Origin of the sequence: Streptomyces sp. ITFR-21, assembly GCF_031844685.1 — a bacterium.
Taxonomy (GTDB): domain Bacteria; phylum Actinomycetota; class Actinomycetes; order Streptomycetales; family Streptomycetaceae; genus Actinacidiphila.
Map to the genome: position 1 here is coordinate 6682501 of NZ_CP134605.1, position 56741 is coordinate 6739241.

The window sequence follows — 56741 nt, forward strand, 5'->3', positions numbered from 1 at the left end:
GGCCGCAGAGACCAGCGAGAAGCGACTGTTTACTAAAAACACAGGTCCGTGCGAAGCCGTAAGGCGATGTATACGGACTGACGCCTGCCCGGTGCTGGAACGTTAAGGGGACCGGTTAGTCGTGCCTTCGGGTGTGGCGAGGCTGAGAACTTAAGCGCCAGTAAACGGCGGTGGTAACTATAACCATCCTAAGGTAGCGAAATTCCTTGTCGGGTAAGTTCCGACCTGCACGAATGGCGTAACGACTTCTCGACTGTCTCAACCATAGGCCCGGTGAAATTGCACTACGAGTAAAGATGCTCGTTTCGCGCAGCAGGACGGAAAGACCCCGGGACCTTTACTATAGCTTGATATTGGTGTTCGGTTCGGCTTGTGTAGGATAGGTGGGAGACTGTGAAGTCGCGGCGCCAGCCGTGGTGGAGTCGTCGTTGAAATACCACTCTGGTCGTGCTGGATGTCTAACCTCGGTCCGTGATCCGGATCAGGGACAGTGTCTGGTGGGTAGTTTAACTGGGGCGGTTGCCTCCTAAAGGGTAACGGAGGCGCCCAAAGGTTCCCTCAGCCTGGTTGGTAATCAGGTGTTGAGTGTAAGTGCACAAGGGAGCTTGACTGTGAGACTGACGGGTCGAGCAGGTACGAAAGTAGGGACTAGTGATCCGGCGGTGGCTTGTGGAAGCGCCGTCGCTCAACGGATAAAAGGTACCCCGGGGATAACAGGCTGATCTTCCCCAAGAGTCCATATCGACGGGATGGTTTGGCACCTCGATGTCGGCTCGTCGCATCCTGGGGCTGGAGTCGGTCCCAAGGGTTGGGCTGTTCGCCCATTAAAGCGGTACGCGAGCTGGGTTTAGAACGTCGTGAGACAGTTCGGTCCCTATCCGCTGCGCGCGTTGGAGTCTTGAGAAGGGCTGTCCCTAGTACGAGAGGACCGGGACGGACGGACCTCTGGTGTGCCAGTTGTTCTGCCAAGGGCATGGCTGGTTGGCTACGTTCGGGAGGGATAACCGCTGAAAGCATCTAAGCGGGAAGCCTGCTTCGAGATGAGGGCTCCCACCCACGTGATGGGGTAAGGCTCCCAGTAGACGACTGGGTTGATAGGCCGGATGTGGAAGCCTTGTGAGGGGTGGAGCTGACCGGTACTAATAGGCCGAGGGCTTGTCCATGTGTGCTCGCGTCCACTGTGTGGTTCTGAAACAATCAGCCACCGTATTCCCTGCTCCTGTTTTTGTGGGGTGTGTGGGGTGGTGTGTGTTTCGTGGTGTTTCGGTGGTCATAGCGTTAGGGAAACGCCCGGTTACATTCCGAACCCGGAAGCTAAGCCTTTCAGCGCCGATGGTACTGCAGGGGGGACCCTGTGGGAGAGTAGGACACCGCCGAACAAATAGTGAGAGGCCCGGCCTCGGATCCGAACAGGATCCGACGCCGGGCCTTTTTCGTGCCTGGAGTAGAGTCGCCACGGAACGTCCGCACGCGGAGCACGTACATACAGCAGGAGGGGACCCCGTGGAGGTCCAGGAGACACGGGTGCAAACGGATCGGATCTTCACGATTCCGAACATCCTGAGTATGGCCCGGCTGGTCGGCGTCCCCGTGTTCCTGTGGCTGATTCTGTGGCCCGAGTTCGGCGGCCCCAAGGTCGACGGCTGGGCGCTGCTGGTGCTGGCGCTGAGCGGTGTGAGCGACTACCTGGACGGGAAGCTGGCCCGTCGCTGGAATCAGATCAGCAGCCTCGGGCGCGTCCTGGATCCGGCCGCGGACCGGCTGTTTGTTCTGTCCACGCTGGTCGGGCTCACCTGGCGTGGCATCCTGCCGCTGTGGCTCACGGTGCTGCTGCTGGCACGTGAGGTGATGATGGCGGTGATGCTGCTGATTCTGCGGAGGCACCACTACGGCCCACCCCAGGTGAACTTCATCGGGAAAGCGGCTACCTTCAACCTCATGTACGCCTTTCCGCTGCTCCTGCTGAGCGACGGAAGTGGATGGCTTGCGACCCTGGCGGCTGTTTTCGGCTGGGCTTTCGCAGGTTGGGGTACAACCCTGTACTGGTGGGCAGGGATCCTCTATGCGGTGCAGGTCCGGCGACTTGTCCGGGCGGACACCGCGGCTGACTGAGTCACGAGGAGGATGTTTCCGACATGAAGGCGGTTGTAATGGCCGGCGGCGAGGGTACCCGCCTTCGCCCGATGACCTCGAGCATGCCCAAACCTCTGCTGCCTGTGGTGAACCGTCCGATCATGCAGCACGTCCTGACCCTGCTCAAGCGGCACGGCCTCACTGAGACGGTGGTCACAGTCCAGTTCCTGGCGTCCCTGGTGAAGAACTACTTCGGGGACGGCGAAGAGCTGGGGATGGAGCTCACCTACGCGCACGAGGAAAAACCGCTGGGGACGGCCGGCAGCGTCAAGAACGCCGAAGAGGCACTGAAGGACGATTCCTTCCTCGTGATTTCCGGTGACGCCCTCACCGATTTCGATCTGACCGAGCTGATCGAATTTCACAAGGAGAAGGGCGCGCTGGTCACCGTGTGCCTGACCCGGGTGCCGAATCCGCTGGAGTTCGGTATCACGATCGTCGACGACGAAGGCCGGGTCGAACGTTTCCTGGAGAAGCCCACCTGGGGCCAGGTGTTCTCCGACACGGTGAACACCGGTATCTACGTGATGGAGCCCGAGGTCTTCAACTACGTCGAGTCCGACGTGTCCGTGGACTGGTCGGGCGACGTCTTTCCGCAGCTGCTGAAGGAGGGGAAGCCGATCTACGGCTTCATCGCCGAAGGCTACTGGGAGGACGTGGGCACCCATGAGAGCTATGTGAAGGCGCAGGCGGACGTCCTGGAGCGCAAGGTCGACGTCGACATCGACGGTTTCGAGATCTCGCCGGGTGTATGGGTGGCGGAGGGGGCCGAGGTGCATCCCGACGCGATTCTGCGCGGGCCGCTGTACATCGGTGACTACGCCAAGGTCGAGGCCGGCGCGGAGATCCGCGAGCACAGTGTGATCGGCTCGAACGTGGTGGTGAAGACCGGTGCCTTCCTGCACAAGGCGGTCATCGCCGACAACGTCTACATCGGGCAGCACACCAATCTGCGCGGCTGCGTGATCGGCAAGAACACCGACGTGATGCGGGCCGCGCGGATCGAGGAGGGCGCGGTCATCGGTGACGAGTGCCTGATCGGCGAGGAATCCATCATCACCGGCAACGTACGGGTCTATCCGTTCAAGACCGTCGAGGCCGGCGCCTTCGTCAACACCTCCGTCATCTGGGAGTCGCGCGGACAGGCGCATCTGTTCGGTGCCCGCGGGGTGTCCGGCATCCTGAACGTGGAGATCACCCCGGAGCTGGCCGTGCGGCTGGCCGGCGCGTACGCGACCACGCTGAAGAAGGGCTCGACGGTCACCACGGCGCGAGACCACTCACGTGGTGCCCGGGCGCTCAAGCGGGCGGTGATCTCGGCGCTGCAGGCCAGTGCGATCGACGTGCGGGACCTGGAGAACGTGCCGATGCCGGTGGCACGGCAGCAGACCGCCCGGGGCAGCGCCGGCGGGATCATGATCAGGACCACGCCGGGGCGGCCGGACTCGCTGGACATCATGTTCTTCGACGAACGCGGGGCGGATCTGTCGGCGGCCGGGCAGCGCAAGCTGGACCGGGTGTTCGCGCGTCAGGAATACCGCCGGGCATTCCCCGGGGAGATCGGCGACCTGAACTTCCCGGCGACGGTGTTCGACTCGTACACGGGCGCGCTGCTGCGGGCCGTGGACACCTCGGGTATCGCCGACTCGGGGCTGAAGGTCGTGGTGGACGCCGCCAACGGCAGCGCCGGTCTGGTGCTGCCGAGCCTGCTGGGCCGGCTCGGGGTGGACGCGCTGACCGTCAACCCCGGTCTGGACGAGGCACGTCCCACGGAGACCGAGGAGGGCCGCAGGGCGGGTCTGGTACGGCTCGGGGAGATGGTGTCCTCGGCGCGTGCCGCGTTCGGCGTGCGGTTCGACCCGGTGGGCGAGCGGATGTCGCTGGTCGACGAGCGGGGCCGGATCGTCGAGGACGACCGGGCGCTGCTGGTGCTGCTCGACCTGGTGGCCGCGGAGCGGCGCAGCGGGCGGGTGGCGCTGCCGGTGACCACGACCAGGATCGGCGAGCAGGTCGCGGCGTACCACGGTACCCAGGTGACGTGGACCACGACGTCGCCGGACGACCTGACCCGAGTGGGCCGGGAGGAGGGCACGATCTTCGGCGGCGACGGGCGCGGCGGGTTCATCGTGCCGGAGTTCAGCAGCGTCTTCGACGGGTCCGCCGCGTTCGTCCGGCTGATCGGCCTGGTGGCGCGTACCCAGCTCACGCTGAGCCAGATCGACGCCCGTATCCCGCGCGCCCACGTCCTCAAGCGGGACGTGCCGACGCCGTGGGCGGTCAAGGGCTCGGTGATGCGCCGGGTGGTGGAGGAGGCCGGCGACCGGTCGGTGGACACCACCGACGGCGTGCGGGTCGTGGAGTCCGACGGGCGCTGGGTGATGGTACTGCCCGACCCGGCGGAGGCCGTCACCCACCTGTGGGCCGAGGGACCCGACGACGCCTCGGCGCAAGCCCTGCTGGACGAGTGGTCGGAGGTCGTGGAGAGCGCCGGACACTGACGCCGCGGTGCAACGACGCTCCGCGCGGGGGCCGTTCGAGTCCCCGGCTCCGGCGTGCGACGATGTGCGGCATGTCGCAGCAGCAACCCGACCGGAGCAGCCCCGTGGCCGGGGCTGCTCCTCGGCGTCCGGACGCCTCCATGTCGCTGCTCACCAACGTCATGGAGCACAGCCTGGACGACGGGTACGCCGAGGCCGCCGCCCGCCGGGGCCAGGTCGGCACCTCCCGGCTGCCCACGGCGCTCGGCGGCCGGCTGTGGCTTGCCGCGGGCTTGGTGCTCGCCGCGATCGTCGTCACGCTGGGCGCCGCCCAGGCACATCGTTCCGCGCCGACGCAGGCCGCGGAACGGCAGCGGCTGATCGACCGGATCCAGAGCGAGACCAAGAGCGCCGACCGGCTCCAGCAGGACGTCGACTCGCTGCGGGACACCGTGTCCGCCGAGCAGCAGGCGGCGCTCAGGCACCGGGGCGGGGACGCCGACGCCCTGCTGGAGCTGCTGGCCGCAGCCACGCCGGTAGAGGGGCCCGGTGTGCGGCTGGTCGTCGACGACGCCAGGGAGGCGTCCCAGGGGGACACCGGGGGCCCGCGGGAGAGCAGCGGCTTCTCCGACACCGGCCGGGTCCGTGACCGCGACATGCAGCGGGTGGTGAACGGCCTGTGGGCCTCCGGCGCCGAGGCGGTCACCGTCAACGGGCAGCGCCTCACCGCCCTGTCGGCGATCCGGGCCGCGGGTGACGCCATACTGGTCGACAACAAACCGCTGGCGCCGCCGTACACGGTGCTGGCGATCGGGGACGGGAAGCGGTTGAGCAAGGCATTCCAGGAGAGCGCGGACGGGCAGTACCTGCACGTCCTGCAGGAGAACTACGGGATCCGCGCGAGCGTCTCCGTCCAGGACAAGCTGCAACTGGCCGCCGCACCCAGCCTGATCGTGCGGTACGCCAAGCCGGCCGCCGCACAGCACGTGCCCGACGGCGCGCGGCGGGCGGCCGGCGCCGGGAACGGAAAGGGTTCGAAGTGATCGCCGTACTGGGCCTCGTCGTGGGAGTCGTGGTCGGACTCGTGGTGCGCCCTGTGGTGCCCTCCGGGGTCGAGCCCTATCTCCCGATCGCGGTGGTCGCCGCGCTCGACGCCGTCTTCGGCGGCCTGCGGGCCATGCTGGACGGGATCTTCGACGACAAGGTGTTCGTCGTCTCCTTCCTGTCCAACGTGGTCGTGGCCGCCCTCATCGTCTTCCTCGGTGACAAGCTCGGCGTCGGCTCCCAGCTGTCGACCGGTGTCGTGGTGGTGCTCGGCATCCGGATCTTCTCCAACGCGGCCGCCATCCGCCGCCACGTCTTCCGGGCGTGACGGCTGTATGAGCGAGGAGAACCACCCGCCGGAGCCGGCGGAGCACCCACCGCGGCGGCCGGCCGGGGAGCAGGACGCGGCCGGTGGCGAGGGGTCCCGGCCGACCGGTCGGCAGCGCCTGGCGGCCGGGTTGTGGCCGCCGCGCCTGTCGCGCGCCCAACTGACCGTCGCCGTGCTGCTGTTCGTACTCGGCCTGGGGCTGGCCATCCAGGTCCGCTCCACCAGTGACAACGGCGGTGCCCTGCGCGGTGCCCGGCAGGAGGATCTGGTCCGTATCCTCACCGAGTTGGACAACCGCAGCCAGCGGCTGGAGGACGAGAAACGGGGCCTGGAGAGCCAGCGCAGCGAACTGGAGACCAGCTCCGACCGGGCTGCCGAGGCGCTCAGGCAGACCCGGCAGAAGGCGCAGCAACTGGGCGTCCTGGCCGGTACCGTGCCCGCCGAGGGTCCGGGGATCACCCTGACCATCGAGGACCCGCACGGAGGCGTGGAGGCGGACTCCCTGCTCGACACGCTCCAGGAACTGCGGGCGGCGGGCGCGGAGGCGATCCAGATCAACGAGGTGCGCGTCGTCGCCGACACGTACTTCACGGATGGTACGGACGGTGTGCAGATAGACGGGCACAAGGTGTCACAGCCGTACGAGTTCGACGTCATCGGCAACCCGCAGGATCTGGAGCCGGCGCTGAACATCCCCGGCGGGGTGGTGCAGACGCTGGAGAAGGAGCAGGCCACGGCTGATGTCGTCAGGTCGCAGAAGATCGTCGTGGACGCCTTGCGGCCGTCGAAGCAGCCTGACTACGCTCGGTCATCCCAGTGAGGGTGGGGGTCGGGGCATCGGTGGGGTGCGGTGTAGGGGAAACTGTGTGTAGCGAGGGTTCGTCCTGCCCCACGGGCGGGTCTGCTTCTTTCAAGGGGAATCGCCCGTGAAGTTGTTTGGGAAGTTGTTCGGCAAGAGTGCGCGGCAGTCGGGTGACCCGGCGACGGCGCGCCACCGCGCGCCACGGCACCTGTCCGAAGAGGGACAGGGCGCCGACCGGCCGTTGTTCAGGAACGAACAGCAGGATCCCGGTGCCGACCATTCAGGTGGTCCCGGCGTGGCGTCTGTTGACCCCGCTTCCGCCGCGCGCATAGGTTTCGGGGAACCATCGGCCCCAGCGACGGGTGGAGGGTCCGGCTTGCCGGTCTGCAGCAGGTGCGGTCACACCAACGCGGAGGCGAGCCGCTTCTGCAACTACTGCGGTGCGCCGCTGCGCGGATCCGGCGGCGGCTACGAGCGGGCGTCGGAGACCACGTCGACGATCTCCATCTCCGGCCTGGAGGCGTACGAGGCGGAGGCCACCGGCCAGACCGTGATGCCGTCGCTGTCCCCGGAGGCCCAGGCCGCCGTGGACGCGCTGCCGGTCGGCTCGGCGCTGCTGGTGGTGCGGCGGGGGCCGAACTCGGGCAGCCGCTTCCTGCTGGACGGCGAGCTGACCACGGCGGGCCGGCACCCGCAGAGCGACATCTTCCTGGACGACGTGACGGTGTCCCGGCGGCATGTGGAGTTCCGGCGCGGCCAGGACGGCGGATTCACCGTTTCGGACGTAGGCAGCCTCAACGGTACGTACGTCAACAGGGAGCGGATCGACACCGTGTCGCTGGCCAACGGCGACGAGGTGCAGATCGGCAAGTACCGGCTGGTCTTCTACGCGAGCCAGCGGGGCATCTGAAACTCCCCGGGAGCGCGTCCGGGGAACCTCAGGGAAGGTGTGCATGCCGAGAACGTCGGGCGGTGCCGGAGACGGCACCGCCACCGTCGACGGGGTCCTGCTGAGCATCGGCGCGGTCCTGAGCCGGCTGCGGGAGGAGTTCCCCGAGGTGACCATCTCCAAGATCCGCTTCCTTGAGGCGGAGGGGTTGGTCGAGCCGCAGCGCACACCCTCCGGCTACCGGAAGTTCGGTCCCGCGGACGTGGAGCGGCTCGCCTACGTCCTGCGGGTGCAGCGGGACCACTATCTGCCGCTGCGGGTGATCAGGGACCACCTGGACGCCCTGGACCGCGGCGAGAAGGTCTCGCTGCCCGGCCCGGGGGAGTCCAGGGAGGCCCTGGAGGGCCCAGGGGAGCCCGGACCGCCCCCGGAGCTCAGGATCGGCCGGGCGGAGCTGCTGGCGGTCACCGGGGCCGACGAGGCCGAACTGGCGCAGTGGGAGTCCTACGGACTGGTCGAGGCCGGCGGGGACGGCGGTTACGACGCCGAGACGGTGAACATCGGACGGCTCATCGCCGATCTGGGCAGATTCGGCCTGGAACCCCGTCATCTGCGGTCCGTGAAGGCCGCCGCGGACCGGGAGGCGGGCCTGGTGGAGCAGGTGGTGGCGCCGCTGCGCAGGCACCGCAACCCCAGGACCCGCGCACACGCCGAGGCCACCGCACGGGAACTGGCCGATCTTTCCGTACGGCTGCATGCGGCGATGCTGCACTCCGCGCTGCGGATCCGGCTGCGCTGACCGGGCGATTCCAGCCGCCGGAGGCCCCCGGGAGGACATCTCGGGGCGGCGCGGCCGGGTGCCCGACTACCAAACCCGGCGAGCACGGCCTAGGGTTGCTGTGTGAACGAGCTCGACGTTGTGGGTGTCCGGGTTGAAATGCCCTCCAACCAACCGATCGTGCTCCTGCGTGAAGTGGGAGGCGACCGGTACCTGCCCATCTGGATCGGGCCGGGTGAGGCGACGGCCATCGCCTTCGCGCAGCAGGGCATGACGCCTGCGCGACCGCTGACCCACGACCTCTTCAAGGACGTGCTGGAAGCGGTCGGCCAAACCCTCACCGAGGTGCGCATCACCGACCTGCGGGAAGGTGTCTTCTACGCGGAGCTGGTGTTCGCCAGCGGGGTCGAGGTCAGTGCCCGCCCCTCCGACGCCATAGCGCTCGCGCTGCGCACCGGTACGCCGATCTACGGCAGCGACGGGGTGCTGGACGACGCCGGGATCGCGATCCCGGACGAGCAGGAGGACGAGGTCGAGAAGTTCCGCGAGTTCCTCGACCAGATCTCTCCCGAGGACTTCGGCACCAGCAACCAGTGACGCCGAACGCGATGCCCGGAGGCAAGGTTGCCCCCAAGGGGCTATTCGCGGGACCGTTCCCGCCCCATGGCCGCGTCAAACCACCCGTGGGGCGAATATCACTCGGCGTGCCGAGTGTGGCGATCGTTGACGCACCCCTGGTGACTGCCTACCGTCGGTGTGGAAAGTCCGGTGGCACGTGCGCGCGGCCACCGGATGTGCAGGAACGGAGGGCGGCGTGAGAAGCACCGGCGACGGTCTGGCGACCGGCGACCCCTATCCGCCCCGGGGCACACTGGCCCGAGCCGCTGCCGAAGCGGGCGGCGGCCCGGCGCAGGACGCGCCGGCCGAACAGATCGGCTACCGCGGCCCGACCGCGTGCGCCGCGACCGGCATCACCTACCGCCAGCTCGACTACTGGGCCCGCACCGGCCTGGTCGAGCCCAGCGTGCGGCCCGCCTACGGCTCGGGCACCCAGCGGCTCTACAGCTTCCGCGACGTCGTGGTGCTCAAGATCGTCAAACGGCTGCTGGACACCGGTGTGGCCCTGCAGAACATCCGCACGGCCGTACAGCACCTGCGGTCCGTCGGCCCCGCGGAACTGGCCAGGATGACCCTGATGAGCGACGGCGCCACCGTCTACGAGTGCACATCGCCCGACGAGGTGGTGGATCTGCTCCAGGGCGGGCAGGGCGTCTTCGGCATCGCGGTGGGCGTCGTCTGGCGGGACGTGGAGAGTGCGCTGTCCCAGATGCACGGCGAGCGGGTCGACACCGGCGAGACACTGGTCGGCCACAATCCGGCCGACGAGCTGGCCAGGCGGCGCAACCGGGCCGTCTGAGCGCCGCCGGGGCGGCGCCCCGGCCCGGTGCCGGGGGCGCCGCGCCGTACATCCGTACGGTGGATGTCGGTGGCGTGCGGCACGATCGACGGTGTGAGAAGTTCGCCGACGATCCTGCATCTGGACATGGACGCGTTCTTCGCCGCGGTGGAGCAGGCGTCCAAACCCAGCCTGCGGGGCAAGCCGGTGGTGGTCGGCGGCCTCGGGCCCCGCGGCGTGGTGTCGACCGCGTCCTACGAGGCACGGGTGCACGGCGTCCACTCCGCCATGGCCATGGCCCACGCCCGCCGGCTCTGCCCCAACGCCGCCTACCTCTACCCCCGCTTCGGCATCTACCGGCGGATCAGCGAGACCGTGATGGCGCTGCTCGCCGAGGTGTCCCCGCTGATCGAGCCGCTCAGCCTCGACGAGGCGTTCCTCGACCTGGAGGCCGCCGGGGGCGAGGAGGACCCCCGCCAGGTCGCGGTGCGGCTGCGCGCCCGCATCCGGGCCGCCACCGGCCTCACCGCCTCCGTCGGCCTCGCCGGCTCCAAACTGCTGGCCAAGATCGCCTCCGAGAAGGCCAAGCCGGACGGCCTGGTGGTGGTTGAGCCCGGCACCGAGCGCGCTTTACTCGATCCGCTGCCGGTCCGCACCCTGTGGGGCGTCGGGCCGGCCACCGCCGAGCACCTGCGCAAGGCCGGCATCGGTACCGTCGCTGAGATGGCGAAGGCCGGGGAGGCGGAACTGGTGCGGCTGCTCGGCAGGGCGCACGGCGCCTCCCTGCACGCGATGGCGGCCGGCCTGGACAACCGGCCGGTGGTCGCCGACCGGGACGTGAAGTCGATCTCCGTCGAGGACACCTTCGACACCGACCTCACCGACCGGGCCCAGGTGCGCCACCAGATCGACCGCCTCGCCGACCGCTGCGTCCAGCGGCTGCGCGGCGCGGGCCGCTCCGGCCGGACCGTCGTGGTCAAGGTTCGGCGCTACGACTTCTCCACGCTGACCCGCTCCGAGACCCTGCGGGCCCCCACCGACGACCCGGTGGTCGTACGGGAGACCGCGCGCCGGCTCATCGAGGCCGTCGACACCACCGGCGGCGTACGACTGCTCGGGGTGGGCGTCGCGGGACTGGCGGACTTCACCCAGGAGGACCTCTTCGCGCAGAGCGGGGAGAGCCGCCCGGACGGCGAGGACGCCGCCGAGCCGCCGCCCACGGCGGCGCCGGCCTCACCGGAACGGGTGAACCACTGGCTGCCGGGCCAGGACGTCACCCATGAGGAGTACGGCGCCGGCTGGGTGCAGGGCAGCGGTGTGGGGCGGGTCACGGTCCGTTTCGAGGTACCCTCCGACACCGGGCCCGGCCGGGTGCGTACCTTCGCCGTGGCGGACCCGGCGCTCGTCCACAGCGACCCGCTGCCGCTGCTCGCCCCGCAGGGTGCCCCGCGGAGTGCCGCGCAGGGTCCGCCGCAGGGCCCTGCGCGCGCCGGTACCGGTTCAGCGGCGGCCGGGTGAGGAGTCCGGGCCGTCCCCGCCGGCCGGTTCGCCGAAGTCCCGCTCCGACGGCGGCAGCCGGTCGCCCTCCGACCGCGGCACGTCCATGCCGTAGTGGTGGTAGAGCTGCAACTCCTGCTCGGGTGAAAGGTGCCGGCCCACCCCGAAGTCCGGAGCATCCCTGATCAGGGCCTTTTTGAACGGCACCCGCAACTCGTCGTCCACCAGCTCGCTCGGCTCCAGCGGTACGAACGCGTCCCGGGTGAACAGCCCGGTGCGCACCGCCGCCCACTCCGGCGCGCCCGTCGCGTCGTCGAGGTACACCTCGTCCACCGTGCCGATCTTCGCACCGTCGCGGTCGAAGGCGCGGCGGCCGATCAGGCTCCGCGGATCGATGTCGGTCTGCACGGTCCCTCCAACCAATGACGACTGCTGCTGACTACCACGAAAGGGCACATCGGTGGCGGTGTCGACTCGGGGAACCGCGTGACATGCGTCGCCTCCCCGCTCCCGGACGGCCCCGAAGAGGCGCTGGTAGGCTGGGAGACGGCTGAGCACCCCATGCGGGAGAGTCTTCCGAACACCCGAGGGCGGGCGTGACGGAGGCGCCGAAGGAGCAAATCCTCCCCGGAATCTCTCAGGCATCCGTACCGCATGGGCCAGGTCACTCTGGAAAGCGGGGCAGGTCCGGAATCCCGGGGCCGGCCCCCACCGACGGTGCAAGCCGCCCCCGCGGGGGCGGTGAAGCTCTCAGGTCCCGATGACAGAGGGGGAGGCCGCAAGGGTGCCCGCGCCGCGGCGCACCCCCGAAGGTCGCCACGACCAGGAGGGCCCTCCGCAGATGACGGACCGACGCATTCCCCTCGCCGAGCTGGAAGCCGCCGCCCCCTTCGCCCGGCGGCACATCGGCGCCGACGCCGAGGCGCAGGCCAAGATGCTCGCCCACGTGGGATACGGCTCGCTGGACGAGCTGACCGACGCCGCCGTGCCGGGCGCCATCAGGAGCGCCGGGGCACTGCGCCTGCCGGCCGCCCGCACCGAGGCCGAGGTGCTCGCGGAACTGCGCGCCCTGGCCGCCCGCAACCAGGTACTGGCCCCGATGATCGGCCTCGGCTACTACGGCACCTTCACCCCTCCGGTCATCCTGCGCAACGTGCTGGAGAATCCCGCCTGGTACACCGCCTACACCCCCTACCAGCCGGAGATCTCCCAGGGCCGGCTGGAGGCGCTGCTGAACTTCCAGACCGTCGTCGCCGACCTCACCGGGCTGCCCACATCCGGCGCCTCGCTGCTGGACGAGAGCACCGCGGCGGCCGAGGCGATGGCGCTGTCCCGCCGGGTCGGCAAGGTGAAGCAGGGCGTCTTCCTGGTCGACGCCGACACCTTCCCGCAGACCCTCGCGGTGATCAGGACCCGCGCCGAACCCACCGGCGTCGAGGTCGTCACCGCCGACCTCACCGCCGGCATTCCGGACGAGATCGCGGGCCGCGGCGTGTTCGGCGTACTGCTCCAGTACCCGGGCGCCTCGGGCGCGGTACGGGACCCGCGGCCGGTGATCGAGCGGGCCCACGAACTGGGCGCGGTCGTCACCGTCGCCGCCGACCTGCTGGCGCTCACCCTGCTGACGTCTCCCGGCGAACTGGGCGCGGACATCGCGGTCGGCACCACCCAGCGGTTTGGGGTGCCCATGGGCTTCGGCGGTCCGCACGCCGGCTACATGGCGGTCCGCGAGGGCTACGCCCGCAACCTGCCCGGCCGGCTCGTCGGCGTCTCGGTGGACGCCGACGGGAACAAGGCGTACCGGCTGGCCCTGCAGACCCGCGAGCAGCACATCCGCCGGGAGAAGGCCACCAGCAACATCTGCACCGCGCAGGTGCTGCTCGCCGTGATGGCGGGCATGTACGCCGTCTACCACGGCCCCGACGGCCTGGCCGCGATCGCCCGGCGCGTACACCGCTACGCGGTCGTCCTGGCCGCGGGCCTGCGCGCGGCCGGCGTCACCGTCGAGCACAGCGGGTACTTCGACACCCTGACCGCCCACGTTCCCGGCCGCGCCGCCCGGGTGGTGGCCGCCGCCCGCGCGGCCGGCGTCAACCTGCGCCTGGCCGACGCCGACCGGGTCGGCGTCGCCTGCGACGAGACCACCGACCGGGCCCAGCTGGCCGCGGTCCTGGCCGCCTTCGGCGCCGACGGCGCCGTCGACCTCGACGCGCTGGACGCCGCCACCGACGACGCGCTGCCCGCCGCCCTGCTGCGTACCGGGACGTACCTGACCCACCCGGTCTTCCACCGGCACCGCAGCGAGACCGCGATGCTGCGCTACCTGCGGCGGCTCGCCGACCGCGACTACGCGCTGGACCGCGGCATGATCCCGCTCGGCTCCTGCACCATGAAGCTCAACGCCACCACCGAGATGGAGCCCGTCACCTGGCCCGAGTTCGGCGCCCTGCACCCCTTCGCGCCGGCCGAGCAGGCCGCCGGCTACCTCGAACTGATCCACGGCCTGGAGGACCAGCTCGCCGAGGTCACCGGCTACGACAAGGTCAGCCTCCAGCCCAACGCCGGCTCACAGGGCGAACTGGCCGGACTGCTCGCGGTCCGCGCCTACCACCGGGCGGCCGGCGACACCGGCCGTACCGTCTGCCTGATCCCCTCGTCCGCGCACGGCACCAACGCGGCCAGCGCGGTGATGGCCGGCCTGCAGGTCGTCGTGGTCAGGACCGGGGAGAACGGCGACGTCGACGTGGACGACCTGCGGGCCAAGATCGAGCAGCACCGCGACCGGCTCGCCGTCCTGATGGTCACCTACCCGTCCACCCACGGTGTCTTCGAGGACAACATCACCGACATCTGCGCGGCCGTGCACGACGCCGGCGGCCAGGTGTACGTGGACGGCGCCAACCTCAACGCGCTGGTGGGCCTGGCCAGGCCCGGCCGGTTCGGCGCGGACGTCTCGCACCTGAACCTGCACAAGACGTTCTGCATCCCGCACGGCGGCGGCGGCCCCGGTGTCGGCCCGGTCGCGGTCCGCGAGCACCTGGCGCCGTACCTGCCGAACCACCCGCTGCAGCCGGCCGCGGGTCCGGCCACGGGCGTCGGCCCGGTGTCGGCCGCGCCCTGGGGCTCGGCGGGCATCCTGCCGATCTCCTGGACGTACGTGCGGCTGATGGGCGCCGAGGGCCTCAAGCGCGCCACCCAGGCGGCCGTGCTCAGCGCCAACTACGTCGCCAAGCGCCTCGGACCGCACTACCCGGTGCTCTACACCGGGCCCGGCGGCCTGGTCGCCCACGAGTGCGTCATCGACCTGCGCCCGCTGACCAAGGAGACCGGTGTCAGCGTCGACGACGTCGCCAAGCGGCTGATCGACTACGGCTTCCACGCGCCGACCATGTCCTTCCCGGTGGCCGGTACCCTGATGATCGAGCCCACCGAGAGCGAGGACCTCGCCGAGCTGGACCGCTTCTGCGCGGCGATGATCGCCATCCGCGGCGAGATCGACCGGGTCGGCGCCGGCGAGTGGCCCGCGGACGACAACCCGCTGCGCGGCGCGCCGCACACCGCCGCGACGCTCGGCGGCGCGTGGCAGCACCTCTACAGCCGCGAGGAAGCCGTCTTCCCGGCCGGCGTGTCGGCCGCGGACAAGTACTGGCCGCCGGTCCGCCGGATCGACGGGGCCTTCGGTGACCGGAACCTGGTGTGCTCCTGCCCGCCGGTGGAGTCCTACGCCCACTGAGCCGGCGGGCCGGGCGGGCCCGTCGTCCCTACCTGCCCCGGTACACGCACCGGCCCGTGCACGCCCTGGGCACGGACGAACGGTGAGAGCCGGTCCCGCCGCTTGCGGTGGGGCCGGCTCGGTCGCGGGGTGGTGGGTCGTGGGTGGGTCGTGGGGCGGTGGGTCGTGGGTGGGTCGCGGTCAGGCCGCGGTGCTGATCCGGCCGCCGGCCAGCGGGCGGTGCGGGGCGATGATCTGCCCGTCGGGCAGCAGCTCGCCGGTGTCCTCGAAGAGCACCACCCCGTTGCAGAGCAGGCTCCAGCCCTGCTCCGGGTGGTGGGCCACGGTGCAGGCGGCCTCACGGTCGGCGCACTCTGCGGTCGGGCACTGCGGCTGGTGGTTGCACATGGCAGGTGTCTTTCGCTGCGGGAAATGGGTCGTGCGGGCGGTCGCGTCTGCCGCCTGGTCCATGTCCGTCCCCCCGTTCATGGTGCGGCCGGTCCCAGTGTTGCTCCACCGACCCCGATCCGCAGCTGTTTCGCGCAGGCTGTCCTCGAAGGTGGAGGACGCGTCACCCGGGCGGGCGGTTGCCGTCACGATGTGTTCACGACGGTACCCGCCGGTACGACGGAGGCGGCCGGCCGGTACGACAGCGGTGCCCTCCCGGCCGTGGCGGCGGGGAGGGCACCGTGGGGGGCGGGGATCCGCTCTTCAGGCGGGCGACCCCAGCAGCGGCGGCGACAGCCGCCTGCTCAGCGCCGGCGCCAGCTCCACCAGCCGGTGCACCCGGTGCGCGGCGATCCCGGGCGGCGCCGGGGCCAGCGGGATCAGCAGGTCCGACGGGTCGGGCTGAGCGGTGGCCGCGTCGGTCCGCGGACGGCAGTGCAGCCACAGCGCCAGCATGTACAGGCTGGGCACCGACAGCAGATGCGGCTGGTACGTGGTTGGCAGCGTCTCCGCCTGGCGCAGCGCCCGTTCGGTGGAGGCCAGGTAGGGACCTTCGGAGAAGCGCGAGAAGACCCAGCCGTCGGGGGTCGCCACGGTTTCGCCCGCGGCGACCACTCCGGCGCCCGCCCTGATGTGGAACCGCCAGCCGGTCAGCCGCGCGTGAGGCAGGCCGCCGGGTACCGGGGCAGGTTCGAACACGTGGACAGGTAGCGGGTGTTCGGCGTCCAGTGGCCCTTCGGCAGTGCGCAGCGCCGGGGTCCGGATCTCCAGGACCGCCGCTGGCGAACTGAGCGCGGCCAGGACGCTCAACAGGGCGGGAGCGGGTGCTGGGGGGACAAGCAGCGGCATGATGTCGCCTCTCACTGGGAGACAAACAGTGGAGCGTGGGCGGGGGCGGACGGCGCTGTCGATGCAGGGCGAACTCCTGCTCGGGCACGTCCGGGGAGGGCGGAAGCCTTGCCTTGTGCGCGGAGTTTATACGACGCTTGTTCGCTCCATGTTTCATCTAGTCGCTGCCGGTATTACGCGCAAGACGAGAATTCGCCTTCTTCCGCGGGGGGCGCCGACGGCATTTCCGCAGGGTATGGGGGCGGTGACCGGATATCCGGACCCCCTACGGACGGCCGGAACCCACCGGTCCCATTCACCGGGTTTTTACAAAGGCACCCGGCCGTGGAATGTGCCGCTGGGACGTGCGCTCATCACGCCGTAGCCCAAGCCTAGCGCGCCGAACGGGTCGAGTGTGGCGTAATCGATCATTTGGGTGGGCATCCTTGGGGGAGGGCCGCGCCGGAGCCATGCGAGGAAGGGACGCTTCCATGGGCGAGAAGGTCGAAGCCGGTACGTTCGGCCTGGCAGACCGCAGGCTGTACCGGCACAAGCTCCAGCAGTGCCTGCTGGGGCTGGAGCGGCTGCTGGACGAGAAGCGGTTCGACCGGCCGCGCAATCTGATGGGGCTGGAGATCGAACTGAATCTCGCGGATTCCGCAGGTCTGCCCCGCATGATGAACGAAGCGGTACTGGAGCGCATCGCCAGCCGTGATTTCCAGACCGAACTGGCTCAGTTCAATATCGAAGTGAACATCGCGCCGCATCCGCTTTCCGGGCGGGTGCTCGACCGGCTCGCCGAGGAACTGCGCACCGGTCTCGGCTACGCCGACCGGATGGCGTCCGAAGTCGGTGCACGCATCGTCATGGTGGGAATTCTGCCCACCTTGGAGGCACAGGACCTGGTGTCGGCCAACCTGTCCGGTGACGACCGCTTCCTCCTGCTGAACGACCAGATCCTGGCGATGCGCGGGGAGGACATCACGCTCGACATCCAGGGCGTGGAGCATCTCGTATACACCTCGGCGACCATCGCCCTGGAGGCCGCCTGCACCTCCACCCAGATGCATCTGCAGGTCACCCCGGGCCGTTTCCCCGCCGTGTGGAACGCCGCGCAGGCGGTGTCCGGGCCGCAGGTCGCCGTGGGCGCCAACTCGCCGTTCCTGTTCGGCCGGGAGCTGTGGCGCGAGACCCGCCCGATGCTGTTCCAGCAGGCCACCGACACCCGCCCGCGGGAACTGCGGGCCCAGGGCGTACGGCCGCTGAGCTGGTTCGGCGAGCGCTGGATCGACTCGGCCGCCGACCTGTTCGCCGAGAACGTACGGTACTTCCCCGCGCTGCTGCCGATCTGCGACGACGAGGACCCGCTGCGGGTACTGGACGAGGGGGGAGTGCCCCGGCTGCGGGAGCTGACGCTGCACAACGGCACCATCTACCGCTGGAACCGCCCGGTGTACGACGTGGTGGACGGTGTGCCGCACCTGCGGGTGGAGAACCGGGTGATGCCCGCCGGGCCCACCGTCGCCGACGTTCTGGCCAACACCGCCTTCTACTACGGGCTGGTCCGGGCGCTGGCCGACGCGCCGCGCCCGGTGTGGCAGCGTATGCCGTTCGAGGTGGCCGCCGCCAACTTCGACGCGTCCTGCCGGTACGGGATCGACGCCACCCTGCACTGGCCGCGTGGCCGCAGCGGGGCGCTCGCCGAGGTCCCGGCGGCCGGGCTGGTCCTGGACGAGCTGCTGCCGCTGGCCGCCGCCGGGCTCGACGGCTGGGGCATCGACCCGGCGGACCGCGACCACTACCTCGGCATCGTCGAACAGCGCTGCCTGCGCCGCACCAACGGCGCGGAATGGCAGTCGGCAGTCTTCCACCGGATGCTGGAGCGCGGGCTGGACCGGCGGCCCGCCCTCGCCGCCATGACCCAGCGCTACCGGGAGTTCATGGAGGGCGGGGATCCGGTGCACACCTGGCCGGTGGGATGAGCCGCGGGGCCCGGCCGGCTACCGGCCGGGCCTGCCACCGCGCCGACCGGCCGCGGGCCCGCGGCCGGGCTCACCCCACCGCGCTCACGGCGCCTTGGCCGCCGCGCTGGTCGCGGCCGCCACCACCGCCTTGAGCAGCACCGCCTGGATCTGGCCCGGGTCGTTGACCCGGTAGGCCGCGCCCCCGGTGGCCTCGGCGATCTTGTCGCAGGCCGACTTGTCGGCGTCGGGGCCGACCGCGATGGCGATCAGCGGTACCGGGCGGGTCGGGTCGCCGAGCGCCTTGAGCTTGGTGGTCAGGGTGCCGAGCGGGATACTGCCCGGGTCCTCGTTGGCGCCGTCGGTCAGGATCACCACCGCGTTGAACCTGCCGGCCGCGTACGACGTACTGGCGTCCTGGTACACGGCGAGGGCGGTGTCGTACAGACCCGTCGAACCGTCCGGCACCGGCTTGAGGGCCTTGAAGGCGGCGTCCAACCGCTGCCGGCCCGTGGTGCCGCCGCTCTTCGCGCCCAGCCGGCCGGTCGGGACCACCTTCTGGTAGTCGCGGCTGCCGTCCAGCCGGGTGGAGAAGCGCCACAGCCCGATCTCGTCCTGATCGGTGAACTGGCCCAGCGCCTGTTCCAGCGACGCCTTGGTCACGTCGAGCCGGGTCTTGCCGGAGCCGGGCACCGGCGTGGCCATTGAACCGGAGACGTCCACCACCGTGGTGATCCGCGCGCTCTGCACGGTGATCTGCCACTCCAGCCGCAGTTTCTGCAGATCGGCCGCCGACGGCGCGGGCGCGGGCGTGGCACCCACCGGCTGCGGGGACTGCCCGCCGGCCCGCTGCACCAGCGCCGGCGGCGGACCGCCGGCCGGCGCGCGGAAACCGGCGGCGGTCAGCTCACGGAGCGAGTCGGCGTCGCCGAGCAGACTCAGGAAGCGGGTGGCGGCGCGTGACTGGTCGACGGTCTGCTGCATGTCGTCGACCAGCGTGTACGGGTAGTCGAGCGCCGCCGCGCCGTCCTTGGGGTAGAACAGCCGCAACGCGGGCGCGGTGCCGCCGTTGTGCGCGAACGCGGCCTGTTCGGACAGCACCAGCGCCTGGCTGTGCGCCGGGTCGGCGAGGTCGGCCTTGCTGTTGCCGCCCGGCAGGGTGGCCAGCGCCTGGGCTGCGGTCGGCGCGGTGCGCTGGGCGAGGAGTTTGGCGGCGCCGGCCGACTGGGTGTCGGTGTCCGCGCTCTCGCCGCCGGCCGAGCGGATGATCGAGGTGTTGATCATGGCCAGCGCGAGCATGCCGGTGGCGCTGTGCGCGGGGTCGGTGCTGCCGAGCCGCAGCCGGGTGTCGGCGGCAACGCCGGTCAGCTCCGCCCAGGTGTACGTCTTCGCCGGCCAGCCCAGCGCGTCGGCCTGGGCCCGGAGCGCCCCGACCACCACCGGCGAGCGGGCGACCGTGCCCATCGGCGACACCGAGGTGCCCTGCCCGGAGGTGGCGAGCTGGTTCACCCAGATGCTGTCGTCGGGGATCCACACCGCGAAGCGGGGCCGGCCGGGCGTCGCGGTGCCGGCCCCCGCCGTCGCCGCGCCGCCGAGCTCGTCGGCGACCTGCGCCGAGTCCCGGGCGGTGACGCGTACGTCCAGGCACTGGCCGTCCGTCGTCGCGTGCTCCGCGCGGGCCCGGTCGGCGATCCGGGTGAGGACGGGCGCGATGTCCGGCGAGGCGGCGGCGTCGATCCGTACCGTGCCCGCGTGGCAGGTGCCCCCCACCGACAGCAGTCCGCCGCGCAGCACCCCGAAGGTGCCCGCGCCGACCGCGAGCACCAGGATCGTGGTCAGCGCCGCCGTCCGGCCGCGGTGGCGGGACGCTCGGGCGCCGGATCCGCCCGACGACGACGCTCTGTCGGTACGGGATATCCCATGACGTCCCATGCGGCCGTGCCTCTCCTGCGATGCTCCGAACAATGGGGGCGGCTCCGCACCACGGAGCACGATCTTCGTATCTTTTCCGGGAGACCCTAATCGCGCGCGGACCGCGCTGAAGCGGGATGACGATATTGGAGGGCCGCGTGCACGCACAGTCATACGAGGCGGAGGCCCGCCCGGAGCGACGCACGCTGCGCAGCGAGACCCTGGTCGTGCTGGCCCTGTCGCTCGGCGCGAGCGGTGTCTCCGCGCTGATCAGCTTCGTGGGCTCGGTCACCAGGCCGGGCGCGCTGCGGAACCAGGCGGCCACCCTCGTCGGCTCGCAGGCACCCGGGCGGCCCTGGCTCGACCTGGCCTGGCAGGTGTTCGGCATCGCGAGCTCGCTGGCCCCGGTGGCGCTGGTGGCGCACCTGCTGGCCCGGGAGCGGGTCGGCATGCCCGCGATCGGCTTCGACCTGACCCGGCCGCGCCGCGACCTGGCCCGGGGCACGCTGGTGGCGGCCGTCATCGGCGGCACCGGACTGGCCTTCTACCTCGGGGTGCGGGCGGCCGGCTTCAACCTCACGGTGGTGCCGGAGTCGCTGCCGGACGTGTGGTGGAAGATCCCGGTGCTGATCGCCTCCGCCGCGCAGAACGCGGTGCTGGAGGAGGTGATCGTGGTCGGCTATCTGCTGCGCCGGCTCGGTCAGTCGGGCTGGTCGCCGAACGCGGCGCTGGCCGCCAGCGCGGTGCTGCGCGGCTCGTACCACCTCTACCAGGGGGCCGGCGGCTTCGTCGGCAACATGGTGATGGGCGTCGTGTTCGTGCTGCTCTACCGGCGCTGGGGCCGGGTGGGACCGCTGGTGGCCGCGCACACCCTCATCGACACCGTCGCCTTCGTCGGTTACGCGGTGCTGGCCGGCAAGGTCGGGTGGCTGCCCACGGGATGACCGCCGGGCGGGCGCCGCGCGTTACGGGACGGCGTGCAGCTCGCCGTCGACCACGGTCACGGCGGCGCCGGTCAGCAGCACCCGGTCGCCGCTCAGCCGGGTCGAGACCAGCCCGCCGCGGGCCGACGCCTGGAGCCCGGTGAGCCGGTCGCGGCCCAACCGCGCGGACCAGAAGGGCGCCAGCGCGGTGTGGGCGCTGCCGGTCACCGGGTCCTCCTCGATACCGACGGCCGGGAAGAAGCCGCGGGAGACGAAGTCGTAGCCCCGCGCGGGGTCGGCGGCCAGGGCGGTGGCGATCACCCCGCGCCGCGAGACCCGGGCCAGCTCGGCGAAGTCGGGGGCCAGGGCGCGGACCGCGGCCTCGTCGGCGACCTCGATCAGCAGGTCGCCGCAGTCGGGGCCGGTGTCCAGTACCGTCAGCGGCTGCGCGCCGAGCGCCTCGACGAGGCCGACGGGCGCCTCGACCGGGGTCAGCGGGGCCATCGGGAAGTCCAGGGTGATCGTCCCGTCCCCCTCCGCGGTGGCCGACAGCACGCCGGCCAGGGTGCGGAACCAGACCGTGCCGGCGGCCGCGCCGGTGGTGCGCAGCACGTGCGCGGTGGCGAGCGTGGCGTGGCCGCACAGCCCCACCTCGGTGACCGGGGTGAACCAGCGAAGCGCCCAGTCGGCGACCGCGTCGTCGGCGACCGGGTGTGCGAACGCGGTCTCGGAGGCACGCAGCTCGGCCGCGACCTGCTGCATCCAGCGCTCCTCGGGAAACCCGTCGGAGTCCAGCAGCACCACTCCTGCGGGGTTGCCGGCGAAGGGACGGTCGGTGAAGGCGTCGACGATTCGGATCCGCATGCGGTGAGCCTAGGGGAGACGGCCCCGGTCCTGCCTCCCTTCCGCCGTTCGACCTCGGGTGTTGTCAGGCGACCGATTCCGATATATCGTAGAACTGTCGCGAACGATCAACGATGGAAGGAGCGACATCATGCGTTCCCAAGGAAACGGACATGAACACGGCCATGGGCACTGCGGACCCGGCCATCACGGACGAGGCGAGCGGGAGAGCCTGCGGGCCGCTTTCGGGCAGTTCGGGCCGCCGTTCGGCGGACCGTCCGGGTTCGGCGGCGGATTCGGGCCCGGCGGCGGGCGCGGCCACGGCGGACCGCGCGGCAGGGCGCGGCGCGGCGACGTACGCGCGTCGATCCTGGCGCTGCTGAAGGACCGCCCGATGCACGGCTACGAGATGATCCAGGAGATCGCCGACCGCAGCGGCGGCGCGTGGCGGCCGAGCCCCGGTTCGGTCTACCCGACGCTCCAGCTGCTGGAGGACGAGGGCCTGATCACCAGCGCGAGCGAGGGCGGCAAGAAGCTGTTCACGCTCACCGAGGCGGGACGTGCCGAGGCCGGAACCGGTCCCGACGCCCCCTGGGAGGACGCCGGCCGCGGCGTCGACTGGGACGCCCTCAACGAGATAAGGAAGGCGGGCGGCGGCCTCGTCGACGCCTTCCGCCAGGTGTGGGCCACCGGTACGCCCCAGCAGCGCGACAAGGCGCTGAACGTGGTGAACGACGCCCGCAAGAAGCTCTATCTGATCCTCGCCGACGAGGACGTCGCCGAGGACTGACCGCCGGCCCCCCCGCCGACGCGAGCCGGCCACGGAAAGCGGCGGCCGATCGGGCCGGTCCGGGGCGTCACGCCTTGGGCCGGCTCGATCCGCGTATCAGCAGCCGGGTCGGCACGATCCGCGGCTCGGCCTGCGTGCTGGTCTTCACCGGGCCGGCGTCCAGCAGCCCGCGCAGCGCGGCCACCGCCGCCTCGCCGAGCGCCCGCTGGTCCTGGGCGACCGTGGTCAGCGCCGGGCGCACCAGCGCCGCCGCGTCGATGTCGTCGAAGCCGACCACCGCCAGGTCCCGCGGCACCGCCAGACCCGCGTCCGCCGCCGCGTGGATCGCGCCGATCGCCATCTGGTCGCCGGCCGCGAAGATCGCGGTGGGCGGCTCGGCCACCCGCAGCAGCGAACGGGCCGCCGCCTCGCCGCTGGCCAGGAAGAAGTCCCCCTCGGTCACGTACTCCGGCGGCACCGGGAGCCCCAGCCGCTCGCACGCCCGCAGGTAGCCCGCCAGCCGCTCGGCGGCCGGCGGCAGGTGCAGCGGGCCGGTGATGGTGGCGATCCGGCGGTGGCCGAGCGCGTACAGGTGGTCCACCGCGGCCTCGGCGCCCGCCGCGTTGTCCGAACTGACCCGGACCGTACGGGGACCGGTGAAGCCGGTGTCGATACCGGCGCACGGCACCGAGGACGCGGCGAGCACGCGCAGGCACCGGTCGTCGGGCGGCGTGGTCAGGACGATCACGCCCTCCAGGTTGTGCCGCCGCACCGCCTGCAGGTAGCTGCCGTCCGGGTCCTCGGCGGCCGGCGTCGTCAGCAGCATCAGGTGGTAGTCCGCTTCCGACAGCGCCGTGCGTACCGCGCTGAGCAGGCCCAGCAGGAACGGGTTGTGCTGCCCGGCCGCCTCCTGCCCGCTGTCCCAGATCAGCCCGATGGTGTCCGAACGCCGCCGCACCAGGGTGCGGGCCGGCTCGTTGGGCGCGTATCCCAGTTCGCTGGCCAGCCTCCGGATGCGTTCCCGGGTGGCGTCGCTCACCTCGGCCCGGTCGTTGAGCGCCCTTGACACGGTGGCAGTCGAAACCCCGCTTCGGCGGGCCAATTCACGGATGTTCACGAAATACCCGATCTGCGTGAGGGAGACGGCCGACATGGGTTAACACCTGGTGGCAAGCGTGCGGCAAAACAGCTTCTGCGTACAGTCTTGACGATCCGTGAGCACGGGGGACAGACTTCGCGCCGATCGGGAACGTTTACGGCACTAGGTCCCGAAACGCCGGGACCCCGAACAGGAACGGGACTCCTGCGATGCCAACAAACGCACAACGACTTCGGCGACTGCGCCCGCTGCGCCTCAGAGGTCTTCTTACCCTCGCCACCGCCGCCGCCTGTGTGGCGGCCGTGGCGACGGTCCCGGCCCAGGCCGGCGACAACCCGACGTACACCAATCCGAAGGCCCCGATCGACCTGCGGGTCTCGGATCTCCTGAAGAGGATGACACTCGCCGAGAAAATCGGCCAGATGGACCAGATTTCGGTGGTCAACCTCCAGGGCGACTGCCAGTGGAGCGGCGGCGAATTCACCGAGTCCTGCCTGAAGAGCGTACTGGTCGACAATGCCGCCGGTTCGGTGCTGTCCGGCGGCGGCGCGGGTCCGACCGTCAACACCCCGGGGAACTGGGCGAAGATGGTCAACACCGTGCAGAAGTACGCGGTGGACAACTCCCGCCTGCACATCCCGATCATCTACGGCGTCGACGCGGTACACGGTCACAACAACGTCCTGGGCGCCACGATCTTCCCGCAGGAGATCGGCCTCGGCTCGACGTGGGACCCTGCGCTGGTCGAGGACGCCGGCGCCTCGACCGCCAAGGCGGTCGCCGCCACCGGCATCGACTGGAACTTCGCCCCCGTCGCCGACATCGCCCGCGACCAGCGCTGGGGCCGCTACTACGAGACCTTCGGCGAGGACCCGCTGCTGGCGGGCACGCTGGCCGCCGCCGCGGTCAAGGGCATCCAGGGCGCCGACGGCGCCAAGGACGTGGCCGCCACCGTCAAGCACTTCGGCGGCTACGGCGAACCCGGCAACGGCCACGACCGGGTGCCCGGCGACGTCTCGATCCGCTACCTCCAGGACACCCTGCTGCCGTCGTACAAGCAGGCCGTCGACGCCGGCGCCAAGTCGGTGATGGTCAACTCCGGCGCCGTCAACGGCATACCGGCCACCGCCTCGCACTACCTGCTCACCGACGTGCTGCGCGGGCAGTGGGGCTTCCAGGGCGTCGAGGTCAGCGACTGGCAGGACGTACGGGCGCTGCAGACCACGTACCACATCGCCGCCGACTACCCGGAGGCCATCGCCAAGGCCGTCAACGCGGGCCTGGACATGGCGATGGAGCCGTACGACGCGCAGGGCTGGAGCGGCGGGCTGAAGACCGCCGTGCAGCGCGGCCTGGTCTCCGTCCACCGGATCGACCAGTCGGTGGCGCGCATCCTCAAGCTGAAGTTCCAGCTCGGACTCTTCGAACACCCCTACGTGGACGCCGCGAAGGCCGACGGCCGGGTGCTCGGCGCCGACACCGGCCTGGCCCGGCAGGCGGCCGACGAGTCGCAGGTGCTGCTGCGCAACGACGGCAACGTGCTGCCGATCCCCGCCTCCGCCAAGAAGATCGTCGTCGCCGGCTCCTTCGCGGACGACATCGACGACCAGGTCGGCGGCTGGACCGTCGGCTGGCAGGGCGTGCCCGCCGGGGTGACGCTCCCCGGCACCACCGTGCTCCAGGGCATCCGGAAGGCGGCGCCCTCGGGCACCGAGGTCGTGCGGGCCACGACCGACGAGGACGCGGTGGCACAGGCCCGCGGCGCCGATCTGACCGTCGTGGTCGTCGGCGAGAAGGCCGCCGCCGAGGGCGCCGCGGACAGCCCGCGCCCCGAGCTGAGCGCCGACCAGGTGGCGCTGGTCACGTCCCTGAAGGCGACCGGCAGGCCGGTGGTCACCGTGGTGCTCGCCGGACGCCCGCTGGTGCTCGGCGACGCCGACGGCACCCAGGGGCTGCTGATGTCCTGGCTGCCCGGCAGCGAGGGCGGGAACGCCGTCGCCGACGTGCTGTTCGGCAAGGTCGACCCGAGCGGCCGGCTGAACGCCAGCTGGCCCAAGGACATCGGCAACGAGCCGCTGTACTACCAGCAGCTGCCCGGCACCAACTCGGGCACGGAGTCCTTCGTGGACGCGGCCTACCCGTTCGGGGCGGGCCTGTCGTACACCACCTTCGGCTTCGACTCGGTCACGGCCCGTTCCGCCGCCGTGCGGACCAAGGACACCGTTCACCTGACCGTGAAGGTCTCCAACTCCGGTGGCCGCGACGGCGACCTGGTGGTACCGGTGTACGTCTCGCAGCCGTCGAGCGCCGTGCTCTCGCCCTCCCGGAAGCTGGTGGCCTTCACACGGGTGCACCTCAAGGCCGGGCAGTCCAAGGCCGTCTCGCTCGACGTGCCGCCCAGTCGGCTCGCGGTGACGCCCGGCGACGTCGACGGCGCGGGCAGGCAGCAGGTCGAGCGCGGGGACTACGTCTTCGCCGCCGGCGCCAGGACCGCGACGGTGACCGTGCGCTGAACCACGCGCCGGGCCCGGCCGCCGAACGCGGCGGCCGGGCGGTTCGCGGCCGGATCGCGGGCGGTTCTGCCGTCCGCGGCCCGGCTCGTGTTGTCTGATGGGACCGCGCGGAATCGCGGACCCGGCGAACGGGCCGAGGACGCCGCCGTGGACGGCAGGCAGTCGTACGACAGGAGGACGGTATGGGCGGGGTCGCGGAACCGGTGGACGACGAGGCGCTGCTGGCCCGGCTCCGGGCGGCGCCGGTACTGGCCGGTCCGCTGCCGGAGTTCGACCCGGACGGCGCGCCGGACGGCGCGCCGGACGCCCCCGGGCCGCTCTTCGCGCGCTGGCTGGACCGGGCACTGACCGACGGGGTACCCGAGCCCGGCGTCATGACCCTCAGCACGGCGGGCGCCGACGGCACGCCCGCGGCCAGGGTGCTGATGCTGCGCGGCGTCGACACCGCCGACTGCGCCTTCCGCTTCACCTCCGATTCCCGCAGCCCCAAGGGCCATGAGCTGGCGGCCAATCCGCAGGCGGCGCTGACCTGGTACTGGCCTGCGCACGGACGGCAGATCCGGATCACCGGACCGGTGGCCGTCCTGGAGGGGGAAGCCACCCGGCGGGACTTCCTCGGCCGGGGCGAGCCCTCCAGGGCGGCCGGCTTCACCGGGGTGACGAGTGCGCCGCTGAGCGGCCCCGCGGAGTACGAGCGGGCCGCGCGGACGGCCCGCCGGGAGGTGGCCGCGGAGCCGGACCGGGTGCCGGCCACCCACGTCCTGTACCGGTTGCGGGCCACGTGGGCGGAGTTCTGGCAGGCCGTCCCGGCCCGCTTCCACCTGCGGCTGCGCTACGAGCGGGCCGGCGGGGGCTGGACCCGGACCCTGCTGTGGCCGTGACTCGTCCGCGCGGACGAGCCGGCACGCGGCTGACCACCGCCCCCGGACGGAGGCGAGGACGCGTCGGCGGGCCGATGTGCCGGGCGGTTCGGGTGCTGCGGGCCGCCGCGGCCGGTGTCAGCGGCTACCGGGATGACGGTCCTGTCGCGAGCTGACATCATGATCGGATGCGCGCGACTGGGGGAAGGATCGGGGGACTCGGGCTCGCCCTGGCGTCCGCCTGTGCGTTCGGCGGTTCGGGGGTGGCGGCCAAGCCGCTGATCGAGGCGGGGTTCGGCCCGCTGCAGGTGGTGTGGATGCGGGTGGCCGGCGCCGCGCTGATCCTGCTGCCCGTGGCTTCGCGCAACCGTACGCTGCCCCGGTCGCGGCCCGGACTGCTGGCCGGCTTCGGGGTGCTCGGCGTCGCGGGCTGCCAGGCGCTGTACTACGTGGCCATCTCCCGGATCCCGGTGGGCGTGGCCATCCTGGTCGAGTACCTCGGGCCCGCGATGCTGCTCGGCTGGGTCCGCTTCGTGCAGCGGCGACCGGTCAGCCGGGCCTCCGTCATCGGCGTAATGCTGGCGCTGGCCGGTCTGGCCTGCGTGGTGGAGATCTGGTCCGGGCTCGCCTTCGACGTGCTGGGACTGCTCTGCGCGTTCGGCGCCGCCTGCTGCCAGGTGGCCTATTTCGTGCTCGCCGACCACGGCGCGGAACAGGACGGCGCGCCCGACCCGTTGGCCGTGATCGCCTACGGGCTGGTGATCGGCACCGTCGTGCTCACCCCTTTCGCCCGCCCCTGGGACATCGCCTTCCCTGCGCTTGCCCACCAGGCCGCCCTCGGCGGGCGCGCGATCCCCTCGGTCCTGCTGCTGGCGTGGATCGTGCTGGTCGCGACCGTCGTCGCCTACCTCGCCGGGGTGCTCGCGGTACGGCGGCTCAGCCCGCAGGTCGCCGGGGTGGTGGCCTGCCTCGAGGCGGTCATCGGCACCGTGCTGGCGTGGGTGCTGCTGGGCGAGCATTTGGGCGGTGTACAGCTGGCGGGCGGGTTCCTGGTGCTCGCCGGGGCGCTCGCGGCGCAGACCTCGGCGCGGGGCGCGGCTCCGGACGGGGCGGGTACGGCGGCCGGCGGTCCGCCGCCCGACCCAGGGCCGGACGCCGGGCAGCCGCCCCCGTCCCGCCGGGGGTCCCGCTCCGAGCGGGCGTCGCCCTTCCGGCCGCAGCCGACGGGCGGGCAGGACCCGGCCGGGCCGGCCGACCCGCCGCGCGTGGTGCGCGGCGGGGGATAGGGTGCGGTCTGTGCACTCCACCGTTCTTCCGCCTCCTGCCCGCTGACGCGGGCGGCGCGACCACGTAGGAACCCTGCCGGAGCCCGATGTCGACCAACGCGGGTCAACCGGGCGGTGGGTGCTGCCCGCAGACGGTGACGAGCCCGATCCTCACCTCTTCCGCGGGAGTTCTCTCGTGTCACTCACCCATGCCCAACCTTCCCTTCCGCCGGCTCCGGCCGGCCTGTCGACCGGCCAGGGGCTGGCCTGTGTCGTCTTCGCCGCCACCGCCTGGGGAACGGCCGGTGCGGCGGCGGCCCTGCTCTACGACGGCAGCTGCCTCGGACCGCTCGCCCTGACCTTCTGGCGCGCCGTCGGCGGCTTCGCGCTGCTGCTCGCCGTACGCCTGCTCCGCGCCCGCGGGCCCCGCGCCGTTCCGGTGCCGCCCGGCTCCCGACCCCGCGAGCGGCGCGGGCACGCCGCCGTCCGCATCCTCAGCACCGGCGCGGGACTGACGCTCTTCCAGGCCGCCTATTTCGGCGCGGTCAGGTCCACCGGCCTGGCCGTCGCCACCGTGGTCACCCTCGGCTCGGGGCCGGTGCTGATCGCGCTCGCCGCCCGGCTGACCATGGGCGAGCGCCTGGGCCGGGGCGGCGCGGCGGCGGTGGCGGGCGCGCTCGCCGGACTGGCGGTGCTGGTGCTGGGCGGCGGGGGAGCGGCGGTACGGCCGGCCGGGGTCGTCCTCGCGGTGCTGTCGGCCGCGGGCTACGGCGCGATCACCCTGCTGACCCGGTGGTTCGGGCTGCGCGGTACGGCCGGCGACCCGCTGGAGACCTCGCTGTGGTCCTTCGGCATCTGCGCGGCGCTGCTGCTGCCCGTCGCGCTCCGGGAGGGGCTGCTGCCCGCCGCGGCCGGACTCGGCCGGACACTGCTGCTGCTCGGCTACCTCGCCTCGGTGCCGACCGCCGTCGCCTACGCCCTGTATTTCGCGGGCGCGGCGGTGCTGCGGGCGGCGGTGGTCTCGGTGGTCGCCCTCATCGAGCCGGTCTCGGCCGCGGTGATCGCGGTGGTCCTGCTGGGCGAGCACCTCACCGCCGCCACGCTGGCCGGCACGGTGATCCTGCTGGCGGCGGTGGCCGCGCTCGCCTGGGAGGAGGCACGGGGGACGGGGAAGGAACGCCCGCCCCTGCCGGCCGGGGGCGTGTGACGGACCGCTCGCCCCCGGCCCGCCCGGGGGACGCCTCAGCTCGCGGGGGGACCCTCCCGCGCCGCCGGCTGCCGCGGCTGGTGGGCGCGGGCCGCCGCGTCGTTGGGGGCGGTCCGCCCGGCCAGCAGCCCGGCGACCCGGCACTGGACCGCCACCGGCCTGTTGGCGCCGAACGTGGACTTGGCGCGGCCCGCGGTGACCTCCGGCCGGACGCCGCGGATCCCGGCCAGCATCCGGCCGAACGGCTCCCGGCCCGGTACGACCGGCGCGGTGCCGCCGGCCGGCTGGAAGCGTGCGGCCAGCCGGCGCGGCTGCGCGGCCTTGTCGTCCGGGTCGTCCAGGACATGCGCCACGCCGAGCAGCTGGACGGCCGCGTGGAAGGACGTGGGCGTGCCGCGGTCGGTCGGCTCGTCCGGCAGCGCGTGCCAGGGGCCGGGGATGAAGGTGCGGTCGTCCACCACGCTGAGGATGACCCGCGGGCTCGCCTCCAGCGCGTGCCACGGCGGATGGGGGCGGGCCAGGTGCGGCAGCACCTCGCCGTGCTCGCCCGGCGCCGGGGGACGACAACCCCTACCGCATCCAGGCCCGGTCACCTCGCCGTGCTCGCCCGGCGCCGGGTCGTAGAGGAAAGGAGTGGTCCGGACGAAGGGCGGTTCACCGGCGGTGCCGTTCACGGCGAGCTGCCCGAAGTCGTCGGCGTCGAGCCAGGTCCGCCACTCGGCGCCGTCGGCCGGCGCGTCCCCAGGGGTGGATCAGCACGGCGGGCCGCTCAGACGGCGCCGCGCGGCCCGGCCGGCGGCAGGTAGGCGGGCAGCGCGATGGCCGGGTCGAGGTCGTCGGCGGGTATCGGCGTCCCGTACGTCCTGGCGACCGGGACCACGCCGGTCCAGTACGGCAGCGTAACGTCCTCCGGTTCGTCGTTGGGGCCGCCGGCGCGGACCTTGGCCGAGACCTCCTTGAGGTCGAGCCTGATCACCGCGGTGGCGGCCAGCTCCCTGGCGTTCGCCCGGCGGGAGTCCGCGGCCCGGCCCGGCACCGCCTGCTCCACGATCGCGTCCAGCGCGAGCGCCCGCTCCTGCGCGTCGGTGACCTGGTGGGCGACGCCGTGCACCACCACCGAGCGGTAGTTGATCGAGTGGTGGAAGGCGGACCTGGCCAGCACCAGCCCGTCGACGTGGGTGACGGTCAGGCAGACCGGCAGTCCGGGCGCCGCGCCGCGCAGCGGCCGCGAACCCGTCGAGCCGTGCACGTACAGCCGCTCGCCGTACCGGGCGTAGAGCGTCGGCAGCACCACGGGGGCGCCGTCCCGGATGAACCCGAGATGGCACACATAGCCCTCGTCCAGCAGTGCGTGCACCACCTCACGGTCGTACGCGGCCCGTTCGCGCGAGCGGGTCGGGACGGTGCGGTCGGTGGCCGGATAGCCGGGCGGGGGCGTGGCGGCGGGCGTGGCGGCCATGGCGTCATCCTTTGCACTAGTGCATACTGTCGTTTGTGCTAGGAGAGTACCGAATCACCGGTAGGGGCGCATCGGCCATTGCGGCCGACATCGAAGGCGCGGTGGGCACGGGCGCGCTCCACCCGGGCGACGCCCTGCCGCCGCTGCGCGAACTCGCCGGGGAACTCGACGTCAATCCCAACACCGTCGCCGCCGCCTACCGGCTGCTCCGGGACCGGGGAGTGATCGAGACGGCCGGCCGCCGCGGCAGCCGTATCCGCTCCCGGCCCGCCACCGCGCCGCGCGACGAGATCCGCATCGACGTACCGCCCGGCGCGCGCGACGTCTCCACCGGCAACCCCGACCCCGCGCTGCTGCCCCCGCTGACCGCCGCCCTCGCCGTCGCCGCCGCCCACCACGCCCAGGCCCCCGCCCTCTACGGCGGGCCGCCCGTCGACGCCGAACTGGCCCGGCTGGCCCGTGCCGCGCTCGACGCCGACGGCGTGCCCGACGGCCCGGTCGGCCTCACCTCCGGCTCCCTGGACGCCATCGAGCGGGTGCTCACCGCCCATCTGCGGCCCGGCGACGCGGTGGCCGTCGAGGACCCCGGCTGGGGCAGCCTGCTGGACCTGGTGCCGGCCCTCGGCCTGCGCCCGGTGCCGGTGGCCGTCGACGACGAGGGGCCCGTCACCGCGGAAGTGGCCCGCGCCCTCCAGGACGGGGTACGCGCCCTGGTCGTCACCGACCGCGGCCAGAACCCCACCGGCGCGGCCCTGTCCGCGCCCCGCGCCGATGAACTGCGGCGGCTGCTGGCCGCCCACCGTCAGGTGCTGGTCATCGACGACGACCACGTGCACGGCCTGGTCGACCTGCCGCTGCACTGCCTGTCCGGCGCCACCGACCGCTGGGCGCTGGTCCGCTCCACGGCCAAGGCCTACGGCCCCGATCTGCGGCTCGCGCTCTACACCGGCGACGCGCTGACCGTCGACCGGGTACGCGGCCGGCACCGGCTCGGAGCGGGCTGGGTCAGCCACCTGCTGCAACGCGCGATCGTCCACCTCTGGCAGACCGGCGCCGTGGACCCGGCGGCCACCGCGCGCGCCTACGGCGAGCGGCGCGAGAGGCTGCTCGGGGCACTGGGCGAGCGCGGCGTCACCGCACACGGCCGCAGCGGCATGAACGTCTGGGTGCCCGTACCCGACGAGACCGGCGCGGTGGCCGGCCTGCTGCAACGCGGCTGGGCGGTGTCGCCCGGCGCCCGCTTCCGGGTCCGCTCCGCCCCCGGCGTGCGGCTCACCGTCTCCCCGCTCACCCTCGCCGACATGGAGCCCCTCGCCGACGCGGTGGCCGCCGTGCTGGGTCCGGGCGCGGCCGGGCGCTACGGCTGACCGGTCACCTTCGGCGCCCGCGGCGGCCGCACCGGACCCGGCAGGCCGGGCCCGCGGCCTGCCCGCGGCCGGAGCTGGGTAAGCGCCGCGCCCACCAGGATGACCGCCGCGCCCAGCGGCTCGTTCCAGCTCAGCGACTCGTTCAGCAGCAGCGCGCCGGCCGCGGTGGCCACGATCGGTATGAGATAGGTGACCATCGACCCGATCGTCGGGCCCTTCTCCGCGACCAGCCCGTACTGGATCAGGAAGGCGACCCCGGTGCCCAGCGCACCCAGCGCCAGCACCGCCAGCACCGGCTTCGCCGGAAAGGTGTGCGGCAGCGAGGTGAAGAACGGGGTCACGACCAGCAGCTGCGCGGTGCCGAGCGTCAGCTGGGCGGTCGACACCGCGAGATGCGAACCGCCCGTGTGCGCGAGCGTCCGGCGCACGTACGCCCAGCCGACCGCGTAGCTGAACGCCGCCGTCAGCGCCAGCACCGTGCCCTTGGGGTCCTGGCCGGAAAACCCCTGCCAGGCGCCCAGTACGGTGAGCACCCCGGCGAAGCCCAGGCCGACCCCGGCGAGCCGCTGCCGCGACGGCCGGTCCTCGGACAGCGCGACGACCGAGACCAGCATCGAGAACAGCGGTGTGGCGGCGTTGCATATACCCGCCAGCATCGACGGGATGGTCTGCTCGGCGGTGGCGAACAGCGAGAACGGCAGAGAGTTCAGCAGGAAGGCCGCGACGAACAGATGCGTCCAGGTGCGCCGGCCGCGCGGCAGCCGCTCCCGCTTCAGTGCCAATGCCGTGGCCAGCACCGCCGTGCCGGACACCATCCGCCCGAGCGTGACCTGAAGCGGTGCGAACGCCTCGTTCCCCAGCTTCATGAACAGAAAGCTGAAACCCCAGACCAGGCCGAGCGCGGTGAACCGCACCCGCCAGTCCAGCAGGCGGCCGGAAGCGGCCGACAGCCGGCCGCTTCCGGCCGCCACGGGAACGCGGACAGGTGCGGAGGCGGTGGACGCGGGCCTCGCGGGGGCGGGAACCGGGACAGGGGCCGGGCCCGTGGGCGTCGTCGCGGCGGGGCGGCTCTCGGCAGGTGCGGTCATGGCCCAACGATGGCCCGGCCGACCTCGTAGCACAAGCGAGAAAATTTACATGGACGATGTAGAGTTGCTTACATGTTGAGTCTGGAGCGTCTACGGATCCTGCACGCCATCGACACCTACGGCTCGGTGAGCGCCGCCGCCGACGTCCTGGGCGTCACCACCTCCGCGGTGTCGCAGCAGATGGCCAAGCTGGAGCGGGAGACCGCGCAGACACTGATCGCCAAGAACGGCCGGGGAGTGCGCCTCACCGACGCCGGCCGGCTGCTGTCCGGCCACGCCGACCGGATACTGTCCCTGGTCGAGGTCGCCCACGCCGACCTGGAGGCCCATCGCGGCGCCGCCGTCGGCGAACTGCGGATCGCCGGCTTCCCCACCGCGGTCCGCGGCATGTTCCCCGCCGCGCTCGGCACCCTGCGGCGCGAGCACCCCGGACTGCGCCCGGTCGTCCACGAGCTGGAGCCCAAGGAGGCGCTGGCTGGCCTCGCCCGCGGCGACCTCGACCTGGCGGTGGCCCTGGACTGGTACAACAAGCCGCTGTCGCTGCCTGCGGGGCTGGCCAAGGAGCCGCTGCTGGACGACATCGTGGACGTCGCGCTGCCCGCCGGACACCGGCTGGAGGGCCGGGCCGAGATCACGCTCGACGAGCTGGCGGGCGACGAGTGGATCACCTGGCCGGACGGCGGCTTCTGCCACGAATGGCTGCTGTTCACGTTGCGCGGCAAGGGCATCGAACCGCGGATCGCGCACCACGCCGAGGAGCACGCCACGGTGCTGGTGCTGGTCGCCGCCGGTCTCGGTGTGGCGGTGATGCCCCGGCTCGGCCGCGACCCGCTGCCGCCCGGCGTACGCGTCATCCCGGTCCGCCGCACCATGAACCGCCACGTCTTCGCGGTGTGGCGCACCGACGCCGACCGCCGCCCCGCGATCCGCGTCGCCGTCGAGGCCCTCCGCCGGTCGGCCGGCCGCCCCCATGGCGACCGGCCGACCGCGCCCCCCGCACCCGGGGGAAGTCCTTCAGACCAGTGAGACCTCGTCGCCGGAGACGGTGACCTGCTTGGCCGGCAGCGGCTGCGTCGCCGGACCGTCCGCAACCGAGCCGTCCGTGACGTGGAACCTGCTGCCGTGACAGGGGCAGTTGATGGTGCCGCCGGAGACGCTGGCGACCGTGCACCCCATGTGGGTGCAGACCGCCGAGAAGCACTTGAACTGCCCGGTGGCGGGCTGGGTGACGACGACCTTCTGATCGGCGAAGACCTTGCCTCCGCCAACCGGGATCTCCGAGGTCTTGGCCAGCGCCGTACCGCCCCCGGCGGGGGCCGATGTGCCGTCCGCGGAGGTGGGCGCCGACGAGGGCGCGCCGGTGTCCGACGGCGAGGAGGAGCCGCCCGCGTCCGAACTGCTGTCCGAGTCCGAGCCGCAGGCGGCCAGCACGGCGACCAGCCCGATGCCGCCCGCTGCGGCGACGACACCGCGGCGGGTGGGGGTCAGGGGGAGTCGGGAGGATTCTTCGGGCATGGTCTGCGTCCTGTCCGCTCGTGGAACCAGGCGGCGCCTCGGCGCCCGGCAGCGTGCTTTCACGCGTGCCCGTCCATACGGTTGGCCGCGGCGGAACGCTCAGCGACACGCACGGGAATTCCGACCGGTGGCGCGGCGGCAGGCTCGGCGAGGCGGTGTGAGCGCGCCCCGGCGGCGGCAGGACCGGCCCGGCGGCCTGTCGGCGCTACCGCCGGTGATCTCGTCCAGGAGGGCGGTCCGTACCCGGCTGGGGCCTGTCGTTCGGATCTCCGCGGCGGGGCGGGGCCCGCACACCCGCCGCGTTCTCGTCGGTCGGCGACACACCCGGCCACACCGCCTCGCCTGCCTCCTCTCCCTCCTCCGCCTCGCGGCCGCAACGCACCGGACCCGCTCGGCCGCCCACGGAGATCCAAGCCATAGGCCCTAGCCTGGGGGGATGCTGAGAGAAGTGACGGGCATCCGCTATGTCACGCCGCTGCGCGAGGGTGGCTCGGTGCCCGGTGTGGTCGAGGCGGACGACTACGGCACCTATGTGGTGAAGTTCGCCGGTGCCGCGCAGGGCCGGAAGGCGCTGGTCGCGGAGGTGATCGCCGGCGAGCTCGGCCGGCGGCTGGGTCTGAGGGTGCCCGAACTGGTGCGCTTCGACTTCGACCCGGTGATCGCGCTCGGCGAGCCCGACGAGGAGATCCAGGACCTGCTGAAGGCGAGCGGCGGGCTGAACCTGGGCATGGACTTCCTGCCGGGCGCCCTGGGCTTCGACCCGCTGGTCTTCGAGGTGGACCCGGCCGAGGCGAGCCGCATCGTCTGGTTCGACGCCCTCATCGGCAACGTCGACCGGTCATGGCGCAACCCCAACATGCTGGTCTGGCACCGGAACGTATGGCTGATCGACCACGGGGCCTCGCTGATCTGGCACCACAACTGGAAGTCGGCGGCCGCCGCTTCGGCCAAGCCGTACGACGCCTCCGACCACGCGCTGTCCCGTTTCTCGCCCGAACCCGCCGCCGTGGCCGCGGAACTGGCGGCGCGGGTGACCGACGGGCTGCTCACCGAGGTGACCGCGCTGGTGCCCGACGAGTGGCTGGTGGACGAGCCCGGCTTCGACACGCCCGACGACGTACGCCGCGCCTACCGTGAGCTGCTGGGCGCCCGCGCGGCGGACATCCACGAGCGGATCACCACCGGGGTGCGGCAGCACAGGCAGCCGCCGCCGGAGTGGCTGCGCCCCTGGGTCGAAGGGAAGAACGCCAAGTGAGCGGGCGCGACGTCTACGAGTACGCGCTGGTGCGGGTGGTGCCGCGGATCGAGCGCGGCGAGATGATCAACGCGGGCGTGCTGGTGTACTGCCGGGCGCAGAGCTACGTCGGCGCCCGGGTGCACCTGGACGAGGCGCGGCTGCGCTGCCTGGACGCGGAGGTGGACGTGGCCGGGGTACGGGCGGCGCTGCGCGGCTACGAGGGCGTCTGCGCGGGCGGTGAACGGGCCGGGCAGGCCGCCGGCGACGACCCGGGCCGCCGCTTCCGCTGGCTCACCGCGCCGCGCAGCACCATCGTGCAGCCCGGCCCGATCCACACCGGGCTCACCGCCGACGCGGACAAGGAGGCGGACCGGCTGCTGGCGCTGCTGGTGAGGTGAACCGGCGGATTCCGGCGGCCGGGGCGGGCGCGGGCGCCGGGCGGGTCGGACGCGGGGCCGGCACACACGGCGGACGCGGGCTGGACGCGGGGCCGACAGCAGGGGCGGCCGTACGGACGGGTGTGCGAGCGGGCTGGACGCGCGGACCCGTGCCCGGGCGGCCTCGCCGGTGGTCGGCGTTGACACTGGGTCACGGCCCTCCTACGGTTTCCGCTACGGACCTACTAAGCGGTCGCTCATGCGCGGGGCGCGTACGCGGCCGCCCGCCACACCGGGCTGAGGAGACACAGATGTCCACCACCGAGCAGCGCGTCGCGATCGTCACCGGCGCCGCACGCGGAATCGGCGCCGCCACCGCGGTACGGCTGGCCGCCGAAGGCCGCGCCGTCGCCGTACTCGACCTCGACGAGAGCGCCTGCAAGGAGACCGTGGAGACCGTCACCGCGGCCGGCGGCAAGGCGATCGCGGTCGGCGCCGACGTCTCCGACGAGGCACAGGTCGAGGCCGCCGTCGCCAAGGTCGCCGGCGAACTGGGCGCGCCCACCGTCCTGGTCAACAACGCCGGCGTGCTCCGCGACAACCTGCTGTTCAAGATGACCGCCACCGACTGGGACACGGTGATGGGGGTCCACCTGCGCGGCGCCTTCCTGATGACCCGCGCGGTCCAGAAGCACATGGTGGACGCGAAGTTCGGCCGGGTCGTCAACCTCTCCTCGTCCTCCGCGCTCGGCAACCGCGGCCAGGCCAACTACTCCGCCGCGAAGGCCGGCCTGCAGGGCTTCACCAAGACCCTCGCCATCGAGCTCGGCAAGTTCGGCGTCACCGCCAACGCCGTCGCCCCCGGCTTCATCGTCACCGACATGACCGCCGCCACCGCGGCCCGGGTCGGCATGGGCTTCGAGGACTTCCAGGCCGCCGCCGCCACCCAGATCCCGGTCCAGCGGGTCGGCCGGCCCGAGGACGTGGCCAACGCCATCGCCTTCTTCACCGGCGACGCCGCCGGCTTCATCTCCGGCCAGGTCATGTACGTGGCCGGCGGCCCGCTCAACTGACAAGCGCGAGGGTGCGATCCGACATGACCCAGCTACCCCCCGACAGCGGCCGCGTAACCCTGATCACCGGCGCGAGCCGCGGCATCGGCTACGGCATCGCCGAGGCGCTCGTCGCCCGCGGCGACCGCGTCTGCATCACCGGACGCAACGAGGACGCCCTCAAGGAGGCCGTCGAGCGGCTCGGCGCCGAGCGGGCCGTCGGCGTGGCCGGCAAGGCCCACGACGAGAACCACCAGGCGCTCGCGGTCGAGCGCACCATGGAGGCGTTCGGCCGGATCGACCACCTCGTCAACAACGCCGGCACCAACCCGGTCTACGGCCTGCTCACCGAACTCGACCTCGCCGTCGTCCGCAAGGTCTACGAGACCAACGTGATCTCGGCGCTCGGCTTCGCCCAGCGCACGTGGAAGGCGTGGCAGAAGGAGAACGGCGGCGCCATCGTCAACATCACCTCGATCGCCGGTCTCGCGCCGGCGCCGCTCATCGCCGCCTACGGCATGAGCAAGGCGGCCATGGTCAACCTCACCGTGCAGCTCGCCGCCGAGATGGCACCGGGCGTGCGGGTCAACTCCATCGCCCCGGCGGTGGTGAAGACCAGGTTCGCCGCCGCGCTCTACGAAGGCCGTGAGGAGGAGGCCGCCGCCGGGTACCCGCTCCAGCGGCTCGGTGTGCCCGAGGACATCGGCGGCGCCGCCGCCTTCCTGCTGTCCGAACAGGCCGCCTGGATCACCGGCCAGAACCTGGTCGTCGACGGCGGCCTCTTCCTGCGCGCGGGATCCTGACCGGGACGCAGCGCGGGCCGCGGTGAGGCGGCCCCGTGCGTCCGGCTCCCCGAGTCCGGCCCCGGGCGGCGGCCCCGACCGGCCGTCACCCGGGGCCTGCACGCTGCCGGACGCCGCTGTCAGTGGGGGGCGGTACGTTCTTGGGCGGCAACTGATGATCGCTTACCGGAGGTTCCTGACGTGCCCAGCATGCTGCCCGACTCCTGGGAGACCGCACTCGGCGAGGAGTCGGACAAGCCGTACTTCAAGCGGCTCACCGACTTCGTCGAGGCCGAGCGGCGCGAGCACCGGGTCTTCCCGCCGCGCGACCAGGTGTTCGCCGCGCTGGAGGCGACCCCGTTCGACCGGGTGAAGGTGCTGATCCTCGGTCAGGACCCGTACCACGGGGAGGGCCAGGGGCACGGCCTGTGCTTCTCGGTGCGGCCCGGTGTGAAGACCCCGCCCAGCCTGCGCAACATCTTCAAGGAGCTGCGGGACGAACTGGGCTACCCGGTGCCGGACAACGGCTACCTGATGCCGTGGGCCGAGCAGGGTGTGCTGCTGCTCAACGCGGTGCTCACCGTCCGTGAGGGCGAGGCCAACTCGCACAAGGGCCAGGGCTGGGAGAAGTTCACCGACGCGGTGATCAGGGCGGTGTCGGGGCGGCCGGACCCGGCGGTGTTCGTGCTGTGGGGGAACTACGCGAAGAAGAAGCTGCCGCTGATCGACGGCGACCGGCACATCGTCATCCAAGGCGCCCACCCGTCGCCGCTGTCGGCCAAGCTCTTCCTCGGCAGCCGGCCCTTCGGCCAGATCGACGACGCAATCAAGGCGCAGGGGCACGACCCGATCGACTGGCGGATCCCCGACCTCGTCCCGGTCGCCGGCTGACCGCCGTACCGCCGGACTGCCGCCGGGTCCGAGGCTAACCGCCGTACTGCCGGTGGCAGATGGCGGCCGCGTCACTGCCCGGCGCCCAGCCGCCGTACTGCTCGCCCAGCGCGCACACCGCGCTACCGGTCGGCACCGGGATGACAGACGGGAGTGTCCCGCGGCGGGGCGCGAGAGGGGCGGGAGCCGGTCGCCGGGCCTGCCGCGGGGACCGATGGACCGGGGTCCGCGGGGTGGCGGACGGCTTCGTCTCGGTCGTGCCCATCGCCTTGCGGGCCGGTCCCACCACCGACGACCGCCCGTCGCCGTGGCCCGGCTGCTGCCCGGCGGACGAACCCGTCGCCGACGACCCCGGCGCGGGTGGCGGCGCCGTGCGGGCGGACACGGTGGTACATCCGGTCGCGGCGCAGACGGCCAGCAGGACCAGGGCGAGCGGGGGAACGGCGCAGGGGCCGAGAGGAGAGCGGCGCACCCCCGCAACTGTGCCCCGGTTCCGCGCGGTCGCCTATTCCCCCGAGGAGTGATCGTCCCGCCGCCGAACACCCCTCCTCACCCGTACGGGAGCGCCACCTCACCCGTACGGCGGCGGGCTGGCCGGCCCGGACCCGAAGGCCGCCCGTGCCCCCTGCCGAAAGGCGTCGCGCACCAGGAAGCAGTCGGCCCGCTCCGCGCCGCACTGCCGCCCTCACGGCCGCGACCGGCCCGTATGCTGCGATGACACCCGTACGGCGACCCGGGCGGACGAGCCGGCCGGTCGACGCCGGCACACGGGGGCCGGAGGAGTCGGGCGACATGACAGGAGCGGGCATGGCACCGGGTGGCACCCCTTTGAAGATCGGCGTCATCGGACTCGGTGACATCGCGCAGAAGGGCTATCTGCCGGTACTCACCGCCCAGCCTGGCCTCGAACTCCACCTGCACACCCGCAGCCGGGCGACGCTGGAGCGGGTCGGCGACGCCCACCGGCTGCCGCACCGCCACACCTCCCTGGACGCGCTCCTCGACCAGGGGCTCGACGCCGCCTTCGTGCACGCGCCCACCGAGCACCACGTGGAGATCGGCACCCGGCTCCTTGAGGCCGGCATCCCGGCCTATGTCGACAAGCCCTTCGGCTACGACCTGGCGAGCGCCCGGCGACTGGTTGAGCTCGCCGGAGAACGCCGGGTGAGCCTGATGGCAGGCTTCAACCGCCGCTACGCGCCCGGTTACGCCCAGTGCCTCGATCACCCCCGCGACCTGATCCTGATGCAGAAGAACCGGGTCGGCCTCGCCGCGGACCCGCGGGACGCGGTCTTCGACGACTTCGTGCACGTCGTGGACACCCTGCGGTTCCTCGCCCCCGGCGAGATCGAGCAGGTCCAGGTGTCGGCCGGGGTGCGCGGCGGGCTGCTGCACCACGTCGTGCTGCACCTGTCCGGCGACGGCTTCACCGCGATCGGGTCGATGAACCGGATGAGCGGCTCCACCGAGGAGAGTCTGGACGTCAGCGGCGGCGACACCCGCCGCCAGGTGCTCAACCTCGCCGAAGTGGTGGACCACAAGGGCCAGCCGACGGTACGCCGCCGCGGCGACTGGGTGCCGGTGGCCCGCCAGCGCGGTCTGGAACAGATCACCCTGGCGTTCCTCGGCGCGGTACGCGACGGCAGACTCCTCGACGCGCGGGACGCGCTGCGCACCCACGAACTGTGCGAGCGGATCGTCACCCAGATCACCGGCTGACCCACCGGTACTCCGCCTGGCCCCCTGGCGGTGTGCGGTGAGCTGACGGCTGACCGGCGGCCCTGTGTCCAGGCGTTCCTGGTGGCCCGGTTGGCGCCCTACGCGGTTCCGGCGGTTCCGGCGGCCGGCGGGAGCGCCGGCGCCGGGCGGCGCACCCGGCCCGTGACCTCGTACACGAGCGCCGACAGAGCCAGCAGCAGAGCCAGCCGCGGCACCCAGTCACCGAACCGCACGTACAGGCTGCGGCCGCCGGCCAGCGGTACCTGGTAGACGGTGGCGGTGCTGGCACTGGTGCCGATCCGGTGGCCGACCGGGTGGCCGTCGGCGTCGTACACCGCGCTGATCCCGGTCAGCGTGGCGTGCACCATCGGCCGCCAGTCCTCGGCGGCCCGCAGCGCGGCCAGCGAGGCGTGCTGGGCGGGCGCCCAGCTGTCCTGGAAGGACGAGGTGGACGACTGGGCGATCAGCAGCTCGGCGCCGTCGCCCGTCAGATGGCGGCTCATGTCGGGGAACGCGGACTCGAAGCAGACCAGCGGCCCGAACCGCACCTTCCCGGTGTCCATCACCACCTGCCGGGTACCGGGCGTGCGGTCCGTGCCGGCCGCCTTGCCGACCGAGGTGGCCCAGCCCAGCGCCGAACGCAGTGGGACGTACTCGCCGAAGGGCACCAGCCGCATCTTGTCGTACGTCGGGCCGCTCACGCCGTGCGGCCCGATCAGCTCGGAGGTCTTGGAGATGCCCTTGCCGTCGGCGCGTTCGGCGTCCACGTTGATCAGCAGGTCGGCGCCGACCTCGCGGGACAGGGCGGTCAGCCGGGCGGCGGTCCGCGGATGGTCGGCCAGGTCGACGCTGACGCTGCTCTCCCCCCACACCACCAGGTCGGGGTGCGTACCGGCCACTTCCCGGGTCAGCTGCTCCTCCCGGCCGAACCGGCTGTCGCCGGTCGGCAGCACGCCGGACTGCACGACCGCGATCCGTACCGACCCGGACTCCTGCGGACGCGGCGCCCACAGCCACACCGTGGTGGTGGCCACGGCCGCCACCGCCAGGGCGGTCACCGCGGGGCGGCGCACCGCCGGCGCCACCAGCAGCGCCAGCAGGCAGGTGTTGACCAGCACCACCAGAAAGCTGACCAGCCACACCCCGCCGACCGAGGCGAGCCGCAGCGCCGGCGGCACCTGCCACTGGCTGGCGCCGAGCAGCCCCCAGGGGCCGCCCAGGTACTGCCAGGACCGCACCAGCTCCACCGTCAGCCAGGCCGACGGCACCAGCACGGTCGCCGACGCGACCTGCCCCGGACCGGAACCGGGCCCGAGCAGCCGGCGTACCGCCCAGCCCCAGGGCGCCCAGAGCGCGCCCAGCAGCAGGGCCAGCGCCACGATGAACACGTTCAGGCTCGGCAGCAGCCAGTGGTGCACGGCCAGCATGAAGCCCGCGCCGCCGAGCCAGCCGTCGACCGCGGCCCGCCGGCCGGTGGGCGCCGAACGGGCCAGCAGCATCCACGGAACCAGCGCCACGTAGGCCAGCCACCACAGGGACGGCGCAGGGAAGGCCAGCGCGGGCAGCGCCCCGGCCAGTGCCACGGCCGCACCGCGCCACCAGGGCGACGACAGCCGGGCCGTGCCGCGTCGCTCGGCCGTCACCGTCATGAACCCGCTCCCTCGACCGTCCCGCGCGTCCGCCGGGGCGGTCCAGCCGCTCCGGTCCTCAGCTCACCACGCGCGACATGCCGTACATCCGGCGCACCGATCCCGCCGCACCCGGCAGCTCTCGTCGGTCGGTGTTCCTTCGTCATCCCGCACGCATCTGCACGGTACTGGTACGAGGGGGGCGGACGGGCCCGGTCAGCCGTCCGGGGGCTGCTCGCCCTGGTGTGCGGCGCGGCGCCGGATGACGGCGGTGGCGGCCACCGCCGAGGCGGCGAAGGCCGCGGCGACGACCCAGGGGCGGTTCAGGCGGTGGCCGGTGACGTGGTCGAGGGAGAAGCGCCCGGGACCGGCGAGCCCCAGCGCGGCGGCGGTCCAGCCGAGGAGGCCGGGGTGTTCGAAGCCGCCGTCGATCGCGAAGAAGCCGGCCGGGGCGTGCACGGACACCGCGCCGGCCATCGCGCCGGCCGCCGCCGCGCCCGCCGCCGGTGTGGCGAGCCCCAGCGCCAGCAGGGCGCCGCCGCCCGCCTCGCCGAGCCCGGCGGCCAGCGCGGCGGACCGGCCCGGGCGGAACCCCATCTGCTCCATGCCCCGGGCGGTGCCGTCCAGGCCGCCTTTGCCGAACCAGCCGAAGAGCTTCTGGGCGCCGTGCGCGAACAGCACCGAGCCGGTGCCGAGGCGCAGCGCGAGCAGTCCGAGATCCCTGCGGTCCGCAGCGGACATGGCCGGGTCCTCTCCTCAGATGCCGTCGCGCAATCCGGAGCCTTGCGGACGCCGGAACGGCCCCGGCACCGGAAGTCCTCGGACACCGCGGTCCGGCGGCCGGAGTCGGCCCGCGCCCGTACGGCCGTGAGCCCGCCTCCAGTCTCGGCACCGCGCGGGCCGCCCCGCACGGCCGTACGGTCCGTCCGGGTGAACGGCCAGTTTCGAACCGGCTCAGGGCAGCCGGTTCCAGGCGGTCAGCACATGCCGTCCGTGCTCTATGCCGAGCCGGCCGACCGTACCGGTGGCCAGCTGGAACAGCGCGCCGTCCGCCGCCCGCAGGCCGAGCCGCCGCGCGGTCAGTACCCGCAGGAAGTGGGCGTGGGCGACCAGCACCACGTCGCCGCCCTCGCTGTTGGTGAAGGCGGCGTCCACCCGGGCCAGCACCCGGTCGGCCCGGTCGCCGACCTCCTCCGCGGTCTCACCGGGATGCCCGTCGGGACCGGGGACCACCCCGTCGGTCCACAGGTCCCAGCCGGGCCGGGTCCGGTGGATCTCCCGGGAGGTCACGCCCTCGTAGCCGCCGTAGTCCCACTCCCGCAGGTCGGGGTCGATCCGGGTCTGCTTCAGGCCGGCCAGTTCGGCGGTGTGCCGGGCCCGCCTCATCGGACTGGTCAGGACGGCGCTGATGTGCCGGGAGGCCAGCAGCGGCGCCAGCGAGCCGGCCTGCTCCTCGCCGTGGGGCGTGAGCGGCAGGTCGGTGTAGCTGGTGTGCTGCCCGGACAGGGTCCACTCGGTCTCCCCGTGCCGGATCAGAACAAGCTCGCCCATCGAGCACACCTCCCGTGACGCCCCGCGGCGCCGCGGTCTTGATCATACGTCGCGGGCCCGGCCGCACCAGCCGGACCAGGTGGCCGCCGCCTGCCAACTCCTTTACGCGGGGGCAACCGTAAGGCGCGGGAAAGGCCTCCTGCGGCCTCCCCTCGTTACGATGGCGGCGGACGCGCCCGGCCGCGGACCCGCGCCCGGCCGGACCGACCGCCCTACAGGACCCAGCAGCCCAGGAGCCGGTATGAACGACGCCCCCCGCACCTACGACGTGGTGGTCATCGGGTCGGGCCCGGTCGGCGAGAACGTGGCCGACCGGACCCGGGCCGCCGGGCTGAGCACGGTGGTCGTGGAGAGGGACCTGGTCGGCGGCGAGTGCTCGTACTGGGCGTGCATGCCCAGCAAGGCGCTGCTGCGGCCGGTGGTGGCCAGGGCCGACGCCCGCCGGCTGCCGGGCCTGAGTGACGCGGTGGCCGGGCCGCTGGACGCGTCCCTGGTGCTGGCGCGCCGCGACGAGTTCACCGCCCACTGGAAGGACGACGGCCAGGTGAGCTGGCTGGAGTCGGTCCACGTCGACCTGGTCCGGGGCCACGGCAGGCTCGACGGCCCCCGCACGGTGGTGGTGACGACCCCGGACGGCGGCACCGTGACGCTCACCGCCCGGCACGCGGTCGCGCTCTGCACCGGTACCGGCGCCGCGCTGCCCGAGCTGCCGGGCCTGACCGACGTACGGCCCTGGACCAGCCGCGAGGCCACCGGCGCCAAGGACGTCCCGGGGCGGCTGGTGGTGGTCGGCGGCGGAGTGGTGGCCGTCGAGATGGCCACGGTCTGGCAGGCGCTCGGCGCGCAGGTCACCGTCCTGGTGCGGGGCGGCGGGCTGCTGCCGAAGATGGAGCCGTTCGCGGGCGAGCTGGTCGCGCAGGGGCTGCGCGAGGCCGGCGCGGAGGTGCGGTTCGGGGTGTCGGTGGTGTCGGCGATCCGCGAGGACGGCCAGGTGCGGGTCGGTCTGGACGACGGCGGTGAGCTGACCGCCGACGAGATCCTGTTCGCCGTCGGCCGCACCCCGAGCACCGCGGACCTGGGCCTGGACACCGTCGGCCTCACGCCGGGCGACTGGCTGCCGGTCGACGACACCTGCCGGGTCACCGAGGTCGCCGACGGCTGGCTGTACGCGGTCGGCGACGTCAACCACCGGGCGCTGCTCACTCATCAGGGCAAGTACCAGGCCCGTATCGCCGGGGCGGCGATCGCGGCCCGCGCCAAGGGCGAGCCGCTGGACGAGTCGCCCTGGGGCCCGCACGCGGCCACCGCGGACTCCGCCGCCGTGCCGCAGGTCGTCTTCACCGACCCCGAGGTGGCCGCCGTCGGCCTGACCGCGGCGGAGGCCGAGCGGGCCGGACGCCGGACCCGGGTCGTGGACTACGACATCGCCGACGTGGCCGGCGCCGCTTTGTACGGCGACGGCTACCGCGGTACGGCGCGGATGGTCGTCGACCTCGACCGCGGCCATCTGATCGGCGTCACCTTCGCGGGCCCCGGCGTCAGCGAACTGCTGCACTCGGCGACGATCGCGGTCGCGGGCGAGGTCCCGCTGGAACGCCTGTGGCACGCGGTACCCGCGTACCCGACGATCAGCGAGATCTGGCTGCGGTTGCTGGAGACCTACCGGGGCTGACGCCGCCTGCCACGGATGTCCGCTGCCGCTACCTCCCTGGACGGCGGCGGGACGACGTGCTCGCCGGGGTGAGAGCCGTCGGCGGGCACGCGCCGGGCCTACGAGGAGCTGCCGGTAGGCCGGGGGGTTCGGGGGTGCGATGCGAGCGGTCCCGCTGGATCTGTCCGAAGCGGTACGCACCATGCCGCGGTTCGCAGCCGCGGGCCTCGCCGTGGCCGCGGCGGCCACAGTCCTGACCGGTGCCGTCCTGTGGCTGCCGGTCGGCCTGTCTCCCGCCCTGAGCCTGCTCGTCGCCGTGGCGGTCGGGCTGATCTGGCTGCGGCTCACCGCGGGGGTGATCGTCGTGGCGGCGATAAGGCTGCCGGGTTTCTTCGGGACCCTGGCGTCGTCCGGCCAGGCCGGCGCGGTGGGCCATCGGGTCGCGAGTCCGGGCAACCACCCGCACCCGGCGACCACCGCCGTCGGTACCTGGGCGGCCGTCCAGGAGCCGGACCAGGCGGACTCCTCGGGGTATGGGTACGAACACTCCGACGGCAGCCCCCTTCCGCGCGTTGTACTGCCCCTTCGCCGGAACGATCAGCGAGACGACCCTCAACGCGCCGTGCTCCGCTACGACGAGATCCGCTACGACGAGATCCTCTTCGCCGACCCGGTGAGCGCGCGTGTCCGCGCGGGCCTCTACGACGTCGGACACGCCCGTTTCCACATGCCGTCCGACGTCGCCGCGTCCCTTGAGCGGGACTGGGCGCTGGTCGGCGACCACTACCGACGACCTCGCGGCCCTGAGTCCTGAGGACTGCTCGTGCTGCCGGGAACGCACGTACGACCAACGCGCGCAGTTCCGCGCCTTTTTGCAGGGCGTCGTGCGCACCACCCGGGCCGAGCCCTGATCGCCGGAGCCGGTGGCGCACATCGAGGACCGGCTGGCCGACGCCCGCCGCGAGATCGACGACCACGCCCGGTCCATGCGCGACGCACCTTGACGGGCCTGGCGGTAACCGCCGCGCCCGCGCTGCTGGCGACGGTCTTCCCGGCCGTCTCGCCGTTCACCGTGCTGCTGTTCGGCGGTGGCCCGCTCACCGCCATCGTCCAGGGCCCGGTGCGCGAGGTGCTCTCCCGGTGGCGGAAGCGCGACCGGAGAACGAGCAGCCTCGCCAATTCGATGGATCTACCGAAGCAACGGTGACGGTCACGTGTCCGCGGCGGTGGACACGTGTCGGCGGGAAGCGGGTGCCCCGCTCGGGGCAGCGGCACCGGGCGATCAGAAGACGCTCTGCCGTCGACGAGATCGGTCAGCCGGCTCTCTCAGCCGCTCACACCGTTCATGACGGCGCCTTTCCTGTGCGCCGCGAGCGCGGTAGTGCGAAGTGCGAAGAGCCCGCCGCCGGCCAGGACCGCGGCGACGCCGCTGGTGGCGAGCGAGGTGGCGGGGCGCCGCCTGCCGCGTCGCGGGCTGAGAAATCCGGCGGTGCTCTCGTCGGCGGTGCCGGGCGGACCGGTGCTGGACGTGGTCGGCCCCTTCTCACCCGCCGTGCCGCGGGCTACTATCGCAAACGCCATGGGAGCGCTCCCATGCCTGTTCGTCCGCGAGCTCCCAGGCAACCGTCCACCCCCCCACCACCGCGCCTGCGGGCCCGTACAGGGTTCGCCGCGTGCGGAGAGGACGTCTCATGCTCCGTAAACCCCTTGCCGCGCTTGTCGCGGCACTCAGCCTGATCGGCGGCGCTGTCACCGTCGCCTCGGCCACCGCCGCGGCGACGGGCACAGCCGCCGCCGCGGCGGTCTCCCCGCAGGCCGTCGCCGACACCTACACCTGGAAGAACGTCCAGATCGGGGGCGGCGGGTTCGTCCCCGGCATCGTCTTCAACCAGTCGGAGAAGAACCTCGCCTACGCCCGTACCGATATCGGCGGAGCCTACCGCTGGGAGCAGAGCACCGGGTCCTGGACGCCGCTGCTGGATTCGGTGGACTGGGACCACTGGGGCCGGACCGGTGTGGTGAGCCTGGCCACCGACGCGCTCGCACCGGACAAGGTGTACGCGGCGGTCGGCACGTACACCAACTCCTGGGATCCGGGCACCGGCGCGGTGCTGCGGTCCTCGGACCGCGGCACCACCTGGCAGGCGACCGACCTGCCGTTCAAGCTCGGCGGGAACATGCCCGGCCGCGGGATGGGCGAGCGGCTGGCCATCGACCCCAACCAGGACAGTGTGCTCTACCTCGGCGCGCCCAGCGGCAACGGTCTGTGGCGCAGCACGGATTCGGGTGTCACCTGGTCGAAGGTGACGGCGTTCCCCAACGCCGGCAACTACGTGGCGGATCCGACGGACACCAGCGGCTACAACAGCGACAACCAGGGTGTGGTCTGGGTGACCTTCGACCCGAGTACCGGCACCAAGGGCTCGGCGACCCGGACGATCTACGTCGGTGTCGCGGACAAGGACAACACGGTCTACCGCTCGACCGACGGTGGCACCACCTGGTCGCGGCTGGCCGGCCAGCCCACCGGCTACATCGCGCACAAGGGCGTCCTCGACGCGGTGAACGGCTACCTCTACCTGGCCACCAGCGACACCGGCGGCCCGTACGACGGCAGCAAGGGCCAGGTGTGGCGGTACGCGACGGCCACCGGCCTCTGGACCAACATCAGTCCGCTGAACGACACCGACACCTACTTCGGTTACAGCGGCCTCACCGTGGACCGGCAGCACCCGGGCACGGTGATGGTGACCGGCTACAGCTCCTGGTGGCCCGACACCCAGATCTTCCGCTCCACCGACAGCGGCGGGAGCTGGACGCACGCCTGGGACTACAGCAGCTACCCCAACCGCGACAACCGGTTCACCCTCGACGTGTCGTCCGTGCCGTGGCTGAGCTGGGGCGCCAACCCGTCGCCGCCGGAGTCCACGCCCAAGCTCGGCTGGATGACCGAGTCGCTGGAGATCGACCCGTTCAACTCCGACCGCCTGTGGTACGGCACCGGCGCCACGCTCTTCGGCACCGACAACCTCACCACCTGGGACAGCGGCGGCAAGATCACCATCAAGCCCAACGTCAAGGGCTTCGAGGAGACCGCGGTCAACGACCTGATCAGCCCGCCGACCGGCGCCCCGCTGCTCAGCGCGCTGGGCGACGTGGGCGGCTTCCGGCACGCCGACGTCACCAAGGTGCCGTCGCTGATGTTCACCCAGCCCAACCTGCCCACCAGCACCAGCCTGGACTACGCCGGGACGAACGCCGGCATCGTGGTCAAGTCCGGTAACCGGGACTCCGGTTCCACGCTGAGCCGGATCGCCTTCTCCACCGACAACGGCGCCGACTGGTTCACCGGCACCGAGCCGTCCGGCGTCACCGGCGGCGGTACGGTCGCCGCGGCGGCCGACGGCAGCCGCTTCCTGTGGAGTCCGTCCGGTACCGGCGTCAACTACACCGTGGGCTTCGGCGGTTCCTGGACCGCCTCGACCGGCATCCCGGCCGGCGCGGTGATCGCCTCGGACCGGGTGAACCCGAGTAAGTTCTACGGCTTCTCCGGCGGCACGCTCTACCTCTCCACCGACGGTGGCGCGTCCTTCACCGCCACCGCGGCCACCGGCCTGCCGTCCTCCGGCGCCGTCGACCTCAAGGCGCTGCCCGGCGCCGAGGGTGACATCTGGCTGGCAGGCGGCAGCCCCTCCGGCCTGTGGCACTCCACCGACTCCGGCACGTCGTTCACCAAGACCGCCGGCATCGACGCCGCCGACAACATCGGCTTCGGCAAGGCCGCGCCGAGCGCCACCTACCAGACGCTCTACACCAGCGCGAAGATCGGCGGAATCCGCGGGATCTACCGCTCCACCGACCAGGGCGCGACCTGGCAGCGGATCAACGACGACGCCCACCAGTACGGCTGGACCGGCGGCGCCATCACCGGCGACCCCCGGATCTTCGGCCGCGTCTACTTCGGCACGAACGGCCGCGGCATCATCTACGGCGACACCACCGACCAGGGCGGCACTTCGACCCCGCCCACCACCCCGCCGACCACCCCGCCGACCACTTCGCCCACCACTTCGCCGACCACTTCGCCCACCACCCCGCCGACCACCTCGCCGGCCGGCGCATGCTCGGTGGCCTACACGGTCACCAACCAGTGGTCCGGCGGCTTCCAGGCATCGGTCACCGTCAAGAACACCGGCGCGACGCCGGCCGCCAACTGGGAGCTCGCCTGGACCTTCCCCGGCAGCCAAACGATCACCTCGCTGTGGAACGCCGGCTACGCCCAGACCGGGGCGGCCGTCACCGTCTCCGCACCGACCTGGGCACCCTCGCTGGCCCCCGGCACGTCGGCCACCGTCGGCTTCACCGCCTCGGTGACCGGCGCGAACACCGCACCCACCGCCTTCAGCCTGAACGGCGCCGCGTGCGCGAGCGCCTGAGGGGGGCACTGTGGAGCCGGCCGGCCGGCGTCACCACCAGCCGGGCGCGTCTTGTCCGAAGAGCATCCACGGCTGCGGGCTCGGGGACGTTCACCTCGTGAAGTCCGTGCGGGGGGATTGACGCCGTCCGCGGTTCGGAGGTTAATACTAACGCCACCGTGGGAGCGCTCCCATGTTCCCACGGTGGCACCGGGCCTCGCCCCGCAACGTCCGCTGTCCGCTGTCCGTGCCCCGAGGAGCCAATCCCCCCATGACCACCCGCGCCGACGGTCGTACCGTCGTAACCCGGTCCCGCAGCCGTGCCCGCTCACTCTGCGTTGCCGCAGCCGTAGCCCTGGTCGCCGTCGCTGCCGCCGTTCCCGCGCACGCCCACACCCCCGACCACCACGGGACGCGGTCCGCGCGTCTGTTCACGCCGCCCGCCGACCCCGCGGCGAACACCCAAATCCTCGGCCTGGTCCAGCACGGGAAGCTTCTGGACGCCGCGAGGGTCCGCGCCATGACCCGCACTCCGCAGGCCGTGTGGTTCACCGGCGGCGGCACCCCCGCGGACGTCGAGGCGTCCGTGCGCGAGACGGTCACCGACGCGGCCCGGCAGCACGCCCTGCCGGTCCTCGCGCTCTACAACGTTCCCGGTCGCGACTGCGGCCAGTACTCGGCGGGCGGCGCCGCGGACACCGCCGACTACGAGGCGTGGATCGACGCGGTGAAGGCGGGCATCGGCGGCCGGCCGGCCGACGTCATCCTGGAGCCCGACTCGCTGGCCCTGCTGCCCTCGGACTGCGGAGCGGACGACGCGCAGGGCAGCAGGACCGCCGAGCGCTACAGCGAGATACGCTACGCCGTCAGCACGCTGCAGTCGGCCGCCAGCGGCGACAAGGTGTACATTGACGCAGGCCACAGCGGTTGGCACAGCGTCAACGACATCGTGCCCCGGCTCATCGGCGCTGGTGTCGACGATGCCAGCGGCTTCTACCTCAACATCTCCAACTACCGTTCAGACGACGAACTCGCCTGGTACGGCAAGCTCGTCTCCTCCTGCCTGAGCTACGTCCAGGACGGCGGCGACGCCGCCTCCTGCCCCAACCAGTACTGGGCGCCCGAGGACGCGCAGCACTGGCTCGACGCGAACGTGCACGCCGCGCCGTCGGCGATGAAGCACTTCGTCACCGACACCAGCCGCAACGGTCAGGGTCCCTGGGTCCCGCCGACCGGCGTGTACTCCGACCCGCAGGACTGGTGCAACCCGCCCGGACGGGGCACCGGCGCCCTGCCCACCCTGAACACCGGCGACCCGTTGCAGGACGCCGGACTGTGGGTGAAGATCCCCGGCCAGTCCGACGGCCAGTGCACGCGCGGCACCGCGGGACCGAACGACCCCGAGCGCGGCTACCCCGACCCGGCCGCCGGCACGTGGTTCCCCCAGCAGGCGCTGGAACTGGTGCACAACGCCAACCCGCGCCCCCGGCTGTGACGGCGGACTTCGCCGACCGACGTCTCGACCACCTGCCCGTCCGAAGTGGCCGGACCGCTCGCGGACGCCCGCGTGATCGTCACCCCACCGGGGTCTCCTCGGCGCAATGACCGTTGTGAGGCTCCGCGCGGAGTGCCCGGACCCGCTCGGACGGGACAGCGGGAGATCGGACCCGCTCGGACGGGACAGCGGGACATCGGGTGCGGGTAGCCGTGAAGCCCCCGGCGGGAGGGTCCCAGCACGAGATCGTCCACTGGGCCGGAGGCTTCACGTCAGCCACCCGCGCTCGACGTCCCGCGTCACGTCGTGGATCACCCTGCGCGGTCGCCGGCCGTCCACCGGCGGCGGCTCTACGCCCCGCATCGTGCAGCAGCGCCGGCAGGGCGCTGGGATCGGGGGCGCGATCGGCACCGTCGACCACGACGACCACCCGGGACAGCGGCCGCTGCTCGGCCGGTGCCGCCCCGCACCGCTACCCGCTCGAAGACGACCGCCGGGTGCGGGCCCCGGGTCCGGGGCTGGGCCCGGGGTTGGGAGCCGGACTCGGGTCAGCCCGCGAGCTGGGGGTAGAGGGCCTCGGGGCCGATGGCCAGGCCGGCCTTGACCTGCTTGCTGACGTCGTCGGCGAGCACCTCGTGCCGGCCGGCCTCGACGCCTTCGAGCGTGATGCGGGCGACCTTGGCCGGGTCGGACTTCTGGGCCTCGATACCGGCGGTCATGTCGGTGTCCATGTAGCCGACGTGCAGGGCGGTGACCTGGGTGCCCTGCTCGGCCAGTGCCAGGCGCAGGGCGTTGGTCACCGACCACGCGGCGGACTTGGCCGCGGAGTAGCCCCCGCTCTCGGGGGTGGTGAACCACGACAGCGCGGACAGTACGTTGACGATCGCGCCGCCGCCGTTGCGGCCCAGCACCGGCGCGAAGGTGCGGCTCACCGTGAGGCTGCCGAGGACGTGGGTCTCGTACTCACGGCGGAAGTCGTCGAGGTCGCCGTCCAGAATGCCGGCGCCGGTGTACGAGCCGGCGTTGTTGACCAGCAGCGTGACGTCCTGGGCCTGCTCGGCCGCGGCGCGTACGGAGGCGGGGTCGGTGACGTCCAGCGTCAGCGGGATCGCGCCGGGCACGGTGACCTTCCTCGGGTCGCGTGCGGCGGCGTAGACCTTGGCCGCCCCGGCTTCGAGGAGCGCGTGGACGAACTGCTCGCCGAGTCCGCGGTTGGCGCCGGTGACGAGTGCGACGGAACCCCTGATCTGCATGACAGGTGCCCTTCTGTACGGGGGTGCGGAAGTCGTGTTGTCGCCGACCACTGGAAACCGATCGGTTTCAAGCAACTGTAGACCGATCGGTTTCCACTGTCGAGCCGGCGCGGTAACCTGCCTCCATGACCACCGTGACACCGGACCAGCCGACCGGCAGAAGGAAGACGGCGTCCAAGGCGGCGCCAGGGCCGCCCAGGCCGTCGTCCCGCGACCGGCTGCTCGACGCCGCGGCCGACCTCTTCTACCGGGAGGGCACCGGCGCCGGTACCGACGCGCTGTGCAAGGCCGCCGGTGTCTCGAAGCGCTCGATGTACCAGCTCTTCGACAGCAAGGACGACGTCATCGCCGCAGCGCTGGAGAAGCGGGCGCCGCTGCTGTCCGCCCTGCTCATCCCGCCGCCCGGCGCCCCGGACGCCCCCCGGGCCCGGATGCTGTACGTCTTCGAGCGGCTGGAGGAGGTCGCGGCCTCGGCCGACTACTACGGCTGCCCTTACGTGGCGACCCAGGTCGAGCTGAAGGACCCCGGGCATGTCGCCAGTGTCGTCGCCGCCCGCGGCAAGCAGGCCATGACCGACTTCTTCCTGGCCGAGGCCCGGCGCGGCGGCGCCGCCGACCCCGACACGCTGGCGCGGCAGCTGACGCTGGTCTACGACGGGGCGAGCGTACGGGCCGGTATCAAGGCGGATCCGCTGCAGGGGCTCGCGGTGGCCACCGCGGCGGCCGTCATCGACGCGGCCGGCATCAGCGCGTAGCACCGGTGGCGGCGGGCGCCGGCGCTTCCGCCGGGACCCGGCGGCCCTCCCATCGCGTGCACGCCGCCGTCCGCCGTCCGAGCGCGCTTCCCGGCCCGCGGTCCCCGTCGCGTCCCGCACCACGGACCTTACGATCCGGGTGGTCCGGTCGGCGCGCCGGCCCGGAGCGGGACGCCCGCCGGGCGACCCCACCTCCGGGTCGGTCCGGGTGGACGGCCACGACCTGCGTGAGCTGGACCTGGCCGGCTACCGCCGCGGACTCGGCGTGGTGCCTCAGGAGGCCCACCTGTTCAGCGGCACGGTCCGGGACGCCGTCGCCTACGGGCGGCCCGACGCGAGCGACGCCGAGGTGGAGGCCGCGGCGCGGGCGGTGGGCGCGCACCCCGTGGTGGCGGCGCTGCCGCTCGGCTACCTCCAGCCGGTCGGCGAGCGGGGCCGCAACCTGTCCGCCGGGCAGCGACAGCTGCTGGCGCTGACCGGTGGGCTGCCGGCCCGGCCCCGTACCGCGGCGGCGTCCGCCGGCCCGGGACAGCAGAGCCGCCCGTACCCGCCGCGCCCGCGGCGGGTACGGGCGGCTCGACGCGGGCCGGGGCGCCGGGGTCAGGCGCTCTGCTCCTGCCACGCCGCGGCGAGCAGTTCCAGGGACCGCACCCGGTCCTGGTGGTCGTGGGTGATCGTGGTGACCAGCAGCTCGTCCGCGCCGGTAGCCTGCTGGAGCACCCGCAGCCTCTCCACCACGGTCTGCGGCGAGCCCGCGAACTGGGTCTGTATCCGGTCCTCGACCAGCCCGCGCTCCTGGTCGGTCCACACGTGCGCGGCGGCCTCCTCCGGGGTCGGGAAGGGGATGGCGCCCGCACCGCTGCGGATGCTGTGCACCCACAGCCCGTACGGGGAGGCCAGGTGCCGGGCGGTCGCGTCGTCCTCGGCCACCACCACGTCGGCGGAGACCAGCACATGCGGCCTGGCCAGTGTCCGCGACGGTACGAACGCCTTCCGGTACGCCTCCACCGCCTCCAGGATCGCGGCCGGGCTGACGTGGTAGTTCGCGCCGAAGGGCAGCCCGAGGGAGCCCGCCGTTTCGGCGCTGACCCCGCCGCTGCTGCCGAGGATCCACAGCTGGAGGTCGGCGCCCTCGCCGGGCAGCGCGTGCGCCTCCAGGCCCTCCGGGGTGCGGGCGTCACCGCGGATCATCGCCTGGATCAGTTCCACCTGCTCGCGGTAGTCGGCCGGTTCCGAGCCGGGGAACTGCACCAGCTGGACGTAGCGGGTCAGCAGCGGCGACCCGATCAGCGAGCTGATGTCGAAGGGCGCCGGGATCAGCAGCCCCTCGGGCGTGGTGTGCGCCTCCTTCTTCGGCGCGGGTGCGGGCGCCGCCGCCGGTGCCGCGTCGGCGTCGCCGCCGGAGGCCGCCTTCGGCTTGGGCCGCCGGAAGCCGGAGCGGCCCAGGCCCAGGTCGATCCGCCCCGGGTACAGCGCGTCCAGCAGGCCGAACTCCTCCACCACCGACAGCGCCGTGCGGTGCCCGAGCTGTACCGCGCCGGCGCCCACCCGGATCCGCTCGGTGGCCGCCGCGACCAGCTGGATCACCAGCGCGGGCGAGATGCCCGCCACACCGGTCGCCAGGTGGTGCTCGGCCAGCCAGTAGCGCGCGTACCCGGCGGCCTCGGCCCGCTGGGCCAGGTCGACGGTGTTGCGCAGTGCCTGCGCGGGCGTGCTGCCGGACGGGATCGGTGACAGGTCGAGGATCGACAGCGGTACGGCCGGGGAGCCCGAAGCTGCGGGCACGCTCATGCGGGGCCGCCTTCCTGGGTGGTGGTGGGTGCGGCGCCGGTGACGGGCACCGGCTCGGTGAGGTGGGTCGGACCCCACGGCCACGGCGGGTCGGGGATCTCCTTGCGGAGCACCGGCGCGACGGCGGACTGGAACAGCTCCAACGACGCGCGGTGCTGGGCGTCGGTCAGTCCGCCGGCGTCGGCGTGCAGGTGGAGCACACTGTGCCCGAACTCCTCGTGGTAGCGGTGCACTTTCTCGATCACCTGCTGCGGGCTGCCGATCAGCGCGGAGCTGCGCTCGACGTAGTCCTCCAGGGTGGGGAAGACCGGTTCGAGGCCGAGCTGCCGCTGGAAGGCCAGCTGCCCCTCGAACACCGGCCGGTAGGCGGCGATCGCCTGCTGCGAGGTGGGGGCCGCGTAGTAGCCCGCGGTGCCCGCGCCGACGGTGGCCAGCGCCGGGTCGTGGCCGTAGTGCTCCCACCGCTGCCGGTAGTAGCGGACCAGCTCGGCGTACGGCCCGATCGGGTTGGTGACGTTGGCGGAGAACAGCGGGTCGCCGTAACGGGCCGCCAGGTCCACCGACTCCCGGCTGGTGGCGCTGCCGTGCCAGACCCGGATCGGCTGCTGGAGCGGCCTGGGCCACACCTCGGCGTCCTTCAGCTCCGGGCGGAAGCGGGCGCTCGCGGTGACCTTGTCCTGCCGCCAGATCCGCCGGAACAGCTCGTAGCTCTCGGCGTTGCGGTCCCACTGGTCCTCGGCGGTGACGTTGAACAGGTCGCGCTGTGCGGAGCCGTTGCCCTTGCCGATGATCAGGTCGAGACGGCCCTGCGAGAGGTGGTCCAGCGTGGCGTAGTCCTCGAAGGCCCGTACCGGGTCGAGCAGGCTCAGCGTCGTCACCGCGGTGAACAGCCGGATCCGCGAGGTCAGCGCCGCGACATGGCTGAGCACCACGGGCGGCGAGGAGGAGATGAACGGCCGCTCGTGCCGCTCGCCGACCCCGAACCCGTCGAAACCGAGCTCCTCGGCCAGCACCGCGTTGTCGAGTACCTCCC

General features: G+C 72.7%; 50 protein-coding genes, 2 rRNA genes, 1 pseudogene and 2 riboswitches (2 of these 55 only partly in view). Of the genes and pseudogenes, 35 read left to right on the forward strand and 18 right to left on the reverse strand.

What is annotated here, in order from left to right; all coding sequences use genetic code 11:
* From RLT57_RS29850 to RLT57_RS29905, 12 genes are all read left to right on the forward strand, one after another.
* Positions 1-1163 (forward strand): 23S ribosomal RNA (locus RLT57_RS29850); it begins 1964 nt to the left of the window's first position.
* Positions 1164-1262: 99 nt separating this feature from the next.
* Positions 1263-1379: ribosomal RNA gene (gene rrf / locus RLT57_RS29855) — 5S ribosomal RNA — on the forward strand.
* Between the two features lie 124 nt (positions 1380-1503).
* On the forward strand, positions 1504-2112 hold the full coding sequence (locus tag RLT57_RS29860; RefSeq protein ID WP_311300369.1) for a CDP-alcohol phosphatidyltransferase family protein: 609 nt from the start codon (positions 1504-1506) through the stop codon (positions 2110-2112).
* A gap of 23 nt (positions 2113-2135) precedes the next feature.
* On the forward strand, positions 2136-4631 hold the full coding sequence (locus RLT57_RS29865) for a mannose-1-phosphate guanyltransferase (RefSeq protein WP_311300370.1): 2496 nt from the start codon (positions 2136-2138) through the stop codon (positions 4629-4631).
* 62 nt (positions 4632-4693) lie between these two features.
* Positions 4694-5653, forward strand: coding sequence for a DUF881 domain-containing protein (locus RLT57_RS29870; protein WP_311300371.1), 960 nt, complete (start codon positions 4694-4696; stop codon positions 5651-5653).
* Entirely contained in the window at positions 5650-5982 is a 333-nt protein-coding gene (locus tag RLT57_RS29875) for a small basic family protein (protein ID WP_311300372.1), read from the forward strand. Before RLT57_RS29870 ends, RLT57_RS29875 begins: the two co-directional genes overlap by 4 nt.
* 7 nt (positions 5983-5989) lie before the next feature.
* On the forward strand, positions 5990-6802 hold the full coding sequence (locus RLT57_RS29880) for a DUF881 domain-containing protein (RefSeq protein WP_311300373.1): 813 nt from the start codon (positions 5990-5992) through the stop codon (positions 6800-6802).
* 358 nt (positions 6803-7160) lie between these two features.
* On the forward strand, positions 7161-7694 hold the full coding sequence (locus tag RLT57_RS29885) for an FHA domain-containing protein (RefSeq protein ID WP_311300374.1): 534 nt from the start codon (positions 7161-7163) through the stop codon (positions 7692-7694).
* Between the two features lie 43 nt (positions 7695-7737).
* Complete coding sequence (gene ftsR, locus RLT57_RS29890; RefSeq protein ID WP_311300375.1) at positions 7738-8472, forward strand: transcriptional regulator FtsR; 735 nt, start codon at positions 7738-7740, stop codon at positions 8470-8472.
* A gap of 102 nt (positions 8473-8574) precedes the next feature.
* Positions 8575-9048: a bifunctional nuclease family protein gene (locus RLT57_RS29895; protein ID WP_031518684.1), complete on the forward strand. Its 474-nt coding sequence runs from the start codon at positions 8575-8577 to the stop codon at positions 9046-9048.
* A 217-nt stretch (positions 9049-9265) separates the two neighbouring features.
* Positions 9266-9868 carry a MerR family transcriptional regulator gene (locus RLT57_RS29900; RefSeq protein WP_311300376.1) on the forward strand — a complete coding sequence of 201 codons (603 nt, stop codon included), beginning with the start codon at positions 9266-9268 and terminating at the stop codon, positions 9866-9868.
* Positions 9869-9961: 93 nt separating this feature from the next.
* Positions 9962-11365: a DNA polymerase IV gene (locus RLT57_RS29905; protein ID WP_311300377.1), complete on the forward strand. Its 1404-nt coding sequence runs from the start codon at positions 9962-9964 to the stop codon at positions 11363-11365.
* Here the strand turns inward: RLT57_RS29905 and RLT57_RS29910 are convergent.
* The gene (locus RLT57_RS29910; protein WP_311300378.1) at positions 11348-11752 is read right to left on the reverse strand and encodes a PRC-barrel domain-containing protein; all 405 of its coding nucleotides are present in this window, start codon (positions 11750-11752) and stop codon (positions 11348-11350) included. The genes RLT57_RS29905 and RLT57_RS29910 overlap by 18 nt on opposite strands.
* A gap of 146 nt (positions 11753-11898) precedes the next feature.
* Positions 11899-12007: riboswitch (glycine riboswitch) on the forward strand.
* Between the two features lies 1 nt (position 12008).
* Positions 12009-12118: riboswitch (glycine riboswitch) on the forward strand.
* Between the two features lie 67 nt (positions 12119-12185).
* On the opposite strand from RLT57_RS29910, the gene gcvP reads away from it, so the two are divergent.
* Complete coding sequence (gene gcvP, locus RLT57_RS29915) at positions 12186-15077, forward strand: aminomethyl-transferring glycine dehydrogenase (protein ID WP_311300379.1); 2892 nt, start codon at positions 12186-12188, stop codon at positions 15075-15077.
* A 180-nt stretch (positions 15078-15257) separates the two neighbouring features.
* On the opposite strand, the gene RLT57_RS29920 is transcribed toward gcvP, so the two are convergent.
* A complete protein-coding gene (locus RLT57_RS29920; protein ID WP_311300914.1) occupies positions 15258-15464 on the reverse strand; it encodes a DUF5999 family protein in 207 nt (68 codons plus the stop codon).
* A 303-nt stretch (positions 15465-15767) separates the two neighbouring features.
* A complete protein-coding gene (locus tag RLT57_RS29925; RefSeq protein ID WP_311300380.1) occupies positions 15768-16352 on the reverse strand; it encodes a hypothetical protein in 585 nt (194 codons plus the stop codon).
* A gap of 470 nt (positions 16353-16822) precedes the next feature.
* Here RLT57_RS29925 and RLT57_RS29930 point away from each other — a divergent pair, with 470 nt between their 5' ends.
* Positions 16823-18313, forward strand: coding sequence for a glutamate--cysteine ligase (locus RLT57_RS29930; protein WP_311300381.1), 1491 nt, complete (start codon positions 16823-16825; stop codon positions 18311-18313).
* Positions 18314-18397: 84 nt separating this feature from the next.
* Here RLT57_RS29930 and RLT57_RS29935 read toward each other — a convergent pair whose 3' ends face one another.
* Complete coding sequence (locus RLT57_RS29935; RefSeq protein WP_311300382.1) at positions 18398-20224, reverse strand: VWA domain-containing protein; 1827 nt, start codon at positions 20222-20224, stop codon at positions 18398-18400.
* Positions 20225-20340: 116 nt separating this feature from the next.
* Between RLT57_RS29935 and RLT57_RS29940 the strand changes: the two genes are divergently transcribed.
* Positions 20341-21147: a CPBP family intramembrane glutamic endopeptidase gene (locus RLT57_RS29940; RefSeq protein WP_311300383.1), complete on the forward strand. Its 807-nt coding sequence runs from the start codon at positions 20341-20343 to the stop codon at positions 21145-21147.
* A 21-nt stretch (positions 21148-21168) separates the two neighbouring features.
* Here the strand turns inward: RLT57_RS29940 and RLT57_RS29945 are convergent, their stop codons facing one another.
* Entirely contained in the window at positions 21169-21990 is an 822-nt protein-coding gene (locus RLT57_RS29945; RefSeq protein WP_311300384.1) for a PhzF family phenazine biosynthesis protein, read from the reverse strand.
* Positions 21991-22120: 130 nt separating this feature from the next.
* On the opposite strand from RLT57_RS29945, the gene RLT57_RS29950 reads away from it, so the two are divergent.
* A complete protein-coding gene (locus RLT57_RS29950; RefSeq protein WP_311300385.1) occupies positions 22121-22759 on the forward strand; it encodes a PadR family transcriptional regulator in 639 nt (212 codons plus the stop codon).
* A 67-nt stretch (positions 22760-22826) separates the two neighbouring features.
* Here RLT57_RS29950 and RLT57_RS29955 read toward each other — a convergent pair whose 3' ends face one another.
* On the reverse strand, positions 22827-23891 hold the full coding sequence (locus RLT57_RS29955) for a LacI family DNA-binding transcriptional regulator (protein ID WP_311300386.1): 1065 nt from the start codon (positions 23889-23891) through the stop codon (positions 22827-22829).
* A gap of 248 nt (positions 23892-24139) precedes the next feature.
* Between RLT57_RS29955 and RLT57_RS29960 the strand changes: the two genes are divergently transcribed.
* The 4 genes from RLT57_RS29960 to RLT57_RS29975 all read left to right on the forward strand — a co-directional run bounded on the left by RLT57_RS29960 (position 24140) and on the right by RLT57_RS29975 (position 29682).
* A complete protein-coding gene (locus RLT57_RS29960) occupies positions 24140-26350 on the forward strand; it encodes a glycoside hydrolase family 3 N-terminal domain-containing protein (protein WP_311300387.1) in 2211 nt (736 codons plus the stop codon).
* A 182-nt stretch (positions 26351-26532) separates the two neighbouring features.
* Positions 26533-27231: a pyridoxine/pyridoxamine 5'-phosphate oxidase gene (locus RLT57_RS29965; RefSeq protein WP_311300388.1), complete on the forward strand. Its 699-nt coding sequence runs from the start codon at positions 26533-26535 to the stop codon at positions 27229-27231.
* 167 nt (positions 27232-27398) lie between these two features.
* Positions 27399-28496 carry an EamA family transporter gene (locus RLT57_RS29970; protein ID WP_311300389.1) on the forward strand — a complete coding sequence of 366 codons (1098 nt, stop codon included), beginning with the start codon at positions 27399-27401 and terminating at the stop codon, positions 28494-28496.
* A 175-nt stretch (positions 28497-28671) separates the two neighbouring features.
* Positions 28672-29682 carry a DMT family transporter gene (locus RLT57_RS29975; RefSeq protein ID WP_311300390.1) on the forward strand — a complete coding sequence of 337 codons (1011 nt, stop codon included), beginning with the start codon at positions 28672-28674 and terminating at the stop codon, positions 29680-29682.
* Between the two features lie 35 nt (positions 29683-29717).
* On the opposite strand, the gene RLT57_RS29980 is transcribed toward RLT57_RS29975, so the two are convergent.
* Both RLT57_RS29980 and RLT57_RS29985 read right to left on the reverse strand, forming a co-directional pair.
* Positions 29718-30356: an FMN-binding negative transcriptional regulator gene (locus RLT57_RS29980; protein ID WP_311300391.1), complete on the reverse strand. Its 639-nt coding sequence runs from the start codon at positions 30354-30356 to the stop codon at positions 29718-29720.
* A 95-nt stretch (positions 30357-30451) separates the two neighbouring features.
* Complete coding sequence (locus tag RLT57_RS29985; protein ID WP_311300392.1) at positions 30452-31141, reverse strand: pyridoxamine 5'-phosphate oxidase family protein; 690 nt, start codon at positions 31139-31141, stop codon at positions 30452-30454.
* Between the two features lie 35 nt (positions 31142-31176).
* On the opposite strand from RLT57_RS29985, the gene RLT57_RS29990 reads away from it, so the two are divergent.
* On the forward strand, positions 31177-32508 hold the full coding sequence (locus tag RLT57_RS29990) for an aminotransferase class I/II-fold pyridoxal phosphate-dependent enzyme (RefSeq protein WP_311300393.1): 1332 nt from the start codon (positions 31177-31179) through the stop codon (positions 32506-32508).
* Here RLT57_RS29990 and RLT57_RS29995 read toward each other — a convergent pair.
* A complete protein-coding gene (locus RLT57_RS29995) occupies positions 32499-33596 on the reverse strand; it encodes a DMT family transporter (RefSeq protein WP_399129689.1) in 1098 nt (365 codons plus the stop codon). The two genes, RLT57_RS29990 and RLT57_RS29995, sit on opposite strands and share 10 nt — an antisense overlap.
* A 72-nt stretch (positions 33597-33668) precedes the next feature.
* Between RLT57_RS29995 and RLT57_RS30000 the strand changes: the two genes are divergently transcribed.
* Complete coding sequence (locus tag RLT57_RS30000) at positions 33669-34622, forward strand: LysR family transcriptional regulator (protein ID WP_311300395.1); 954 nt, start codon at positions 33669-33671, stop codon at positions 34620-34622.
* Here RLT57_RS30000 and RLT57_RS30005 read toward each other — a convergent pair.
* The gene (locus RLT57_RS30005) at positions 34611-35111 is read right to left on the reverse strand and encodes a Rieske (2Fe-2S) protein (protein ID WP_311300396.1); all 501 of its coding nucleotides are present in this window, start codon (positions 35109-35111) and stop codon (positions 34611-34613) included. The genes RLT57_RS30000 and RLT57_RS30005 overlap by 12 nt on opposite strands.
* Before the next feature lie 436 nt (positions 35112-35547).
* Here RLT57_RS30005 and RLT57_RS30010 point away from each other — a divergent pair, with 436 nt between their 5' ends.
* The 5 genes from RLT57_RS30010 (at position 35548) to ung (ending at position 39450) form a co-directional block, all read left to right on the forward strand.
* The gene (locus RLT57_RS30010; RefSeq protein ID WP_311300397.1) at positions 35548-36366 is read left to right on the forward strand and encodes a HipA family kinase; all 819 of its coding nucleotides are present in this window, start codon (positions 35548-35550) and stop codon (positions 36364-36366) included.
* Positions 36363-36746: a DUF3037 domain-containing protein gene (locus RLT57_RS30015; RefSeq protein WP_311300398.1), complete on the forward strand. Its 384-nt coding sequence runs from the start codon at positions 36363-36365 to the stop codon at positions 36744-36746. Before RLT57_RS30010 ends, RLT57_RS30015 begins: the two co-directional genes overlap by 4 nt.
* A gap of 290 nt (positions 36747-37036) precedes the next feature.
* Complete coding sequence (fabG, locus tag RLT57_RS30020) at positions 37037-37798, forward strand: 3-oxoacyl-ACP reductase FabG (RefSeq protein ID WP_311300399.1); 762 nt, start codon at positions 37037-37039, stop codon at positions 37796-37798.
* A gap of 23 nt (positions 37799-37821) precedes the next feature.
* Complete coding sequence (locus RLT57_RS30025; RefSeq protein ID WP_311300400.1) at positions 37822-38580, forward strand: SDR family oxidoreductase; 759 nt, start codon at positions 37822-37824, stop codon at positions 38578-38580.
* A 189-nt stretch (positions 38581-38769) separates the two neighbouring features.
* Entirely contained in the window at positions 38770-39450 is a 681-nt protein-coding gene (gene ung, locus RLT57_RS30030) for a uracil-DNA glycosylase (RefSeq protein WP_311300915.1), read from the forward strand.
* A 34-nt stretch (positions 39451-39484) separates the two neighbouring features.
* Here the strand turns inward: ung and RLT57_RS30035 are convergent, their stop codons facing one another.
* A complete protein-coding gene (locus RLT57_RS30035) occupies positions 39485-39922 on the reverse strand; it encodes a hypothetical protein (RefSeq protein WP_311300401.1) in 438 nt (145 codons plus the stop codon).
* A gap of 356 nt (positions 39923-40278) precedes the next feature.
* On the opposite strand from RLT57_RS30035, the gene RLT57_RS30040 reads away from it, so the two are divergent.
* Positions 40279-41169 (forward strand): Gfo/Idh/MocA family protein, encoded by an 891-nt coding sequence (locus tag RLT57_RS30040; protein WP_311300916.1) that lies wholly within the window; start codon positions 40279-40281, stop codon positions 41167-41169.
* 98 nt (positions 41170-41267) lie between these two features.
* Here RLT57_RS30040 and lnt read toward each other — a convergent pair whose 3' ends face one another.
* The 3 genes from lnt to RLT57_RS30055 form a co-directional block, all read right to left on the reverse strand.
* Positions 41268-42818 carry an apolipoprotein N-acyltransferase gene (gene lnt, locus RLT57_RS30045; protein WP_311300402.1) on the reverse strand — a complete coding sequence of 517 codons (1551 nt, stop codon included), beginning with the start codon at positions 42816-42818 and terminating at the stop codon, positions 41268-41270.
* A 195-nt stretch (positions 42819-43013) separates the two neighbouring features.
* A complete protein-coding gene (locus RLT57_RS30050; protein ID WP_311300403.1) occupies positions 43014-43538 on the reverse strand; it encodes a DoxX family protein in 525 nt (174 codons plus the stop codon).
* Positions 43539-43751: 213 nt separating this feature from the next.
* On the reverse strand, positions 43752-44348 hold the full coding sequence (locus RLT57_RS30055; RefSeq protein WP_311300404.1) for a histidine phosphatase family protein: 597 nt from the start codon (positions 44346-44348) through the stop codon (positions 43752-43754).
* Between the two features lie 241 nt (positions 44349-44589).
* Here RLT57_RS30055 and RLT57_RS30060 point away from each other — a divergent pair, with 241 nt between their 5' ends.
* The 3 genes from RLT57_RS30060 (at position 44590) to RLT57_RS30070 (ending at position 47206) form a co-directional block, all read left to right on the forward strand.
* On the forward strand, positions 44590-46020 hold the full coding sequence (locus tag RLT57_RS30060) for a dihydrolipoyl dehydrogenase family protein (protein ID WP_311300405.1): 1431 nt from the start codon (positions 44590-44592) through the stop codon (positions 46018-46020).
* 181 nt (positions 46021-46201) lie between these two features.
* Positions 46202-46813, forward strand: a complete 612-nt coding sequence (locus tag RLT57_RS30065) for a hypothetical protein (protein WP_311300406.1) — start codon at positions 46202-46204, stop codon at positions 46811-46813.
* A gap of 186 nt (positions 46814-46999) precedes the next feature.
* The gene (locus RLT57_RS30070; protein WP_311300407.1) at positions 47000-47206 is read left to right on the forward strand and encodes a hypothetical protein; all 207 of its coding nucleotides are present in this window, start codon (positions 47000-47002) and stop codon (positions 47204-47206) included.
* A gap of 119 nt (positions 47207-47325) precedes the next feature.
* On the opposite strand, the gene RLT57_RS30075 is transcribed toward RLT57_RS30070, so the two are convergent.
* Entirely contained in the window at positions 47326-47580 is a 255-nt protein-coding gene (locus RLT57_RS30075) for a hypothetical protein (protein WP_311300408.1), read from the reverse strand.
* A 110-nt stretch (positions 47581-47690) separates the two neighbouring features.
* Between RLT57_RS30075 and RLT57_RS30080 the strand changes: the two genes are divergently transcribed.
* Positions 47691-50435 carry a cellulose binding domain-containing protein gene (locus RLT57_RS30080; RefSeq protein WP_311300409.1) on the forward strand — a complete coding sequence of 915 codons (2745 nt, stop codon included), beginning with the start codon at positions 47691-47693 and terminating at the stop codon, positions 50433-50435.
* Positions 50436-50685: 250 nt separating this feature from the next.
* Positions 50686-51909 carry a glycoside hydrolase family 6 protein gene (locus tag RLT57_RS30085; RefSeq protein WP_311300410.1) on the forward strand — a complete coding sequence of 408 codons (1224 nt, stop codon included), beginning with the start codon at positions 50686-50688 and terminating at the stop codon, positions 51907-51909.
* A 548-nt stretch (positions 51910-52457) separates the two neighbouring features.
* Here RLT57_RS30085 and RLT57_RS30090 read toward each other — a convergent pair.
* A complete protein-coding gene (locus RLT57_RS30090; RefSeq protein WP_311300411.1) occupies positions 52458-53162 on the reverse strand; it encodes an SDR family oxidoreductase in 705 nt (234 codons plus the stop codon).
* Between the two features lie 125 nt (positions 53163-53287).
* Between RLT57_RS30090 and RLT57_RS30095 the strand changes: the two genes are divergently transcribed.
* The gene (locus tag RLT57_RS30095; protein ID WP_311300412.1) at positions 53288-53917 is read left to right on the forward strand and encodes a TetR/AcrR family transcriptional regulator; all 630 of its coding nucleotides are present in this window, start codon (positions 53288-53290) and stop codon (positions 53915-53917) included.
* A gap of 184 nt (positions 53918-54101) precedes the next feature.
* Positions 54102-54392 (forward strand): annotated as a pseudogene (locus tag RLT57_RS30100) (ATP-binding cassette domain-containing protein); the annotation flags it as partial.
* Between the two features lie 125 nt (positions 54393-54517).
* Here the strand turns inward: RLT57_RS30100 and RLT57_RS30105 are convergent.
* Positions 54518-55708, reverse strand: a complete 1191-nt coding sequence (locus tag RLT57_RS30105; RefSeq protein ID WP_311300413.1) for an LLM class flavin-dependent oxidoreductase — start codon at positions 55706-55708, stop codon at positions 54518-54520.
* Positions 55705-56741: the 3' portion of an LLM class flavin-dependent oxidoreductase gene (locus RLT57_RS30110; RefSeq protein WP_311300414.1), read on the reverse strand. The gene runs 82 nt beyond the window's last position; 1037 of the gene's 1119 nt are visible here — the last part of the coding sequence; its start codon lies beyond the right edge, outside the window; it ends in the stop codon at positions 55705-55707. The genes RLT57_RS30105 and RLT57_RS30110 overlap by 4 nt, the downstream gene beginning before the upstream one ends.

Coding starts and splice junctions, on each gene's coding strand:
- RLT57_RS29865 (WP_311300370.1), top strand. CDS start 2,136: ATGAAGGCGGTTGTAATGGCCGGCGGCGAGGGTACCCGCCTTCGCCCG.
- RLT57_RS29870 (WP_311300371.1), top strand. CDS start 4,694: ATGTGCGGCATGTCGCAGCAGCAACCCGACCGGAGCAGCCCCGTGGCC.
- RLT57_RS29880 (WP_311300373.1), top strand. CDS start 5,990: ATGAGCGAGGAGAACCACCCGCCGGAGCCGGCGGAGCACCCACCGCGG.
- ftsR (WP_311300375.1), top strand. CDS start 7,738: ATGCCGAGAACGTCGGGCGGTGCCGGAGACGGCACCGCCACCGTCGAC.
- gcvP (WP_311300379.1), top strand. CDS start 12,186: ATGACGGACCGACGCATTCCCCTCGCCGAGCTGGAAGCCGCCGCCCCC.
- RLT57_RS29920 (WP_311300914.1), bottom strand. CDS start 15,464: ATGTGCAACCACCAGCCGCAGTGCCCGACCGCAGAGTGCGCCGACCGT.
- RLT57_RS29925 (WP_311300380.1), bottom strand. CDS start 16,352: ATGCCGCTGCTTGTCCCCCCAGCACCCGCTCCCGCCCTGTTGAGCGTC.
- RLT57_RS29930 (WP_311300381.1), top strand. CDS start 16,823: ATGGGCGAGAAGGTCGAAGCCGGTACGTTCGGCCTGGCAGACCGCAGG.
- RLT57_RS29935 (WP_311300382.1), bottom strand. CDS start 20,224: ATGGGACGTCATGGGATATCCCGTACCGACAGAGCGTCGTCGTCGGGC.
- RLT57_RS29940 (WP_311300383.1), top strand. CDS start 20,341: ATGACGATATTGGAGGGCCGCGTGCACGCACAGTCATACGAGGCGGAG.
- RLT57_RS29945 (WP_311300384.1), bottom strand. CDS start 21,990: ATGCGGATCCGAATCGTCGACGCCTTCACCGACCGTCCCTTCGCCGGC.
- RLT57_RS29950 (WP_311300385.1), top strand. CDS start 22,121: ATGCGTTCCCAAGGAAACGGACATGAACACGGCCATGGGCACTGCGGA.
- RLT57_RS29955 (WP_311300386.1), bottom strand. CDS start 23,891: ATGTCGGCCGTCTCCCTCACGCAGATCGGGTATTTCGTGAACATCCGT.
- RLT57_RS29965 (WP_311300388.1), top strand. CDS start 26,533: ATGGGCGGGGTCGCGGAACCGGTGGACGACGAGGCGCTGCTGGCCCGG.
- RLT57_RS29970 (WP_311300389.1), top strand. CDS start 27,399: ATGCGCGCGACTGGGGGAAGGATCGGGGGACTCGGGCTCGCCCTGGCG.
- RLT57_RS29985 (WP_311300392.1), bottom strand. CDS start 31,141: ATGGCCGCCACGCCCGCCGCCACGCCCCCGCCCGGCTATCCGGCCACC.
- RLT57_RS29995 (WP_399129689.1), bottom strand. CDS start 33,596: ATGACCGCACCTGCCGAGAGCCGCCCCGCCGCGACGACGCCCACGGGC.
- RLT57_RS30000 (WP_311300395.1), top strand. CDS start 33,669: ATGTTGAGTCTGGAGCGTCTACGGATCCTGCACGCCATCGACACCTAC.
- RLT57_RS30005 (WP_311300396.1), bottom strand. CDS start 35,111: ATGCCCGAAGAATCCTCCCGACTCCCCCTGACCCCCACCCGCCGCGGT.
- RLT57_RS30010 (WP_311300397.1), top strand. CDS start 35,548: ATGCTGAGAGAAGTGACGGGCATCCGCTATGTCACGCCGCTGCGCGAG.
- fabG (WP_311300399.1), top strand. CDS start 37,037: ATGTCCACCACCGAGCAGCGCGTCGCGATCGTCACCGGCGCCGCACGC.
- RLT57_RS30025 (WP_311300400.1), top strand. CDS start 37,822: ATGACCCAGCTACCCCCCGACAGCGGCCGCGTAACCCTGATCACCGGC.
- ung (WP_311300915.1), top strand. CDS start 38,770: ATGCTGCCCGACTCCTGGGAGACCGCACTCGGCGAGGAGTCGGACAAG.
- lnt (WP_311300402.1), bottom strand. CDS start 42,818: ATGACGGTGACGGCCGAGCGACGCGGCACGGCCCGGCTGTCGTCGCCC.
- RLT57_RS30050 (WP_311300403.1), bottom strand. CDS start 43,538: ATGTCCGCTGCGGACCGCAGGGATCTCGGACTGCTCGCGCTGCGCCTC.
- RLT57_RS30055 (WP_311300404.1), bottom strand. CDS start 44,348: ATGGGCGAGCTTGTTCTGATCCGGCACGGGGAGACCGAGTGGACCCTG.
- RLT57_RS30060 (WP_311300405.1), top strand. CDS start 44,590: ATGAACGACGCCCCCCGCACCTACGACGTGGTGGTCATCGGGTCGGGC.
- RLT57_RS30065 (WP_311300406.1), top strand. CDS start 46,202: ATGCCGCGGTTCGCAGCCGCGGGCCTCGCCGTGGCCGCGGCGGCCACA.
- RLT57_RS30075 (WP_311300408.1), bottom strand. CDS start 47,580: ATGGCGTTTGCGATAGTAGCCCGCGGCACGGCGGGTGAGAAGGGGCCG.
- RLT57_RS30080 (WP_311300409.1), top strand. CDS start 47,691: ATGCTCCGTAAACCCCTTGCCGCGCTTGTCGCGGCACTCAGCCTGATC.
- RLT57_RS30085 (WP_311300410.1), top strand. CDS start 50,686: ATGACCACCCGCGCCGACGGTCGTACCGTCGTAACCCGGTCCCGCAGC.
- RLT57_RS30090 (WP_311300411.1), bottom strand. CDS start 53,162: ATGCAGATCAGGGGTTCCGTCGCACTCGTCACCGGCGCCAACCGCGGA.
- RLT57_RS30095 (WP_311300412.1), top strand. CDS start 53,288: ATGACCACCGTGACACCGGACCAGCCGACCGGCAGAAGGAAGACGGCG.
- RLT57_RS30105 (WP_311300413.1), bottom strand. CDS start 55,708: ATGAGCGTGCCCGCAGCTTCGGGCTCCCCGGCCGTACCGCTGTCGATC.